We start from the raw sequence: 57671 nt of genomic DNA, 5'->3' as shown, positions 1-57671 counted from the left end.
GGCGGTTGCGGCATAGGCGACTTCGCTTGGCCCTGTCTCGCTGAGGCGAGGGGCCTTCACATTCGGATCGAGCGTGTCCGCGGCTCTTGCGAGATTGACGAGAGGGCGAATGGCCTGGTGCACGGCAAACCAGCTGCAGAGCACCAGCAAGGCGAGTTGTGTGACGAGCACATAGGGCAGCCAGTCGGCGAGAGGCATGACGCCAGCGGGATTGACGTCGATCGTCAAGGGCGTGCCATCGCTGAGGGCCAAATGCGCCTGGAGGCGAAAGTTCGGGCCGGGGATGGTTTCGACCGTGATCGGATATTTCGGCCCGATCGCCGCCCGAATTTTGGCGGCAAGTTCGGTGCTGCGCGCGTCGAACGCGGGCTGTCCCGGCAAGCCCGGCCCAAGAACAAATCTGTAGCTTCCCCGATCAAGGCGATCGAGCCAGTCCGCGCGCTCATCCGGTCGGAGGCGATCAAGGATGGCGATCGAGGTCGAGATATCGTTTTCGAGGGTGTTGAACATCACCGACTTTGCCGCCGTATAGCGCTCGAAGAACAGCACCGTGAACGACATGGCATGCGCGATCGCGAGACCCGCAAGCAGGATAAGAAATAGCCGCGCTCCGAGAGTGCGCGGCCACAGACGAAATCCATTCAGAAGGGCGTGCGTCGCCATCAGCGGGCCTCGGTGATCTCGATCGGCATGGAAAAGACATAGCCCTCGCTGCGGACCGTCTTGATGTAGGTCGGCTCTCGGGCATCGTCGCCGAGGCGCTGGCGGACACGGCTGACGAGAAGGTCGATCGAACGGTCGAAAAGCTCAGCGTCGCGGCCCTGCGTCAGGTTGAGAAGCTGGTCGCGGTTGAGCACGCGCTGGGGATGGTCGATGAAGACGCGCAGCAGGCGATATTCGGCGCCGCTGAGTGCGATCACCGTTCCATCAGAATCGACGAGATGGCGTGCCGTCGTGTCGAGCTTCCACTTGCCGAATCTCAGCAGCTGGCCGGCTTCCGACACCTGCAGATTGGGGGGCAACATCCGGGTGCGCCGAAGGACAGCCTTGATGCGGGCCAGCAATTCGCGCGCCGAAAATGGCTTGGCGAGGTAGTCGTCCGCACCCATCTCGAGACCGATGATGCGATCCATTTCGTCGGTGCGGGCCGTCAGCATGACGATGGGAATGGCCTTGTGTCGGCCGGCACGCAACTCGCGGCTCAGAACGAGGCCGTCGTCGCCGGGCATCATAACATCCAGGATGATGAGATCGACTGAATTTGCTTCGAGGAAGGAACGCATATGCCGCCCGTCGGCAACGGCGGTGACGCGCAGGCCATTCTTCTGCAGGTAGCTCGATACGAGCTCCCTTATTTCGCGATCGTCATCGACGATCAGGATGTGGTCGATGTGCTCCATCGCGCGATCTTCCTTGTTGCACTGTTAGTGACGCCCTTGATGTATCCGCCGTATGTTTGCGGCATCCGGGCTTGCATGTTGCCGTATCCTGCGGTTCGTTGGATACATTCGGATACAATGTCTGCATTTTGAAAGGCTGTCCGATCGAACCCATGGCGGGCCGGCAGCCGAAGCCGCGATCACGAGTTCGGGCGGTGATCGCCCTCTTTGATTGCGACGTCTATCAAAGCACATTCCAAATGGCGAGGTAGATCAATACAAACTTCGATGTCGATAATGACCCGAAAGCTGCCGTCGACGGCATTCTCTGCAATATCGGAGTTCCGTCGATAGTGCGCTTCGCCGCTCTATCAATGGCTCATCAGCAGGGGAACAGTGGCATGCGACAGCAGGCGATAGGTGACGCGGCCGAGAAGCAATTCGAGCAGATAGCCGTGCTTGAACGCGCCGATCAGAATGCAGGTCGCGTTCACCGATGCTCCAAAGTCGAGAATCGTGTTGCCGACCGAGCGGCCTGTTGACGAGGTCACGACGATCTCGGCATCGAGTCCCAGCTGACGGCAGATTTGCCTCGCGGTGGTCTCGTAGTGCCTGTTCGGCTTGTCGTCGACGCAGAGGACGGTGATGCGGTTGGCGGCAAGGAGCCAGCGCCTTGCTGCAACCATTGTGCGCCGCGCGTGGTCATGCGGCTTCCAGCCGATCAGGACATGGTCCAACAGACGTCCGCGGTAGCCACCGGCCGGTGGGACGAGCACAAGCTTGCCTTCATGAAAAAGGACATTGTGAAAGACATCACGCGCATCGAGATTGCCCCTGTAGGGCGCGATGACAAGCGACGCATTCTGACAGACGTCGCCCACGCAGCGGCGCAGGTCACCCTGGCAATCGCCGAGCACTAGGCTCTGCCGGTGAGGAGCGCCGAGTTTCCATTCGCCGAAGAGCCGCTTGACGTGCTCGAACCGCTCGTGCGTCGATCCTTCCTCGAGGTCCCGCAGCATCTGCAATTCGATTTCCTCAGCCGACACAAGCATCGCCAGTGGGTCGGCACCGATATGTACGGCGGCGATGCTATCTTGCACGGCATCGGCCGCGTCGTCGGCCAGATCGAGGCAGGACTGTGCCGAGGCTGGATCGGGCAGCAGCACGATAATATCGGCATCCTGGGTGAGGTCACGAACGTTACGCGGCGCTGCGCCTGGGCTAGGTGCGTTGAAGCCTTGTGACCGATTTTGGTGATCGCTGGTTGTCGTGGTCAAGCTGGCCCTCCTTCTTGGATCGGCCTCGCAAAGTTACTCGGGAATAATACGCCAATATGGTCGTTGTTGAAATCGTCTCGGCAGACGAAGGCCGACCTATTTGAGAATTCGTCGGCTGGATGAGCGTCGCATCATAGGCTGCGGGATATCGATGGTGATGTTTCTGGCGGTCTTGCGCCCTGATCGCGACCTGTTAGAATTTTGGGTTGCCAAGCTTTTGTGTTGGCTGCATTTTTGGGTTCCCTCTGGCTTGTATGCGGTGCGCGATGGAGAGGACAGTTGTCTCTAGGCTGAGTTACGGCGCGGAGCCCGGATTGCGCTTCGCCCTGCTCTTGGATGGGCAGGGCGGCTGCAGGCAGCTGGACATTGCCCAAGCACGACGATGGAAGCCGGACGATGGGATCATCTGGCTGCATTTGGAGCGAGACCATGCAGCGGCGGCCGATTGGGTCAAGGGGGAAAGTGGCCTCGATAGCTTCGTGACGGAAGCGCTTCTGGAAGAGGAGACGCGGCCGCGCGTCGAGCCAGTCGACGATGGCCTGTTGATCATCCTTCGCGGCGTATGTGCGACTGCGCCGGACGAAGAGCCGGAGAAACAGACCGACATCGATCTCGTGCCGCTTCACATGTGGGTCGACGCCAACAAAGTCATCTCGCTACGCGACAGCGGCCATTACATCACCGCACTTCGCGACATTCGCCTGGCGCTAGAAAAAGGCAAGGGCCCGCATCGCACCGGGGATCTTTTGGCGCTGATCGGCGACAAGCTCGTCCGTGACCTGGAGCCCGTACTAGACTCCATGGATGAGGAGGTGGACGAACTTGACGAAATGATCTTTCACGGTGAGGCAAGCGAGGTCCGCGAGCGCCTCAAGCTCTTGCGCCGGCGCTCCGTGCAGCTTCGCCGCTACCTTGCGCCGCAACGCGATGCTTTGAACCGCATCGAGCATGATGACGCACCATGGCTGTTTGAACGCGACAAGCTGCGGATGCGCGAGGTGATCGACAAGCTGATGCGCTTCATTGAATACCTCGACGCTATCCGCGACCGCACGGGCATCCTGCACGACGACCTCTCGACGGTGATCAGCGAGCGCATTGCGCGCAACTCCAACCGGCTGGCGGCGCTGGCGGCGCTGCTGCTGCCGCCGAGCGTGGTGGCCGGCTTGTTCGGGATGAACGTCGGAGGCATTCCGGGGGTCAACGACACCTGGGCGTTCGTCATCATCGTCGTGTTTGTGACGGTCACATCGGTAGCGACGCTCTGGCTGCTTCGGCGGATCGGCTGGCTTTAGCCAGCCATCCGCCGTCCCGTAATCCCTTGCCGTCAATTGGCTGCGAAGCAGTAGAACAGGCCGTCACCTCCGGTCCCGTTGAAGGCCTTGACCGTGCAGCCGCCGCGTGTCGCGTGCGAGGAATTCCATGATTTGGCTTCCGCGGAGTCGTTCAGGCCCGTTCGGTCGCTGTGACCTACGATCGCGGCACCCTCTTCGCCGCCCATCGTCCAGTTGCCGCATGTTTCGGGCGCGGCAGTACCGTCGGCTTTCGAGCCGGTCAGGATGTCGTGTCGGTTCGGCGTATCGCCGCGGCCACTAATGACTTCACCCTTCTCGTTCAGGGCGGTCTGCTTGGTCAGGTTGTTTTTGTCGCTGTGCAGCGAGGCCACGTCGTCGGCGACTTTTTCGCCCTTGGCGTTGTGCCACGGCCCGGAACCGATGCGATCCTTTGCGTTTTCAGCGTCGGTAGACAGATAGGCTTTCCAGGTCTTGCCGGTCACGCCGGCGGCCGTGGCAAGCGTATTGCAGTATGCGTCGGCACCGGCGAGGCCGCCAAGATCGCCGCCCTTGCCCGGATTTACACTGGTCACGAAGAAGCTCATGGAGGTGTCTTGAGCATGGACCCCAACTGCTGAAAAGGCCAAAGCGGCCGCGATATAGGCAAACCTACGTCTCATGGCGTCTCTCCCTGGTTGAAGTTCTAGCGAGGCGAAGCGTATTGCAGGTAAGTGCCGGCGTAAAATCGAAATCGCGTGATGGGTCACTGTAGCTGGATGGTCAGAAGCTGGATGGTCTGAAGCGGCTACGGCCCCATTACCCTGGGCTTCGGCTTCATTTCGCGGTGCGTCGCCGATGTGCGAGCCTTACCCCAGGCTTCAGTCACGTCGCCGTGATTTCAACCAAGCGTTCTTGACAATGAATTCGCGCGGCAAATATCTGTGATCTCTGGCTTCAGACGCAAGGCCCAGCTCAGCATGATCGACACGCGCTTTTCGACTGCTTTACAGATTGTCATCAGTGTGGCCGTCAACGACGAGGCAAATCTGCGCACCACAAGCCGATCACTTGCGCAAGGGCTCGATACAAGCGCCAGCTTCGTGCGCAAGCTGCTGTTGCCGCTCAATGAAGGCGGCATCCTCGCCACCGCCCAGGGCGGCAAGGGCGGCATTCGCTTGGCACGAGCGCGCGACCAGATATTGCTCAGCCAGATCTATGCTGCCGTGACTGGCGACAAGAAGATCTGGGAGACCCGGCACGACATTCCGCATGAGGGCCTTGTGGGCGAGAATATCGGCGATCTCTCGGAGTTTCTTTGCGATCGAGCCGAGCAGGCCGTCGTCGACATGCTTGGTTCGGTGACCATCGAAGACAGCGTGGCGGAGCTACGCCGCCTCGAGGCGCAGAAAGCTGCCGGCCATCCGCAGCCGGTGGACGCCGGCCTCGTGCGCGATCGCCACGCCGCCGAATAGCTTCATCCTCAAAATGAAAGGGGCGGCCCGGGCAGGGAACCCGAGCCACCCCTCCTAACTGATCGGAGGTCAATCTGATCAGAAACGTCAAGCGCCGCGCCGCGCTGCCTCGCCGCGCAACTATAGCCGCAGAGAGAGGCGAAAACGCGGCGCCGCTTCTGATTAGAATGCGCGCTGGAGGCGGAAGAAGCCCGACGTTACGTCGTTGCCCTGGTCCGGATCGAGGTAATTCACGGTCGCCTTGGCATAGAGGTTGTCGACGATCTGATAGTCAACCGTCAGACCAACCTTCCAGGCGTCGTTGTTGTCGTTGAAATCGCCAGCGACGATGCCGTAGTTGCCGTAGTACTGGGCGGCTGGGGTGATCTTCAGCTTGTCGGTAGCGTTGATGGCGTATTCAGCGGCGATAGCCCATTCGGCAGCCTGATAGTAGGAGTTCGGGCCGCTGGAGTAGACGCCTGCGAGGCCGAGGGTGCCTGGGCCGATAGCGACGGTACCCATGGCGCGAACGGCGCCTTCTTCGTTGTCGGTGTCGTAGCCGGCCGTGATCTGGTAGCCGAATACGCCGGCCTTGCCGCCGATGCCGATTGCTACGCCAACGTTGTTCGGCTGTTCGCCGGCGCTGTAGTAGCCGTCTTCCAGCTCGTCAACGCTGATGCCAGCGTAGAAGTTGTCGGCTTCGTACTGATAACGGATCGAGTTATGCAGCGTAACCTTGCTGCCGATGTCGTCCGTTTCGCCAGACAAGCCATCGTCCCACCAGCTGTAGAACAGACCGGCGCGGATGCCGGCGATGTCGATGTAAGCCGAGTCGAGCTTTGCGATCTGTCCGGACGCATTGTCGGCGTTTGTCTGAAGAACGATGACACCCGTCAGCGGACCGTATTCGGTGTCGCTCTTGGCAGTGAACTGGAGCTGACCGCGGGTAACGGCATCCCAGTCAGAGGTGCCGGAAGTGGAAGCGCCGCCCGTTACAGCATTAGGGGAAGCGTTGACTTGGAATCGGATGTAACCGCTGATCTTCAGGCAGGTTTCCGTGCCCGGGATGTAGAAGTAGCCGCTGCCGTAAGCGTCGCAGACGCGGACGTATTCAACCGGTTCCGGTTCAGCAGCAACGATAGCGTCAGCAGCCTGCGCGCTCGAGACAGCAGCCAAGGCTGCCGCCGAGCTCATGAGGATCATCTTAATGTTCATAATCAGTCCAATCTTCTGTCGATTGGGCACAGGTCATCATTGCCGAAGCCGGCTCTACCTACCCCAAATTGTTTCGTACAAGCCCTTGCGGGAAACGCGGTACGTCCGCGGCGCCAAATTACATTTCCGATTAAATGTATCAATAATAGATACAGTCAAAATTGAGTTTTGCTGCAAGGCGGAAATCCGGTGTTGCACAAAGGCAACTGTCGATTCTTGCGCAAGGATGCGTTTGCTACCGCAGGCTATAACTGATTGTTACTAAACACGTTTTTGTAGTTGATGTTATCCGGATAACAATGTTGCGCCGCAGCATTTCGTCATGCGGTTGCGTACATCCTTTCTTCAGTCGCGTGCCGGAATCATCGTAAAGCGCGCCTCATTGGATTCGCTTTATCTGTGAGCGCGGCCACCACGGGATCACCGGAGTCGAGCCTGAGAACGCCATGCTCGTCGATCAAGTATTCCAGCAGATTTCTCAATCCATCACTGAAGTGCCGGCTCGCCTCGGCAGCCTCGTCGCTCGCAAGTATCGTGGAGCCGATGATTCGAATGCCGAAGACGTTGATGGTTTCGTCGGTTCGCGTCAGCGCGCAATTCCCGCCATTTTCGGCAGCGAGATCGACAACGACCGTTCCCGGCCTCAGCCGCGAAAGCATGTCCTCGTCAAACAGTACGGGGGGAGTTTGACCGGGAATCACGACGTTGGTCGTGATCAATTGCATCTTGGACAGAGGAACGGAAAGCTCGTGGCGAAGCCGTGCCAACTCCGAGGACATGCCGAGGAATTTGGCACCGAGCCGTTCGATTTTCTCCTGCGAATCCTTGGCAAGGCTGAAGCCATGGGTCAAGGCGCCGAGGCGGCGCGCGGTGGCCAGTGCCTGCAGGCTTGCAGCGTCGCTGCCCAAAGCGGCCATTTTGACCGGCCGGACAAAGCTTCCGTCCACCATCAGCATCGGATGCGAAATGCCGAACTGCCTGGCCGCTTCCAGCACGGCGGCGTGGCCGGTAATTGTTGCCTGCCTCGATGAAATGTCCGCACCCTTGATGCCCTGCATCCCGGCAAGCCTGGCAACGTCGAGATGGAGCGGCCGTTGTCCAGCTGGCACACCGGCCACCGGTGCTGCGTTCGAGCCAAGGAAAATCAGAACCGCTGTCGCTGGGAAAATCCGCGTGGCTGCCGGTTGTCGCACACTGACGAATATATCCGATGAGGACACCATGTCAGCGAACTCGGCGGGCTCGGCCCCCGCGACGATATAGGCGTCGTCGGCGTGGCCAGCGCCGACGCCGCAGCCGCGCTCGAAACGAATCGACATACGCTCGGAAAGGCGCCGCACATCGTCCGGCGTCAACGCAACGCGACGCTCACCGGGATGTGTTTCCCGAAGCAGCCCGGCGCGGACGCGGATAAGGTTAGACATTCATCGCTCTGGAAGAGGGTAAATCGAACTGTGGCGCGCGAGCGATATAGGCTGGTTCTTCCATAGTTTTATGACAGTTTTGTAATTTTTATTTGGGCAGTTTCGCGGGCTTTCCCTTTTCGCAACTGTTGGTAAGCCCTTCATTTTACAGGATACTGTTTGCAGCTTGCATGAGCGATGTCGAATAAGGCTGTTCGCAGTGCGAGATCAGGTTTTGCCTGGAGGCATTTGGATGTAATGGTCAGTCATGAGGTGCTTGGCTGCTGGAGGCATTGGTGAATTTCTATTCGGTTTATGATCAAGGTTTTGTCCGCGTTGCGGCCTGTACGCCGAATTGCGAGATCGGCGATCCCGATTTCAATGCACAGGCAACATTGGAGCTGGCGCGCCAGGGACATGCCGAGGGCGTTGGCCTCATGGTGTTCCCCGAACTCGGGATCTCGAGCTACGCGATCGACGACCTTTTGGGGCAGGACGCGCTTCTCAAGGCTGTGGATGCTGCGATCGCCGAGGTTGTCCGCGCAAGTCGCGATCTCACGCCGGTACTTCTAGTCGGTGCGCCGCTGCAGACCGGCGGGCGGCTCTACAATTGCGCTGTCGCCATTCATGCGGGCCGTGTTCTCGGTGTCGTTCCGAAGATGCACCTCCCGAACTATCGCGAGTTCTACGAGAAGCGCTGGTTCGCGTCCGGACGAAGCGTCCGCGGCGAAAGTATTCGTGTCGCCGGCGAGAAGGTGCCATTCGGCACGGATCTCATCTTCGCAGCCGAGGATATGGACGATTTCGTTTTCCATATCGAGATTTGCGAAGATCTCTGGGCTCCGGCGCCACCAAGCGATTTCGGCGCGCTGGCAGGTGCGTTGATCCTCGCCAACCTTTCGGCCAGCAACATAACGGTTGGAAAGGCCGACACGCGCAAGCTTCTGTGCTCGGCGCAATCGGCGCGCAGCCTGTCGGCCTATGTCTATTCGGCCGCCGGCCCGGGCGAATCAACGACTGATCTCGCATGGGATGGTCAGGCCTGCATCTACGAACTTGGCAGCCTCCTTGCCGAAACCGATCGCTTCCCGACGACGTCGCAGATGTGCGTGGCAGATATCGATGTCGAGCGGTTGCGGCTCGAGCGGTTGCGGACCGGCACGTTCAATGATGCGGCGACGCTCAACCTTACGGCGGGGTATGAATTCCGGTGGGTAGCGTTCCAGTTCAGGAAGCCGAAAGGCGATATCGGCCTGAAGCGCGACGTTGCGCGCTTCCCCTTCGTGCCGGCTGATGAAAGCCGCCTCGATCAGGATTGCTACGAAACATTCAACATCCAGGTGCAGGGGCTGATGAAGCGGCTGCGCTCGACGGGCATCAAGCGGCTTTGCATCGGTATTTCGGGCGGTCTCGATTCCACCCATGCGCTGCTCGTTGCGGTGCGCGCCTTCGACCAGCTCGGCTGGCCGCGCTCAGACATTCTTTGTTTCACCATGCCGGGATTCGCGACGGGCGACGCAACCAAGTCGAACGCCTGGGCGCTGATGCGGAGCATGGGCGTCACCGCGGAGGAAGTCGACATAAGGCCGTTGGCGCTGCAGTTGTTGAAGGACCTGAAGCATCCATTCGCAGGTGGCAAGCCGGTCTACGATACGACCTTCGAAAATGTTCAAGCCGGCCTGCGCACGGACTTCCTGTTTCGTGCCGCAAACCAGCGCAATGCGCTGGTGCTCGGTACGGGAGACCTGTCGGAAATCGGTCTCGGATGGTCGACCTACGGCGTCGGCGACCAGATGAGCCACTACAACGTCAATGCATCGGTGCCCAAGACCTTGATCCAGCACCTGATCCGCTGGGTGATCCGTTCCGGTGATTTCGATGCGGAAGCAAATGCGACATTGGAGAGTATTCTTGGCACGCTGATTTCGCCCGAACTGGTTCCCGCCGATGAGAACGGCGTCATGCAGAGCACGGAGGACAAGATCGGGCCATATGATTTGCATGACTTCGCGCTTTACTACACGACGCGTTTCGGCCTTCGCCCATCGAAGATCGCCTTCCTCGCCTACAATGCCTGGCGGGATGCCGAGGCAGGCGTCTGGCCGCCGCATTTCCCTGCCGACAAGCGCCGCAGCTTCGATCTGCCTGTGATCAAGCACTGGATGGAGGTTTTCCTGTTCCGGTTCTTTACGATCAGCCAGTTCAAGCGGTCGGCATCGCCGAATGGCCCGAAAGTGACGTCTGGCGGTTCGCTGTCTCCACGTGGGGATTGGCGTGCACCATCAGACGGTAACGCCCGGATATGGCTGAAGGAATTGAAAGCCAATGTTCCTGACGTAAAGGGCTAGGCCAAAGAGTGCCTTGCAAAAGCGGCGCATCGCGGCAGATAAGATCCAGGAGAACACTGAGGGAGCGGTGAAAAACGTGACGGATGAACCTTGTCCATCTGAAGATCTCCCCCGCTACGAGATCCGTCAGGAATTGCGTGGAAGGTGGACGATCATCGATACCTTGACGTCGCTGCCGGCGGCAACGGACGGAAGGGATTTCGTCGGCCTCAGCAAGAGGGATGCAGAGGACATCGCTCGCGAACTGAACCTCAGCGTCGCCCAAGGCCGCGATCCTCTGATCTGATCTCCGCGCCGCCCCCGAAGCAAAACTCGAACTGAGCCAACCCTTCACGTCATCCATTTCCGGTGCTCCGCAAAGCGTTCCGCGAGCAGGTCAATGAACAGGCGAACTTTCGTCGGCAGGTGACTGCGGTTCGGATAGACGGCGTTGATGCTGAACTCGACGGCGCGATAGTCGGGCATCATCGGGATGAATCTTCCGGAGGCGATGTCGTCGAACACAACGAAACTCGGCGCCAGGAAGATGCCCTGGCCCGTCGTCGTGAGGTGCCGTAGCGTCTCGGCGCTGTTCGATACGACGTTGCCGCCGATCTTCACGCTCGCCTGGGCGCCATCGGCGCCTTCGAAGCGCCACTCGTCTCCGTAGGGGTAGTAGGTATATTGCAGGCAGTTGTGGTTGGCCAAATCCGCCGGTATCTGCGGCATCGGATGGCTCTCAAGATAGTTTGGCGAGCAGACGAGGAGGTGCCTCCACGGTGTCAGCTTCCTGACGACGAGGCTTGAATCCGGCGGCGGCACGGTGCGGATCACCAGGTCGTAACCTTCCTCGACCATATCGATCATGCGCTCCCCGACATTCAAGTCGAGGGCGATCGAGGGGTAAAGTTCGAGATACTCGCTGACAACGGGCAACAGGAAACGGACGATGGCTGCGCTGGTATAGACCTTGAGCGTACCGCGCGGTGTCGAGCTCATCGCTCCGGCGGTGTTGTCGGCTTCCTCGAGGTCGGCCAGGATCTGGGCCGAGCGTTCGTAGTAATATTTACCGGTTTCCGTGAGGCTGACCTTGCGTGTCGTGCGGTTGAGTAGCCTGACGCCCAGCCTATCCTCCAGGGACTGCACGTGGTTGCCAACCATTGTCACCGACATGTTGAGACGGCGCGCCGCCGCGGAAAAGCCGCCGCACTCCACCACGCGACCAAAGACTGTGAGGCTTGTCAGCCTGTCCATTGCGTTCCCCGATTATCCGCTCTGAGTTGATGATCCTTCCTGATTTAAGCAGATTATCAGAACGCGTGTAACAACGCATTGTCCGTCTCATCGCGTTAGGCCTCGCGACGAGGCAAACCACTGGAGAAGGACAATGGTCGAATTACCTCGCAAGGAAGCGTTCGAGGCTGCCGGCGGCCCCGAGGTAGCACGGGTCACCGAAGCCCCGGCTGCGCCGGCCGCGGATGTCGCCCCTGCCGTCGAAGCCAAAGGCCAGAACAGCCGCAAGATCGTCAAACGGACGATCGTTGCGGCTGCGCTTCTTGCCGGTGTCGCGTTTGCAGTCGACTATGGTTATCACTATTGGACGGTAGGCCGCTTCATCGAATCCACGGACGATGCCTATGTGAAGGCTGACTATACGACGGTTGCGCCGAAGGTCTCCGGTTACGTTGCCGAAGTTCTTGTCAACGACAACGATGCGGTGAAGGCTGGCCAGGTGCTCGCCAAGATCGATGATCGCGACCATCAGGCCGCATTGTCCCAGGCCAAGGCCGACGTCAAGGCTGCCACAGCAGCCTTAACGAATCTCGATGCGCAGATCGAACTGCAACAATCGATCATCGGCCAAGCCAGGGCGACGATCGATGCATCACAGGCGACGCTGGATTTTGCCCGTTCCGATGCGGCCCGCTCGCAGCGGCTGATCACCAACGGCGCCGGGACCCAATCGCGGGCCGAACAGAGCCAGTCTCTTCGCGACCAGGCGCAGGCGGCGCTTCAGCGAGACCAGGCTGCACTGGTTGCCACAGAAAAGAAGATTCCGGTGCTTCAGACTGAGCGCGATCAGGCTGTCGCCCAACGCGACCGCGCAGCCGCTGCCCAGCGTCAGGCAGAGCTCAATCTTTCCTACACACAGATCGTTGCGCCGGTTGACGGCACCATTGGCGCCCGCACCATTCGAGTCGGACAGTTTGTCACTTCGGGCACACAACTGATGGCCGTCGTGCCGCTGCACTCCGTCTATGTCGTCGCCAACTTCAAGGAAACACAGCTGACCAACGTCCGTGCCGGGCAGCCTGTCGAGGTCAAGGTCGACAGTTTCCCCGATGTGGAAATCAAGGGCCATGTCGACAGCATTTCGCCGGCGAGCGGATTGGAGTTCTCGCTGCTGCCACCTGACAATGCGACCGGTAATTTCACCAAGATCGTCCAGCGCATCCCGGTCAAGATCGTCATCGACGATGAGGCAATGAGCGGTTTGTTGCGCGCGGGAATGTCCGTCGAGCCCGAAATCGACACCAAAGCCGCCACCCGGTAGGTCGTCCTCTGCGGGAAGGATTATCCAGCCTGACTGGATGATCCTTCCCTCCTTTCCCGAATTATCAGCCGAACCTCGTCATGAGATTGTTTTCCGCAGAGCCGGAAGGAGAAACGTCATGGCTACTCTTCAGATCGTCGCCAACAATTCGAGCCGGTATCCTGCGGCCGCAGCGGCTTCGAATCCTGCTGTCGCGATGAGCGCCTTGCGCATGTGGAGCGCGGTTGTCGGTTCGACGCTCGGCGCGTTCATGGCCGTCCTCAATATCCAGATCGTCAACGCTTCGCTCGCGGATATCCAGGGGGCGATCGGCGCAGGCAAGGACGATGGCGGCTGGATTTCGACTTCCTACCTCATCGCGGAGATCGTGGTTATCCCTCTCAGCGCCTGGCTCGCTCAGGTCTTTTCTGTGCGTAAATATCTTCTGACCAACGCCGTTCTCTTCCTGATATTCTCGGTCGCCTGCGCTTTCGCAACGAACCTCCAGCAGATGATCGTGCTGCGTGCTATCCAGGGCTTTGCTGGCGGTGTCCTGATTCCGATGGCGTTTACCATCATTATCACGCTGCTGCCCAAGCCCAAACAGCCGATCGGTCTGGCGCTCTTTGCGCTCTCGGCGACCTTCGCTCCGGCCATCGGGCCTACCATCGGTGGATATTTGACTGAGAACTTTGGTTGGCAGTTCATCTTCTACGTCAACCTGGCGCCCGGCTTGCTGATGCTGGGAATGCTCTGGGCTTCGCTCGATCGCGCTCCAATGAAACTGGGCCTGCTCGCCAAGGGCGATTGGCCCGGCATCATCACCATGGCAATTGGCCTTGCCGCCATACAGACGGTGCTGGAGGAGGGCAACAAGGAGGATTGGTTCGGATCGGACTTCATCGTCCGGCTGTCGGTCATCGCTGTCGTCTCGTTGACGCTGTTTCTCATTATCGAGCTGAAGACGGCTCATCCGCTCCTAAACCTCAGGCTTCTCGTTCGTCGCAACTTCGGCTTCGGCATTGTGGCGAACGTCCTTCTCGGGGTCGCCCTTTATGGCTCTGCCTTCGTTCTTCCAATCTATCTGTCGCGCATCCAAGGGTACAACTCTGAACAGATCGGCATGGTACTCGCCTGGACGGGCATCCCGCAGCTGCTGTTGATCCCGCTGGTGCCCCCTCTGATGAAACGCTTTGACGTCCGTCTACTGATCGCGGTCGGTTTCTCGCTGTTTGCCGCGTCGAACTTCATGAACGTCCACATGACCGGAGACTATGCGAGCGATCAGCTCTTCTGGCCAAATGTCATTCGCGCCGTCGGACAGGCGCTTGTGTTCGCGCCGCTCTCGGCCATCGCCACGGCAGGCATCGAACAGGAGAACGCGGGCTCAGCTTCCGCGCTCTTCAACATGATGCGCAACCTCGGGGGCGCTGTCGGCATCGCCAGCCTGCAGACCTTCCTGACCAAGCGCGAGCAGTTTCACTCCAACATCCTGACCAACTCGGTCAGCGTTTTTGAAGAAGCAACACGGGATCGCGTCGCAAAACTGACGGCCTACTTCATGAACCACGGTGCCAGCGATCAGGCCGTTGCCACGCACAAGGCCGTCGTCGCCATCGCGCTCAAGCTCCGCAAGCAGGCCAATATCATGGCCTTCAGCGACACATTCTTTCTGCTCGGTGTCGCATTGCTCGTCGCACTGCTTGCAACGCTCCTGCTGAAGAAGCCGGGCCATCTGTCCGGGGGCGGCGCCCACTAGCGCCTCCGCCCGTTTCCGGGAGAAATGCCATGAACCGTATCGTCCAAATGGAAGAAACCGAAACTCGGGTGATGAGGGGCGACCGCGCAGCGGGTTCCACCGGCTCTCTGCTTTCGTTGATCGAGTGGCTCTCTGGCGATGAATGCCACGCCGTCGATGAGCCCGGTCTGATCTCCGCCCTTGGTCGCCGCCTGCGGGTGCTTGGTCTGCCGATCGATCGCTTGACGCTTCACCTCATGACGCTTCATCCGGAGCTTATCGGCCGAACGCTTGCCTGGGCTCCGGGCGATCCAGTCGAGATTCACGATCGCGAGCATGGTGTGCGCCAAATTTTTGCCAATAGCCCGCTGCGCAAGGTCATGGACAGCCGTGAGCCGCTTGTTGTCGGGTCTGGCGACAGCGCCCACGGACGCTGGCAGGACATCGATGTCTTTACAGGTCGTGGGCTCCAGCAATTGATGATCGCGCCGCTCTGCAATGCCGATGGGCCAGTGAGCGCGGTCGCCTTCGGTACCCGGCGGGCGGGCGGCTTCACGCCAGCTGAAATCCAAGTTCTGGAGCGGATCCTGCCGGCGTTGCGCAACACCTGCGAGCTGCGGGTGATGCGTCAGGTCGAACTCAGCCTGCTCGATACCTATGTCGGCCCCCTGACGGCCCAGCGCATCCTTGCCGGGCAGATCCGACAGGGCGAAATCGAATCCATTGAGGCAGCGCTGCTGCTTTGCGACCTGCGTGGCTTTACCGAGATATCGAACCAGCTCCCCAGCGACAGGGTGCTCGAGTTGCTGAACGCCTACTTTGACAAGGTGATTCCACCCATCACGCGCGAGGGGGGCGAAGTGTTGAAGTTCATGGGCGATGCGGTTCTTGCGTTCTTTCCAGGGTACGATGCGGGCCGCAGCAGCGCGTCGGCATTGATCGCGGCCAGGGACATCCTGCGTGAAATTGACGGGTTCGAGTTCGACGAAATTGCTCTCAATGTCGGCATCGCCCTGCACCACGGCGAAGTCAGCTACGGAAATATCGGCTCCGGCCGTCGCCTCGATTTCACGTTGATCGGCCCCGATGTGAATCTGGTCAGCCGCATCCAGACGGCGTGCGGAGATCTTCGCGTCCCGCTCCTGATGTCCGACACTTTCCGGAAAGAGGCGCGGGCCCAAGCCGTCTCGGCCGGCTGGCACACACTCAAGGGGTTCACGCAGAAGGTGGAGCTATTTTGCTTGCCGGAGCCGTGAATCTAGCCGAGGCTCCCGGCAAAACGCTCAGCCAGCCGATCCTTCTGGAAGCGGTCGGTGATGAAGTCGATGAAGGCGCGGGTCTTTGCCGGCAGCAGGGTCCGATTTGCATAGTAGAGGGAAATCGGCCCGGCATCGGCATACCAGTTCGGGATCAGACGGACGAGCTCGCCACGTTCGAGATAAGGCAGGGCATCTGCGGTCGCGATCATGGCAACGCCAAGACCGAAGAGGGCGAGATGACACATGGCCACGGGATCGTTGACAACGATCTCTTCGGACAGTGCGGCAGGCATCTCTTCGCCGGCGACGTTGCGCATTACCCATTGACGGACACGGCCAGTGCTGCTGGACCGCATGACGATTCCGTCGAGCGCAGAAAGCTTGGCCGGATCGAATGGCGGGACGCGATCCTTCATGTATACAGGGGAGGCGACGGCAATGAGATGAGCGGGCGCAAGCGTGCGCGCGATGACACCGGCCGTCAGCTCGAAACCGCCACCGATCGCGGCATCATAGCCTTCGGCAATGAGATCGACCGGGCGGTTCTCGAACATCCATTCCGGGCGAACAAGCGGATAGCGTTTCAGGAAATCCGGAAGCAACGGCAGGACATAGCCGGTGCCAAAGGCCGGGCTCATGCTGATCTTGAGAACGCCGGACGGTTCGCCTTGATCCGTTGTCACGGCAGCAATAGCACTCTGCAGGTTTTCCAGATCATCGCGGATGGCGGCGAAGAAGCGTTCACCGGCTTCGGTCAGTGTGAGCTTGCGCGTGCTGCGCTGAAACAGGCGAACACCGAGATTGGCCTCGAGCGTCGCGACATTGCGGCTGACGGCTGCAGGCGTGATGGAAAGCCGGCGCGCTGCAGCGGAAAATCCGCCGAGTTCAGCGCTGCGGACAAAGGACTCCAGATTTGCCAGCGTTTCCATCGGATTTTCAACGGTTGCTTGAAACCGAGAAAGACTATTGCGCCGTGAAATCGAGCGCAAGCGCCGACATGTCTACAGCCGAGCGGAAGGCGAATATAAACTATATAAATAATAGCTATTTGTTGTGTGTTCACGCTTTTGGCGTTATTTGCTGAATAATGGGGATGGAGTACTGGGGGCGTAAGGCAAAAGAAAATGCTGACGAAAAAGGGAAAGTATGGTTTGAAGGCGCTGGTCGACCTGGCGCGGCTCGCGCCCGGTGAAACTGCCTTCATCAACGACGTTGCTTCGCGCAACAACATTCCGAAGAAATTCCTCGACACAATTCTCTTGGAATTGCGAAATGTCGGCATTCTTCGATCGAAGAAGGGCCCGGGTGGCGGTTACTCGTTGTCGCGCCCAGCATCCGAAATTCGGATCGGTCATGTTATCCGTACACTCGATGGCCCGTTGGCACCTATTCGCTGCGCCAGCCGAACGGCCTTTGAAGCCTGCGACGACTGTTCCGATCCCGAGAACTGTCAGGTGCGGCGCTCCATGACCGAGGTCCGGGACGCGATCGCCGACATTCTCGACAACATGACGCTCGAGCAATTCGTCGCATCCGGCAACAAGCTGGGCGATGCCGACGAAGAAGCGGCTCTCTCGGTCGCCAACTAGGCGTTAGTCGCCGAAATAGTGCGCTGCCGCCGCTCGGTAGAGATCGTCAGCGGCCGCGTCGTTCGCGCGAATGCGTGCGTTTCTCCAATGTCGATCGAGATTGCGGCCGATGCTTGTCGCTGCGTTGCCCGACAGTTCGAACAGTGCGTTGGCGACATCAAGGGCCGTCCGGCTTGCGGTGATCTTGGCGGCGGACGCAGAGAAGAACGCGGTATCAACCGTGCCGGCGGACGGGCCGACCTGGGAAAAATCGAGTTTACCGCCGGCACTTTCGACAAGTGCGGCAGTCGCTTGCACGGAGAGTGCAAGCTTGCCGATGCTGACTGAGCGCGGGGACTCCCGAAGGTTGGCGAGCGCGGCTCGAGCAATACCGAGGTCCGTGCCTGCATGGAGCAGAGCAGCCAGGGCCGAAGCCGTAGTGTGACGTTGCGGTCCATCGTCCGTTGCCGCCTTCGCGTCGCCGGTGACGCCCTGGGCGACGGCCGTGCCGGCACCATTCGTCCTCTGCCCGAAACCATCCCAGTCATCGACGATTTGCAGGCCTTCGCTCTCGCGGGCAAGATAGAAGCGAACCCGCTCGCCCTCGGCATCGATTGCGTCGGCCACGATCCAATCGACGAAGAGAAGGCCAGGGGACCGCAGGCTCCGTCCCGTCAGCTCATAAGTGGCGCCAAGCGGACTGGCAGCACCCACTTGGTCAAAGGCCGTCGCCGTGAAGTGATCACCGGCCAGCGCGCGAGCGAAGAGCAAGTCTCTTCGCTCTTCGCTCGGGTCGTTCCGGAGCTGTTCGAGAACCGCGAAATGATGCTCAAGGCACTCGGCAATCGAAGAATCGCCCTCGGCGATGATGGCGACGATCTCGCCGAGAAGTGCGTTGGCGACATCCAGCCCCTCGTTCTCCGGGGGAACTGTGACGGCTGTCAGTCCCGACTGAAAAAGGGCGTCGAGTTCTGCGCGAGGAAAGACCCGATTGATATCCCGCTCGCTCGCCTGCAGCGCGAAGTCGGCAGCAAGGCGGCGTGCGGTCGCTATCGCCTCTTCCTCGCTTTCGATACGGTGCGCTGCGGGTCTTGTCCGGTCATGAAACCGCGATACGGTTCCCATCACTCCTCCCATCCGTTGTGCCTCTAGGATTGATGGATCGCAGGTGCAATGATAAGGCGCGTTTTTCTACGAATGCACGAGCGATTGAATTTTATTGTCGTTTGATTGCACCAATGCGAAGCGTGGTGATGCTTCGACGCCCGCAATGAGAGGTTCAACATGCCTTCGACCGTCCGTGAGCGGCTGAAACTGGATCCCGGCGATATTCCGATCTACGCCATCGGCGACATTCATGGCAGACTTGACCTGCTGCAGAAGGCGGAGCAGGCGATTATTGATGATGCTGCCGCGATCCCGGGGCGAAAGCTGATCATCACGCTCGGCGACTACATTGATCGCGGGCCGTCATCGGCACAGGTGATCTCGCACCTGATGGCGCTTCCGCCCGAAAATTTCGACCGCATCTGCTTGACCGGGAACCATGAGACCACGATGCTCGACTATCTTGACGGTCTGGTTTCCTTCTCGGATTGGATGCGAATGGGCTCGGATGCGTTGCTGCGCTCCTACGGGCTCGATCCGGAGCAGCTGCCTCTGGTTTTTTCGACTGCCGCCAAGCTCGATGGCTTCATCAAGAAGTCGATTCCGAAGCCGCACGTGGATTTTCTGCGTTCCCTGCCGATTTTCGTCGATACGCCGAATGTGCTCTTCGTGCATGCGGGCATCGATCCCATGCTGCCGATCGATGCGCAAAGCGACGAGGACCTTGTTTTCATCCGTCATCGCTTTTTCGAGAGTCGTCAGCCACTGCCGAAGCTAATCGTTCACGGCCATACGCCGAACGACGAGCCGGAGGTTCTGCCGACAAGACTAAACCTCGATACCGCGGCCTTCCACAGTGGCAAACTCACTGTTGCCAGGCTATGGAAAGGGCGCGTGCATCTATTCCAGACCTGATCAGGCGCCGGCTTCTGCCGGCTCCCGCTTCTTTGACGTCTCTTCGGTGTAGTAGCTCACATATTTGTGGCGGTAGCGTTCGGTGCCGCCGAAGTTGGTGAACTTGCCGAGCTCGGTCATGTCGGTCTTGTTGAGGATCACACCCAGAATCTTGGACTTGATCTGCGGCTCGGCGTTCAGAAGGTCGCGCACGACACTCGTTGGCGTCGAGCCCCATTCGGTCACGAACAGGAAGCCGTCGACCTGCGGGGCAAATGCCTTGGCGTCGATGACAGGACCGAGCGGCGCAAGGTCGACAACGATGTAGTCGAACATCTTGCGCGCATTTTCCATGAGGTTGAACATGCCCTGCGAGGCAAGCAACTCGCTGGTGTGCATGAGGTGATCGTTCGGCAGAACCGGTAGGATTGCCAGCTTCGTCGCAGGATCGACCTTGACGGCACTCGCCCACGGAACCTCACCGAGAACGGCCTCGACGAGCCCCTGCTGCGGAGGGGTTCTCAGCATGCGCGTCAGGCCGGGGTTGCGAAGGTCGGCGTCAATGAGCAGCGTGCGCTTGCCGCTGGAGGCGAGAAGCGCGGCGAAGTTGGCCGCCGTGGTCGACTTGCCTTCTCCCGGCATCGCCGAGACGACACCGATGACGCGGTCCGATTTGCCCTGGAACATGACGTCGCTCGCAAGCTTCGCGTTGCGCAGGGTTTCGGCGAAGACCGAGCGCGGCGCTTCGAGCACGACGCGCATGATGCGTTCGAAGGTCGCGCCGGAATCGGCGGCTGCTTCGGCAGGGGCCAGCGCAGGATTGGCACGGGGCCGGAAGATCTTGCCCTCGCGCGGCGGCTTGCCGATCAGCGGCAAATAGCCGAGGAATTTGAGGCCAAGGATCGTCCTGACGTCGCCTTCAACACGGAAGAAACGCTCCCGGAATTCCTGGAAGGCCGTGAGCGCACCGCCGGCCATCAGGCCAAGGACAATGGCAAGGCCGAGTGTCATGGTCTTCTTCGGGCTGGATGGCGAAACCGGGACGCCAGCCTCAGAGATCACGCGGGCCTTGGCGATCGGGAAGGACTGCTGCTGCGATGCCTCCTCGTACTTGCCGAGGTAGGATTCGTAGAGGGTCTTTAGGGCAGTTGCCCGCTGCTCGAGATCATTGAGCTGGACAATCGACTTGTCGGCTTCCGAATTCTTGCCTGTCAGGTGTTCGATGTTCTGGCGGAGCGAGGCTTCCCGCGAGCGGGCGACTTCGAACTCGTTGCGGTAGCTGGAGGTCAGTTGTTGCAGTTCCTGATAGATCTGGCGAGTCAAATCCTGCTTTTCGGCACGCAAGGCGACGGCCTGCGGGTGGTCCTCACCGAAGTTCGTCGTGACCTCCTGTTCGCGCTTGCTCACCGAGATGTAGCGGGTGCGCAGGTCCTGGATCACCGTGTTGTCCGTCTGGCCGGACGAGATTGCCGCGTTGTTGACGGCGTTGTCGGGGCCGAGGTCGACGATCGACTTGAATTGGTTGTAGCGGGCCGAAGCGCTTGCGCTGTCGGCCTGGGCGACGATCAACTGCTTGTTGAGGTCGGCAAGCTGCTGTTCCGACATCAGCTCACCATTGGCGGACGTCAGGCCATTCTCGGCCTTGAACTTCGCGACATCGAGTGCTGCCTGCTGCGACCGTTCGCGAAGATCTGCGAGGCGCTGCTGCAGCCACACCGAGGCGCTTTCCGTGGCATCGAAATTGGCGTTCAGCTGGTCATTGAGGTAGGCCGTGGCGTATGCCTTGGTGATCCGTTGCGCGAGAAGCTTGTCGGTCGAGCGGAAGGAAACGGCCAGAACGGAGCTGCGATTGACCCGCGATACCGCCACGGCCTCCTGCAGCAAGGCTGCCGCCATCTGGCGGCGACCGTTGCGAGCATCGTCTTCCGTTACCGGCGGGCCACCAGGCGCCAAAGCGGTGACAATCAGCTTCATCCCGGACTTGAACAGCGCAGCGGGCGATTTCGGAGGGTCGAGGATCGTCTCATTGTCCTGAAGCTTCTCGGCATCGACCACGCGAAGCGCAAGCTCGTTCGACTTCAGGATTTCGACGGCGCTGGCGATCTGCATGTCGACCTGCTGTGCGCTGGCCGCCGGCGTCGGATCCTGCGCGTATTTCGCAATATCGTCGTCGAGCAGGATCTGCGTCATCGACGTGTACTGCGCCGTCGCGAAGAGCAGATAGACAACGGCGAGCGTCACTGTTGCGGCAACGCAGAGCGCAATCGCGCCGGCGCGGCGGATAACAATGGCGATCAGGCGATCGATGTCGATGAAGGAATCGGAATCGTCGGCCGCTTTGGGCAGAGAACTGTGCAAGGTCAGGTTCCGTTGGTTCATGGCTCTATCCTTTGCGGGAGCGGGTCACGCCATCGATGGCTGTGAGGTCGGTCTGCGGGCTTACCAGTTGGCGAAGCGGCGCGAGTGCGCGATGGATCCGCATGGCAATCGGCATCCTGAGATGCGCCACTGCCGACGGATTGCTCCAGGCCGTCTTGATCGCTCCGGAGATCGACCGGTCTTTGATGTTCTGTACGAGGATGAGGAATGCGCGGCCTCGGCGGAGGCTTCGTTCGCGAAACTCCTGTGCGGCCGCCGCCTCCGCATCCAGCGTGTGATCTCGAAGGAAAGCCTTATCCCCCTCGATCATGGCATCGATGTGGTGAAGGGCGAGAACGCGTGAAATCGACCCCTCACGGATCTGATAGTCGTAGCCGGGGAATGGCTCGATCACGCAGCGCCCACCAAGAGCCATGGCCGAGGCGAGGAACAGATAGTCCTCGCCGACTTTCAGGGCTTCGTTGAAGCGAAGTCCATGCCGCTCGATGAAGGCGCGCTGAAAGATCGGCTTGAGATAACCAAAGTTATGCGTTGTCTGAAACAGGGCATTCGATCTTATGAATACAGGAAGCGTCAGCTCCGGCGTCTGCGCCAGCGATTGTTCGGCAAACATTGTTTCCGGCGGCGTGCCGTCGGCGCGAATGACCCGGAGATTGTCGACGGCAATCTGAGCATCAGCCTTCTCGGTGCGCTCGATCATGCGCTGCAACCGCTCCGGTTCGACGGTGTCGTCGGAATCGAGCACGGCAAGCCAGCGGCCGGTTGCGGCAGACAACGCCGCATTGCGCGCTGCGGCAGGCCCGCCGTTGCGCGCAAGCGCCAGCAGCTTCACGTTTCTGTCGGCGTAGCTTTCTGCAATGGCTCTCGTCTCGTCCGTCGAGCAGTCATCGGCAACGATCACCTCGACCGAAACGCCCCGTTGTGCAAGCGCGCTATCGATCGCATTGGCAAGCGTCTGCGCCGCGTTGTACGCGGCGACGATGAAGCTGACGTCGGGCTGGGTTTGCGTCATGCAGCCTCCGCCGTTCCGTACTGACGGATTTCGCGAACGCCCAACAGACCGCTGACGACCCCGGTATGCATGAGGCCGCGAAGGACGTAGCGATACCGTGGGATCGGGGAAAAGATGCAAGCAAGTGCCGCGCCATAGCAAAAGATTGCCTTGGCGGCGGCAAGGCCGATCTGTTTCAGTCTCTGCAAGCCGGTGTTCGTTTCCTGAAGCAGCCGCCCATGTGTCTGGCCGAAACGGAAGCGGCGCTTGGCAAGCCAGGACAGGCCGGCGCGGCTTTCGGTCACCGGTTCATAGACGTAGGCCTCGGGCGCAAAGGCGATCCCGCCGCCTTCGGCATGCATGTGGCTGAAAAATTCCGTGTCCTCGCCGCCGGTACGTCCAAGCGCGAGGTTGAAACGACGACCGGCCACATGGGGCGAATCGAGGCGAAGGAGGACGTTGCAAGTGTAACCGGTGCGGATTTCGCCGCCGACCCAGACGGGCAGGGTCGAGTGGAAGTCACCCTCGCGCATCCAATTCGGCGCCGTCGAGGAATAGACACTGCGGACAGGGCCGAGCACGGCATCCGCCTTGGTCTTGCTGGCAACAGCAAGCAATTCCACCAGCCATTCCTCACTGGCGTCCTCATCATCGTCGATGAAGGCCAGGAAGTCGCCGGTCGCGTTGTCCAGGCAGGCGTTTCGCGCAATCGAGATGTTCGACGCCGGGCAATGCACATAGGCAATTTCATGCGGAATGGTCGGGCGAAGCGCATCAACCCGTTCCTTCGCACTCGCAACCTTGTCGTTGTCAGCAACGATGATTTGCAGCGTTGCTCCATCAGGCACGGCGAGGACCGCAAGCGAAAGCAGCGCTTCGTCAAGCGAAGCGCGGCGATAGGTGCAAACGCCGATATCGATCTGCATGGATTTCACGTCGCTCATGAGGAGACCTTTCTGCCGCGGAAGCTCAGAAGCTCCATCCAGAAACCGGCTGACCAGGCAAAGTGCATCACCATTGCCGAAACGGCGGCGAGCGGGCCGTAGGGGTTCCTGTGGCCGATGGCCATCCAGAAGCCATAGCCGACGCAAGCAACGGCCCAGAGGCTGAACGGGATGACGGCTGCCCAGTTCAGGACGGCAAGAAACGCGCCGATGAAGACCGGCACGACGAGAAGCGGAAGCATCTGGCGAAGATTGGGCATGCTGCCGTGCTTGAGGATGTTCTTGGCCCGACCCCTGCCATAACCGAGGTACTGGCGAAAGAGTGTCGAGATGGTCGAGCGCGGATAGTAGGTCATCCGCGTCTTATCGGTCATCCAGATGCCGAAGCCTGCCTGCTTCAAGCGGTAGTCGAGTTCCGCATCCTCGTTATGGCTGAAGGTTTCATCGTAGCCGCCGACAGCGTCGAAGGCTGCGATGCGCATCAGTGCATGATGGCCGTGATTCGTCCAATGCCCCTTGGCGCCCTCGCGATGCTTGGAGCCACCGTTCCCGAGCTTGGAATTCTGAGCAAAGGCTGTTGCCTTCTGGAAGACGCCGAAGCCGACGGTTTCCATCGCGACCACGACGGAGTCCGCCTGGGTCAACACCGCCTCCTGCACAAGGCGACGGCAGTAGTCGGCCGGGTAGTCGCCGTGCGCGTCGATGCGGATCAGGTAGTCGTAGTCACGGCCAAACGTTTGGACGGCGAGATTAACGGCCGCACTCTGGATCCGCCGCGGATTGTGCAGCAGGACGATTCGTGGATCGGCGGCGCTGATGCGGGTGACGATTTCGCGAGTTGCGTCCGTACTGCCGCCATCGGCGACAACGATCTGGGCATTCATGTGATCGAGTTCGAGGCTTAATTTGGCGAGCAGAGCCTCGATGTGCTTCTCCTCGTTCAGGCAGGGAATGATGATGAGACTGGAGACGCTGGCACCGACGTCAGGCTTCATGGTTGTCCACCCTTCTGGAGATACGCTTGTGGGAACAATTGCGCCGGCGCCGCCCCTCTCTGCGGTTGCCGGAACAAGGCGGGAAAGGCTTGCGACGAGCGCCACGCAATCGCTGCGGTCGGCAAGCCAGGTCTTGCGATCCTTCGCGGCGACGGCCTCACTCAATGCGCGGTAACGCTCGCCGGTCATGTTTTCGAACAGGTGCTCGAGCTGTGTAACGTTCGCTTCCGAAAGCGCGAGGCCTATGTCGCGGGTATCGAGGAAGCGTGCCGTTTGCGTACCTTTGAGCGCGATCGGAACCGCTCCGTACAGGCAGCCCTCGTAGAGCCGGTTCGGCAGGAGCCAGCTCGAATTGAGGCCCTCCTCGAAGAAATCGATGGCCCAGGAGAAGTGGACGTCGTCGTAGATCGCCCGCAAATCTTCCGGGTTGCGGTAGGCGCCTTCGAAACGGAGGTAGGGCTCGCCGCGCACGAAGGCATCGAAATCCTCGAATTCGGAGTAGGCGGGACGACCGCGCAGCACGATCTCGACCTTGCCTTCCATGCGGCGCGAGAAATCGGCAAGCAGGCCGAGCGACTTGCGGCAGCGAAGCGCACCGAACCAGCCGATTTTCCACGGCTCGCCGGGTTGCTTCAGGGGCCGTGCGAATGCCGGCTCGATAGCTGCTTCGTCAAGGGAGATGACCTTGTTTTCAATCAAAAGCGTTTCGGCTTTGACCCCGGAGCGAGGACCGAAATAGTTCTCGATGAAGGCCGGAGAACTCGTCAGGATGAGTTTTGTGTTCTTGCCGAAATGCGCCTCGGCGCGGCGGATCGCCTTGCCGACGATGTCGTCGCGCAGCAGAAGGCGATGGATATCCAGGCATTCATAGGCAACGGGAACGTTGCCGCCGAAAAGCGCGTTGGCTTTATGCGCGACGGCCAGCGCTTCCAGATTGCGCCCGATGATGAGATTGGGCTTCTCCACGTTCTTCAGCAGAGCCTTGAGGCCCGCCATCGCCTTTGCGACAGCACTCATGCGTTGCGCAAACTTAGCGTCTGCGGTGCGGCCGAGTTCGATCGGAACCACCCCATGCACTTCGGCAAGCCGATTCTCTCCACGGCGGAAACCAGCCAGCACGACGTCGGCGCCTCCCTCGCGCAGCATCAGCACCCGCCGCCGTACGGCAGGGTCTGCCAGGTCGTGCACAAGGTAGAGCACTTTGAGCATCGAGGTTCCTTTTCGTGTGACGGCTTCCGCCGCGCTGAATTTCTGCGGGATGCTGGTCAGTTGAGCGTGCATGCGATCGATTCAGGGAACTGGCACTTGTCGCCGAGCGCGGTGAAAGCCACGCGCTCGACGCTCAGAACGGCCGGCTTCGTGTAGTCGAAGCGACCCATCCAGTTCGAAAGCGTGTCCGAACCCCAAAGACTGAAGAAGATCTTCTGCGGGGTGGACGGTATCTTCGATGGATCGGTAACGTCCTGAACAAGCTTGCCGTTCAGGTAGTAGCGCAAGCGATCCTTTTCCCAGATGAAGGCATAGTCATTGAAGCCCTCATCGGCTTTGCTGCCAACCGGAACGAGTTTCTCGTTACCGCCCTTGGCCTGCACGTATTGGTTCACCTGCACCTCGCCGGTGTTCTTGCCCAGCACTTCGAAGTCGATCTCATCGTGCTTTTGCTTGTCGGCAGGGCCGATGTAAGTGAAGAACGCAGAGTTCAGGCCCGAGCCGGTGCCCGCCTTGATGCGGGCTTCATAGGTGCCATAGCCGTAGCGCTTGGTCGTCTGGATCTCGCCACACGAATAGTTCCGATCCTTGGATTTTCCGTCCGCGAACGAGAGCTGCAGGGCACCGTTCTCAACCTTCACGTTGTTCTTCGACCAGGTGCAGTTCTGGTGAGCGCCGTTGTTCCAGCCGTCCGAAACGTACCAGAAGCCACGGTTGATCTTGTCGAAATCATCGACAAAGGACTTTCCGGATGCCTGTTGCGCCGAAGCCGGCAGCGCTGAAGCGCAGGCTGCCGCGATCGTGATGAGGCTGAGGCAAAGTTTTCGCGCATGGGCGATTTGTGTCGTCATGTGTCACCTTTGCTGTGTAACGAGTTTGCGAGAGACGTCCTGGGGCGAGGCCGGCGTCGGCGACCGTTTGGTTCGGCCGCCTGTCAAAATTGCGTAGAGGCGCGGGAAATTCTTCCGGCACAGCCCGTTCGACAGAGTGAGAAACGGAAACAGCAGGGCGAAAGACAGGACGAAGAAGAGCGGATAGAAGCTCAAGTCCGCCTTGCCCCAGAGGATCCAGAGAAAGACGAGCAGCGGGTAATGGGCGCAAAAGATCCAGAAGCTCAGGCTTCCCGTCTTCGAAAGCCGCTGGCCGAGTTGCGTCTTGATCAGCAGAGCCGACAGCAGCCAGAAGCCGAGCGCGCCGACGATTGCCAGGGCGTTGCGGAAGAACTGCACCCAATCCGGTAGGGAAGGGCCAGTGAAGAAGATCGCCGTTGCCAAAAGTGCCGAGGCGGCGAGCAGCAAGAAGACGCCAACCGGCGCAAAGCGGTCGAGAGCCTTCAGGTCGAACTGCTGCAGGGCAATGAAGATGCCGAGACTGTAGCTGAAGAGGATCGAGCGCTTCAAAACGATGTAGATCGACAGCTCCGGAACCAGCGCGATCACCAGCAAGGCGGTCAACGTCAAAATCGGAGCGCGACTGATCAGCCATGCCAGGATCGGCGAAAGCAGGATGCAAACGAAGAGATCACGAAGGAAATAGAGCGGCACGTTGGCCGGAAAATCTTCCACCGCCAGCACTTGCGTCATCAGATCGCGGCCGGACGCACGGAGTGGATCAGGCAAATAGCCGTCGCCGACCCCGACACTGGTGGCCAGAATGATCGCCGCGATGAACGCGCAGTTCCAAAGCAGGAACGGCAGGAAGACCGTCTGCGCCTTGGTGCGCACGGTTTTCCTGTAGCTGAAGTTTTCCTGCCCGCTGCGAAACAGCAGGTAGCCGGAGATCGCACTGAGACAGGGAACGCCTACACGAAAGAGCGCTTCCGTCAGAAAGATCCGGACCCAGTCAAATGCGCCGTAGGTCCCGTCATAGGGACTGCTGGCGGCGTCAAACGGTATATGGACGAACACAATGCCCGAAATGAGCACGATGCGCATCAGATTGATCCGCGACGATACATTCGCATCAACATTCACGTTATCAGTCACCCCTTTTGGGCCGCACCTCCCCTTGCGACCGTTTTCAATCAGAGCAGACTCGAGCCCGCACGCCGAAGTTAGGGCGAATTCGCGGAAGAAAATATGGCAGTGCAGCAAAAGTGATCGGGGATCCCACTTCGTAACAGTCGTCCTGTCCTGGCTCATTATGGGAAAAAACCTATGTATCGGTCCGCCCGAATCGTCCTGAACGTCAACGACAGCAGTGCATTTTATAACATGATGATATTCATCAATTTCTGGGTCCTTTCCCCGTCAGGCAACCTAAAAGTTTTTGTCGACTGGTGAACGATTGTTACAACGCGGAGCTGACGAACCGCTCCGATCGTGGCCGAATTGCGGCTTGAGACTGAGCTATCGTTTCGTTTCGATACGGTCTTGTGTGATCCGGTCTACCCATTCGCTTTGACAAACTTCGGCCGAAATGAACGTCATCATTTTGCAGTGCAGCAGACTTGCTGCGCTTTCAGTCACCCCTAGATGCGCTGGGGCGGAAACATCACTCGCGTATCTCAAGGAGAGAGTATGGCGACCTTCACGATCATCATCCCCTTTTACCAGCGTCAGGACGGGATTCTTGGCCGCGCTCTGGCGTCGGTCTTCTCACAAAGCTTCAAGGATGTTGATGTCATCGTCGTCGACGACCAGTCACCACGCTCCGTGGATGCGGACCTGACGCTCCTGTCGGAGGAGGACAGGGCGCGCGTCACGGTGATCGCCCAGGCGAATGCTGGACCGGGTGGGGCGAGAAATACAGGCCTCAATCACGTCCCGGCGGCGACGCGCTATGTTGCCTTTCTCGATTCCGACGATGTCTGGACACCGGATCACCTGGCAAATGCCATTCATGCGATGGAAACGTTAGGGGGGGATTGCTACTGGGCGTCCATCGAAGGGGGCGAGGAATTCGACTATCATTTCGGTATCGCCGCGCTCGAGAGAGAGGACGGCGCGCGGCGCCTGATGGACAAGCCGCTGATCCTCGAGGTACCGGATCTTGCCGGCGTCATGCTGAAGAACTGGGCCTTCCTGCACATGTCCTGCATGGTCATTGGCCGGCCGCTGTTCGAGAAGGTTCGTTTCGACGCGGCCCTGCGATTGGCGGCCGAGGACGTGCTGTTCTTCTGTGATTGCATCATGACGGCAAAACAGGTGCTGCTCTGCGGAGAGCCGGGGGCGCTGCGCGGGGAAGGCATCAACATTTTCCACGGCGTGGATAACGCCTCACCAGAGTTCCTCAAGCAGCAATTCATCACCTGGATGGCGCTTGACCAGCTCGAGAGCCGATTCTCCCGCAGGCCGCAGGAGATCGAGACGATCAAGGAACACAAGAACACCGCGCGCAAGCAGGCGATCTGGAGTCAGATCGGCCTGCTGCGCCGGCGCAAGAAGCCGGATTTCACGCTACTCGCACGCTGGGCAGCGCGCGATCCCCGTTTGCTTCAGAGCGCGCTGCAGCTGGCTGCGGCCAAGTTCGCGAGATAGTCGAACCCCGGCTACTTGGCCGGGGCGCTCAGAAGATATCTCAAGCCATTGCCTTGCGCGGTGACGGATACGCCACCGGGATTTCGCAGGCGCTCGGTCTTGTCCATCAGGATGCCCGTTGCAACGGGCGCGAAGGCTGCCGGGTGCGTTGCGATGTAGGCGATTGCTGCTAGCGGGCCTGATTGCGATTTGATGTCGAGGAACCGCCGCAGCTCATATTTGCCGCGAACATGCCGCTCATGCCGACGCACGGCTTCTGCGGCCTCTGGCAGCAGCCTTGACGATGTCAGGAGCGCGCGATCGGCCTCGTAAAGGCGGCGAAGATCTTCGGTGCGATGGCGACCGCTGAGCGAATTTCCGCGCACGACAGCCCCGTAGCCGCAGCTGTGGATCACCTTGTAGCGCGCGCCGAGCGCCAGCGCCCTGATGTAGAGGTCGTAATCCTCTCCAAGCCGCATCTCCTCGCGGTAACGCAAGCCATACTTGTCCAGGAAGGCCCGTCGCATGATCGGCTTGAGAAAGCCGATCTCACCGCGGCGGACGCCACGCTTGGATATGTTGCCATCGACAAAGGTGGGCAGGTCGAGGAAGAGCGGACTTTCGGCAAATTGCTGCAGCCGCTGGTGCGCCTGGCTTGCCGTCTCGGCGTCGACGAAGGCGATGTTATCGGCAACGAACTCCCAGTCGTCCTGCGCAAGCATCCGGCGAAAGCGTCCTTCGAAGAAGAAATCGTCAGCGTCGAGGATCGCGATCAGGGGTGCCGAAGAGATGTCGATGGCGTGGTTGCGGGCGGCGGATGGCCCTTTGTTCTGGTCGAATTTGACGACACTCAGCCTGCCGCTGGCGTCATCCGCACGTCTTGCAGCCTCCGCTGTGCCGTCATTGGAGCCGTCATCAACGACGACCACTTCGGCCACTTCTGGCTCCCGAAGCGCTGATTCAACAGCGGTTTCGATCGTGTCCGCCGCGTTCTTGGCTGCGATGATGACGCAAATGCTTGCCGTTTTTGCCACGCGTAGCCTCCGTTGTTTTCGCTCAACAACTAGGACGTCAAAATGTGGCGGACAACGGGCGGCCGTTCAAATGATGTTACGAGCGAGGTTGCCTCCATGCCGGAGACTATCGGTTCGAATCGCGATGCTTAGCGGTTGAACGGTTCAGAGCCTTTGAAGGGCGTCACGGGTAGCTTTTCCGCTTCTTCGCGCTTTATCGCGGGGCGGATCGTGCGGCTCCTGGATTCCTTCCAGACAAGGTAAAGCACGCCGCCGAAGTAACCGGCCTGAAGCAGGACGGCGCAAATCGCGGTCTTGATCGCGGTGCCGGCGAGGGAACCGCTCAGCCAATACGTTGCTACAGCAAATACGGCCAGCGCGCCGAGCATGCTGAAGATAACGCGAGGTGCATACATTTGTTGCCTCCTCCATCGGAGCTTCGTTCAACGAACAATCATTGAAGACGAAACCGCCATCAGGATCCTTCCTAGGATAATGTTTTACAGGACTTCCTGTTTCAACTGAAGCTCTGGGGACGTTTTTTTGCGTCTGCGACATGGGTAGTACCGCGACGATCTTAAAGGTTTCTTCCGGCTATTGGTAAAAATGCCACGTGTTGCCGCTGTCCGGCGGCTTTCGCCAAAGATGATTAAAAAAGATTACGCACATCGCTGGTTGCGCGCAATTTGGCAATACACGTTACCATTAGTGCCACAATGTCGGTCGCACGGGGCCGGCCGGGGCGGCTTTACGTTCAACTTTTATTACAAAGTTTTAATTTCAAACGTTTAGCTGGTGCAGTGCAAAATGCATGGTGCAATGCAATAAAAGCTCTGTCGGCAAATAGAAACTGGCGCTCTGCCAGAAGCCGCGAATGCAAACCATCAATTGCCGGCACCAGGCCTGAACGACCTACACTTCAGTATCTTTGACCCACACAGCTATGTCCGAAACTTTTATTGGTACACGCAGAGATTATTTCGATGCCGCCAAAGAATTGTATAGCCATTTCAGCGGAATCTTAAAAACAAAAAAGTTGAACGGCGGCTGCAAAAACACGTCGTAAAGCCTCGGTCTTAAAATTGTGGCTTAAAAAAACAAAATCACCTCATACACTTCGAATTCGTCAGCGCTTGCTAAGCGGCCTGAGCCTACCCGACCAAACGGCAAACATAAGTGGAGTTACCTCTATGAAGTCTGCGACGAGATCGGACAGTTCGCCATTTTATGGCGCAGTTCATCAGAGCGTGTTTCCGCCGACTGGCGGGATCGCGAAACGGGCATTCGATGTGTCCGCCGCCTGCCTCGGGCTCATTTTTCTGAGCCCGCTTTTTTTGATGGTGATGTTGCTTGTGAAGCTCTCCGACAGGGGGCCGATCTTCTATGGGCATCGCCGCATCGGCCATAATGGCCAGGAGTTCCGTTGCCTGAAGTTTCGGACAATGGTCACCAATGGTGACAAGGTTCTGCAGGATCACCTGCGCAACAATCCGAAGGCCATGGAAGAGTGGCGTGCAACGCGCAAGCTGCAGGACGACCCCCGGGTCACTGCCGTTGGTGCCGTTCTGCGCAAGTTGAGCCTTGATGAGCTGCCCCAGCTCTTCAATATCATTCGTGGCGAAATGAGCGTCGTCGGTCCGCGTCCCGTTGTTCGAGACGAACTCGAAATGTACGAGAATGCGGCCGTCTATTATCTGCAATCCCGCCCCGGCCTCACGGGCCTCTGGCAGATCAGCGGACGCAATGACGTTTCTTACGCGACCCGCGTCGCCTTCGACACGCACTATGTCGAAAACTGGTCGCTGGTTCGGGATGTCGTGATCATCGCACGCACAATCCCGGCGGTATGCGCTCAACGCGGCAGCTACTAAGCCGCATCTCAAAGCCCAAACATTACTGCGCGGCAACGCCTTGCGGCTTGTCGTGCTGAAACACGGGGAAGGTTCATGGAAAAACGCTTTCTTGACGGCAAGGCCGGACGACGTCGCACGCTAAGATCCGGTATTGTTGTCGCAGCCGGGCTTGGTGCTTTTCTGGCGTCTTCATCGCTTGCTGCTGCCGACGACTACCGTCTTGGTATCATGGACAAGCTGAAGATCCGGGTGGCCGAATGGCAGACCGCGGATGGTAGCATCCGTGACTGGTCGGTCGTCAGTGGGGACTACACGGTCGGGCCTTCAGGAAGCATTTCCCTGCCTTTCGTCGGCGATATGCCTGCCTCGGGCAAAACGACCGATGCAATCGCCCAGGAGATCGGTTCGGCACTGCAGAAGCAATTTGCTCTGAAGGACCGACCGTCTGCCTCGGTCGAGCTCTCGGAATTCCGGCCGGTCTATCTGTCCGGCGACGTCGAAAAGCCCGGCGAGTACCCGTTTGCGCCGAATCTGACGATCGTCAAGGCCGTGAGCCTTGCCGGCGGTCTGCGCCGCGCGGACGCCGGGCAGCGATTTGCCCGCGATTTCATCAACGCCAAGGGGGATGCGGTCGTCTACTTGGCCGACCGGGCACGCCTGCTGGTGAAGCAGGCGCGGCTGCGGGCCGAGATCGCGAACCAGGATACGATCGAAATGCCTAAGGAGCTTCAGGACAAGCCGGAGGCGAAGCCCCTGCTTGCCAGCGAAACGGCGCTCATGAATACACGCAAGAAGCGGCTGACGTTGCAGCTTCAGGCGCTTGCCGACCTCAAGCAACTGCTGCAAAGCGAGGTCGAGACTCTCGCCAAGAAGACTGAAACGCAGACCCGGCAGCTGCAGCTTGCAACAGAGGACCGCGACAAGGTCGAGGATCTTGCCGAAAGGGGCCTTGCGCTCAGCAACCGCAAGATGGCCGCTGAACAGCGGGCAGCGGATACCGAGGCGACCCTTCTCGATATCGATACCAACTCGCTGAAGGCTAAGCAGGACATCAGCAAGGCCAATCAGGACGAGATCACGCTTCGGAACGACTGGGATGCGCAGCTTGCCCAGGAACTGCAAAACGCCGAGGCTCAACTCGACGAACTCAATCTCAAGCTCGAAACCAGCAACTCGCTGATGGCGGAAGCATTGACGCAATCGACCGATGCCGCCCGCTTTGACACCAGCACCGGAGCTGCGAGCATCGCCTATTCGATCGTCCGCGAAGTTGACGGCAAGGCGAAGGAGATTCCGGTTCAGGAAAATACAGCACTCCAGCCCGGCGACCTTATCAAGGTCACCGCCGGATTGGCGATGAGATAACGAGGCCGCAATGCGGATCGCAAAATCTGTGCTCATTCAGCCAGGCGGGAACGCGGCTTATGCCATCCCCGCCGTGGCGCTGTCACTTTTTTGCTTCGCCTACTCGATCAAGTTCGGGCAGGTGGCGATCCTGCTTTACTATGCGCTCTGGCTGCCGCTCGTCGCCGTGGACTACAAGAAGGTGCTCGGCAGTCATGGTCGCTACCTCTGGATCTATGCGTTTGCGGCACTTGCCTTCCTGTCGGTCTTCTGGTCGGCCGTTCCCAGCATTTCGCTGCGCGCCAGCATCCAGTATCTGACGCAGGTCATCTGCGCCCTGATTGCGGTGCGCGTGCTCGATGTCAGAACGCTGACGGTGGGCATGATCGCCGGCGTCGGGATCGTTCTCGTCTACTCGCTCCTGTTCGGTTACTACGAGTACGATCCTCTGGACGGCACCTTCAGTTTCGTGGGCGCCTTCGCCTCGAAGAATCAGCTTGGCTTTTATGCGTCGCTAGGCCTGATCGTCTCTTTCGCGGCTGTCTTTATCTTCGGTGAGAGACGCCTCTGGATGGCCGCGTCAGGTGTGGTCGGGCTTCTGTCGGCATACTGCCTCATTGCCTGCCAGTCGGCGACGTCGGTACTGACGACTGCCGTGGTGATTGCCCTGATGATGGGGCTGCGCGTCGTCATCGCACTTGCCCCCGACCATCGCAAGCTGCTGGTGATCGGTGGCGGCGTCGCCGTCGTCATCCTTGCCGTTGCCGGTGTCTATCTGGGGGCGGTGGATGCTGTTCTCGGCATCTTCGGCAAGGATTCCACGCTGACCGGCCGCACCTATCTCTGGCAGCAGGGGATCGAGGCGGCCAAGCAAAACCCGGTATTGGGAATCGGCTACCAGGCCTATTGGGTCCAGGGCTTCTCCGAGCCGGAGCGGCTGTGGGAAGAGTTCTTCATCGGTTCGCGCAGCGGCTTCCACTTCCACAACACCTACATCGAAACGGCCGTCGAGCTGGGGCTCACGGGCGTCATCGTTCTTGCCGTCATGCTGTTGCGGATTCTGTGGGGGCACTTGCGCCGCGTCATCGAGGACTTCAGGAACGATGAATCCTATCTGCTGTTCTCGATCGCGATCTTGCTGACGATCCGGTCCTTCGTCGAGATCGACATTCTGACGCCATACAACGTCGGGACGTTTCTTTTCTACTTTGCCGCCGGGAAGCTGGCGATAGCGCGCCGCCAACCGGCGTTGAGCTCATGGCAACGCCAGACGTCGCCAGAGCCCGTCACTCAATAACGTCATCGCATTTCGACCGGCCTTGACCGGTCTTCCGAGGAAACCGGATGAAGACACTTTACGGCATCCAATATCTGCGCGCCTTCGCGGCACTTGCCGTCGTGGTCTTCCACGCAGCGGAAAGGACCGGTGAGCATTTCGCCATTGGTGCCGCCGGCGTCGACGTCTTCTTCGTGATCAGCGGCTTCATCATGTGGGTCATCAGCGACCGCAGACCGATGACGCCGCAGGGTTTCCTGCTCGACCGCATTCGGCGCATCGCGCCGTCCTACTGGCTGGTGACGAGCGTGATGATCGCCGGTGCCGTGGTCGGCCTGTTTCCGAACCTGAAGCTGACCGGCGCCCATATCCTTTCCTCGCTCTTCTTCATTCCCGCTCAGTCGCCGAGCACGGGTGATATCTGGCCGGTCCTCGTCCAGGGTTGGACGCTGAATTTCGAGATGTTCTTCTACGTGTTGTTTGCCGGGGCGCTTTTCCTGCCGCGTCGCTGCCGGCTGGCGTACCTGACGGTCGTCTTCGGAGGCTTTTTCCTGATCGGCCTTCTCTTCGAGCCCGCATCGCCGGTGCTCAAAACCTATACCCGGCCGATCATTCTGGAGTTCCTCGGAGGCGTTCTTCTCGCCGAATTGTGGATCAGGCGGTGGATTGCAGGCACCAGTCTGGGGCTTGCTTGTGTCGGCGCATCGCTCTCCGGCTTCGCCACCATCTTCCTGATCGGAGCCGATTTCGATGAAGCGATCTGCGGGCCCCTTGCCATGGCGCTGGTCTACGGCATGGTGTCCCTCGAGGCGGGTGGGAGCATCGGCCGCGTACCGCTTCTCACCTATCTCGGCGATGCCTCCTATTCGATATACCTCTGGCACACGCTGGCGATTTCCGTGATCGCCAAGGCTGCCGGCGTGGTCGGGCTGTCGACAACGCCGACCATCGCGATCGCCGTTGCCGGCGGTACGATCCTCGGCGCGGCTGCCTACGAGCTCGTCGAGAAGCCGCTCCGGAAGATCTGCCAGTCAGACCTGCTCAAACAGAATGCGGTCGAGCGGCGTCCTTCATGAAGAGGTTTCGGGGACAGCCTCCTCGGAGGGCGGCGCGGTCTCGGCCTGCGCGACAGGCTTTTTCCGGCGCGCGCGCAGCACGACGTAGAAGACGGGTGTCAGGAACAGGCCGAAAATCGTTACGCCAAGCATCCCTGAGAAAACGGCCGTCCCGAGCGATTGACGCATTTCGGCGCCGGGGCCGGTGGCGATCATCAGCGGCACGACACCGAAGATGAACGCAAAGGCGGTCATCAGGATCGGCCGTAGACGCAAGTGACTGGCCTCGATCGCGGCTTCGACGGCCGACTTGCCTTCATCCTGCGCCTGTCTTGCGAATTCCACGATCAGGATGGCGTTCTTGGCCGCCAGCCCGATCAGCACGATCAGCCCGATCTGGGTCAGGATGTTGTTGTCCATTCCGCGCAGATGGACGCCAAGCAAGGCAGCCAGGATTGCAAGGGGAACGATGAGGATGATGGCAAGCGGCAGGACCCAGCTCTCATACTGTGCCGACAGTGCCAGGAAAACGAAGACGACCGACAGGGCGAAGATGTAGATCGCCGTGTTGCCGGTGTTTCGTTCCTGGAAGGCGATTTCCGTCCATTCGAAGGTTGTTCCTGCTGGCAGCAACTGCTTCGCAAGCCCTTCCATCTTGTCCAACGCCGTGCCCGTCGAAACGCCAGGAGCGGCGTTACCCTGTACGGGTACTGACACGTACATATTGTAATGCTGGACGAGTGAAGGACCGCTGGTATCGCGGATATCGACCAGTGTGCCAAGTGGGACGAGTGCGCCGGTCGCGGATCTTACCTTGAGGGCGAGGATATCGTCACGCTCGACGCGATATTGCTGATCGGCCTGCGCGCGCACCTGGTAGACACGCCCGAAGGCATTGAAATCGTTGACGTAGGATGTACCGAGATTGATCGACAGCGTATCGAATATGTTGGAGATCGGTACGTTCAGCATACGCGCCTTGTCGCGGTCGATTTCAAGGAAGTACTGCGGGCTATTGGCGGAGAACGTCGTAAAGACGCCGGTCAGACCCTCCGTCTGGTTGGCCATGCCCATTAGCTGGTAGGCGACGCCGAGGATGCGGCGCATGTCCGAACTTTCGCGATCCATGAGCTGCATCTTGAAGCCGCCGGCATTGCCGATACCGGAGATTGGCGGTGGCGGGATGGCGATGATGAAGGCCTCCTGGATCGCCTGCAGGCTCCCGTATAGCTGTCCGATGATCTTGGTTGCCGTCTGGCCGTGCTCCAGGCGGTTTTCGAAAGTATCGAAGGCGGCGAAGACCACGCCGGAGTTGGAGGCGTTGGTAAAGGTCGCACCGCTGAACCCGGAGAAGGCCACGGCATTCTTCACGCCTGGCGTGTTGCGGATGATTTCCGAAGCACGCTCGATAACCGCGTCGGTGCGGGAAAGCGCTGCACCGTCAGGCAATTGCACGACGACGATGGCGTAGCCCTGGTCCATGACCGGGACGAAGCCACTCGGAACGATCCTGCTCATATAGTATGTCGCCCCCAGCAGGCCGACGAAAACCAGCAAGGCGACGCAGAGTGCGGCGACCGTCTGCACAGTGTGCCGCACGATCCAGGAATAGCCTGCACTGAGCTTGTCGAAGCCGTTGTTGAACCCATTGGCAAGCGCGCTCCCGAAACGCGCGATCGGGTTGCGAGGTTTCTCGTGCTCCTCGTGTGGCTTCAATACCAATGCGGCGAGGGCTGGCGAGAGGGTCAGTGAGTTCAGCGCCGAGATGGCGGTGGCGACCGAGATCGTCACGGCGAACTGCCGATAGAACTGACCCGAAATGCCGGGGATGAAGGCAGTCGGAACAAAGACGGCGATCAGCACGAGCGAGATTGCGACGACGGCCGTGCCGACTTCGTTCATCGTCACATGTGCGGCCTCCCTCGGCGTCATCCCCTTTGCCAGGTTGCGCTCGACGTTTTCGACGACGACGATCGCGTCGTCGACAACGATGCCGATTGCCAGCACGAGACCGAACAGCGTCAGCATGTTGAGCGAGAAGCCGAAGGCAAGCAGAAAGGCGAAGGTGCCGATCAGCGAGACCGGGATGGCAACGATGGGGATGATCGCCGTGCGCCAGGATTGCAGGAATATGAGAACCACGATGGCGACGAGGATCGCGGCTTCAGCGATCGTCTTGTAGACCTCGTTGATGGATTCCGCGATAAATTCGGTCGGGTTGTAGACGATGTCGTAGCTGAGACCTTGGGGAAAATCCTGAGCGACGGTGTCCATCGTCTTCTTGATTTCAGCCGCAGCCGCGAGCGCGTTGGTTCCGGGGCGCGCGAAAATGCCGAGCGCGACGGCGGGCTTGCCATTCAGATAGCTGTTTGTGACGTAGTCCTTGGCGCCGAGTTCGATGCGGGCGATATCCTGCAGCTGGACGAGACGCCCTTCCGCGGTCGCCTTGACGATGACATAGCGGAATTGCCGGGCATCCGAGAAACGCCCCTGCGTCGTCACCGTATATTGGAAGGCATTGGTGCCGGCGGCCGGCGGCCCACCGATCGAGCCGCCGGAAACCTGCACGTTCTGTTCGCGCAGAGCGTCGACGACGTCGCTGGAGGTCATGCCGTAGGCCGACAGTTTCTGCGGATCGAGCCATATGCGCAGCGAATATTCACGCTCGCCGAAGAGGATGACGTCGCCAACGCCATCGAGGCGAACAAGCGTGTCGCGGATGCGAGTGCGCGCGTAGTTGGAGACATAGAGCTGATCGTAGCGAGAGTTGGGTGACAGCAGATGCACGACCATCATCAGGTCGGGCGAACTCTTTGCTGTCGTGATGCCGATGCGCCGAACCTCTTCAGGAAGGCGAGGTTCGGCAATGGCAACGCGGTTCTGGACAAGGACTTGCGCCTTGTCGAGGTCTGTGCCGAGTTTGAAGGTCACTGTGAGTGCCATCGAACCATCGGCCGTCGAATAGGAAGACATATAAAGCATGTCTTCGACGCCGTTGACCTCCTGCTCGATCGGTGTCGCCACGGTGTTGGCAATAGTCTCGGCGTCAGCGCCGGGATAGGAGGTGCGGATCACAATGGTCGGCGGCGCAATCTCGGGGTATTGCGCCACGGGCAACTGAAAATAGGCGATGGCGCCGACAATAAGCAGCACAATAGAAAGCACCGACGCAAAGATCGGTCGGTCGACGAAGAAGTGCGCAAATCTCATCGGCTGAGCTCCAGGCCGGCGGCTTCCGGCGCGATCTCTTCGCGGCTTTGCGCCAGCTCGACCATCTGCGGCGTGACCTTGCTACCCGGGCGGGCGCGCAGAAGGCCATTGATGACGATCGTCTCGTTGCCGTCCATGCCTTCGCGGATGACGCGATAGCCGTAAAGGCGTGGTCCAGGCCGGACCGGCTTTGCGGTGACCGTTCCGTCGTCTCCAACGACGTAGACGACGCGTTGGTTCTGGTCCGAGCCGATCGCTTCGTCCGGCACGAGGATCGCCTTGTAGACATTCGAGGCCTCAACGGAGACGCGACCGAACAGACCTGGTTGGAGCACGTAGTTCGGATTGTCGAATCGCGCGCGTATGCGCTTCGTACCGGTCTCGCTGTCTATGCGGTTTTCAGCGAAGTCGAGCTTGCCTTTGAATGGCTTTTCGTTGGAATCCGTGATCCTTACCTCAACTTCGACGCCCCCACCGCCCTCCTGCAGATCGACCCCGCGCTCGCGGGCGGTCTGCGCGAAATTGAGAAGGCGGCGCTCGTCGACGTCGAAGTAGAAGTCGATCGGATCCACCGTAACGATGGTCGTCAACACTGATTGATCGGCCTGGACAAGGTTGCCGACGGAGATCAGCCGGCGGTCGATGCGCCCGCCGATCGGGGCCGTGATCTTTGTATACTCGAGGTCGAGCGCTGCGCGATCAGCCGTCGCTTGCGCGCCGCGGACGTTTGCCTGCGCCGAAACCCATTCGCGCCGGCGGTCGTCAAGGATCGATATCGACTGGCTGCCGCTTGTTGCCAGGCTCTCGGCCCGCTTGAACTGTGCCTCGGCGTAGACGAGCGTTGACTTGGCTACTTCCAGTGCTGCGTTCGCTTCGTTCAGGGCGGTGATGAACGGCCTTTGGTCTATGACGAAGAGCAGGTCGCCCTGCTTGACGAGTGCGCCGTCGGTGAAGTGCACCTCCTGCAGGTAGCCCCCGATGCGTGAGCGCACTGATACCTGATCGACTGGTTCGAAGCGGCCAATGAATTCGTCATTGTCGACGACATCGCGCACGACAGGCTTTGCGACTGAGACGGGAGGAGGGGCGGCGGCTGGCTGCTGTGCCATCGCCGCGGTGAACGGCATGAGAGCAAAGGAGCCGATGGTCAGCAGGTGTCGAAGCAAGGAAGGCATGGCGGTTTCCTTATCCGGACGGCCGCAAGTGCTGCCGTCGCTTATGCTGATGTGCTGCGATTCATGTCTGGATGTCTCTGAACAAGGGCGCTCCCTCATTCACCTATGCCATTGCGAATTTACAATCGCGGCTGCAGGCCGCGCACGCGTGCTTGTCATCGCGAAAAAGTGATCGAACGAAGATCACTGCATTTCCGATAACCCTCTGGATTTTTACTTTAAACGGCTGCCGATCGAAATTGCAAATGCCAACCGGTTGCATTTTCGAAAGACCTTCGAAATTTCTGCGCGTATTCCAGTGCGGCATTTTGGCCGCAGCTGCGGAATCTGGGAGGGACCCTATTGTGTCCTGCCCACGCTTAATATATCTGGGCATATTATAAGTGTGCTTATCAATTATCGGCACTGTCTCCTATGAATGGCAATCCCACTCTCGGCTTCCTGTTGCACGACGTCGCACGGCTGCTTCGCAAGCGGTTCGAGCAGCGCGCGCGTTGCCTTGGGCTCACGCGGTCGCAATGGCAGACGCTTGCCTACCTGCGCAGCAACGAGGGAATCCACCAGGGCGGGCTTGCCGAGATCCTGGAAATCGAGCCGATCACACTTGTCCGCATTCTTGACAAACTCGCCGACCGCGGTCTCATCGAGCGTCGTCAGCATCCGACCGATCGCCGCATCTGGCTTCTCTATGTGCGTGAAGAGGCACACCCGCTGCTTGCCGAGATGCGCGACCTCGGTGAGCTGACGCGCGGCGAAGCATTCGAGAGTATCTCTCCCGAGCAGCGGGACCAGCTGTTCGACATCCTATCCGCAATGAAGACGAACCTAGTGCAGGCCTGCCGAACCCCGGTAGCCGCAAATGAGACCAGACATGGCTGAGAAGTCCTCCCTGCGCGTCGTTGCCGACGCAAATGCCAAAAACCCAGTTGAAGAAAATGACGCTTCCCCTCGCGAGGAAACAGTAGCCGAGGCGCCTTCATCCAATTCAGCGCCCGCTACTGCTGTGGCTGCGCCCGGCGGTGCGAAGGTCCGCCGCCGGCGCAGCCTCACGCGGCCCGTTCTGTTCGCGTTGCTGCCCGTCGCGCTCGTCATCGGTGGCTATTACTACGTCAACGGCGGCCAAGTCATGTCGACGGACAATGCCTATATCCAGGCTGACATGGTCGGTCTGACGACCGACGTTTCGGGTATCGTCGACCAGATCAGCGTGCACGAGAACGAGGCTGTCGAGAAGGGCCAGGTGCTCTTCAGCTTGCGCCAGGATTCCTTCAGGATCGCACTCGACGGTGCGCAGGCGCAGCTTGGCGCCGTGCGCAACCAGATTCTCAATCTGAAGGCCAGCTATCAGCAGTCGCTTGCTGAGATCACACAGGCCGAAGCCGATATTCCCTACTATCAGACCGAGTTCGACCGCCAGCAGAACCTCCTGAACAGCTCGGCTGCGACACGTGTCGCCTATGACCAGGCCAAGCACAATCTCGACGCCGGTCATCAGAAGGTTGCCGTTGCCAAGGCCGAAGCGGCAGCGACGCTGGCGCAGCTCGGCGGCAATGCCGACCAGCCGGTAGAACAGAATCCGCTCTATCTCGAAGCCAAGGCGAAGGTGGACGATGCGCAGCGCGAACTTGACCACAGCGTCGTCAAGGCGCCGTTCGACGGCATCGTGACAAACGTCAACTCGCTGCAGCCGGGCTCCTACCTGCAAGCGTCCACGCAAGCCTTCTCGCTGGTTTCGGCAAGAAACCTCTGGATCGCCGCGAGCCCGAAGGAAACGGAACTGACCTATGTCAAGCCGGGTCAGCCGGTGACGATCTATGTCGACACCTACCCTGGCGTGGAGTGGAAGGGCAAGGTCGAGAGCATCAGCCCGGCCTCTGGTTCCAGCTTCTCGCTGCTGCCGGCGCAGAACACGACCGGCAACTGGGTCAAGGTCGTGCAGCGCATTCCGATGCGGGTCAGCATCGATGACGCCGCCGGCAAGCCGCCGCTTCGCGTCGGCATGAGCACGGTCGTCGACGTCGATACGGGTCGTTACCGCGGTCTTCCGGATTTCGTTTCCAAGCTTTTGGGCCGCTCTGGCGGCAAGGACCATGAGTAACGCTGCATCGCCGGCCACCCCGGTCGCCAATCGCGGCGCGATCACGGCTTGCGTCATCCTGGCCGTGATCATGCAGGCGCTGGACACGACGATCGCCAACGTCGCGCTGCCCTATATTCAGGGCAGTGTCTCGGCGAGCGCTGACCAGATCAACTGGGTTCTGACCTCCTATATCGTGGCGGCTGCGATCATGACGCCGCCGTCCGGCTTTCTGGCCGCCAAGTTCGGGCGCAAGCAAGTACTGCTGGCGGCAATCGCGGGATTTGTCGTTGCCTCGGTCTTGTGTGGCTTGGCTCAAAGCCTTCCTCAGATTGTTGCCTTCCGACTTCTCCAGGGCCTTTTCGGCGCGTCTTTGGTTCCACTCTCTCAGGGCATCCTCCTCGACATCTACAGTGTCGAGGAGCGCGGCTCGGCCATGGCCTTATTTGGCGTCTCGGTCATGGTCGGGCCGGTCCTGGGACCTGTCATCGGCGGCTGGCTGACCGATAACATCAGCTGGCGCTGGGTGTTCTACATTAACGTGCCGATCGGCGCGCTGGCGTTTGCCGGCATCGTGATCTACGTCACCGAGACGAAACTGGATGCGTTGGCGAAGCTCGACTGGTTCGGGTTCGGAATGATGAGTCTCGGCATCGCAGCGCTGCAGCTGTTCCTCGACCGCGGCGAACAGCTCAACTGGTTCGCGTCCGGTGAGATCATGATCGAGGCGATCGTCTGTGCCGGCGCCTTCTATCTGCTGATCGTGCATACGCTGACGGCGGAAAAGTCCTTCGTGAATCCGAAGCTGTTCCTCGATCGCAATTTCTCGGTGAGCATGCTCTTCATCTTCGTGATCGGCATCACATACCTTGCCTCGCTTGCGCTGATGACGCCCTATCTGCAGACGTTGATGGGCTACCCCGTCATGACCGCCGGCATCGTCATGGGGCCACGCGGCCTCGGCACGATGCTCTGCATGTTCATCGTCGGCAGGCTGATCGGCAAGGTCGACACGCGCCTGCTCTTGGTGTTCGGTCTCGGCCTGACGGCCTGGGCGATGTACGACATGACCGGCTGGACGCCTGATGTTTCGCAGTGGACGATCGTTTCCGTCGGTTTCGTCCAGGGCGCCGGGCTCGGCTTTCTGTTCGTGCCACTGACGACGATCGCCTTCTCGACGCTGCCGGCGCACATGCGCGGCGACGGAACCGGCCTCTACAACCTGTCGCGCAATATCGGCTCGAGCGTCGGCATCTCGATTGTTTCGGCGCTGCTCGTGGAGAACGCGCAGGTGAACCACGAGAACATCGCGGCCTATGTGACGCCGTTCAACCGCGCCTTCGAGGCGACGGCGGCGCAGGGGATGAGTCCGTTGACTGCTGCAGGTCGCGCCTCGCTCAACGAGGTCATCACCCTGCAATCGACGATCATAGCCTATATGGACGATTTCAAGCTGCTGATGCTTATGTCGCTCGCGGTCATTCCGCTGGCGCTGCTGCTGCGCAAGCCGAAAGTCGCCCCAGCGATGGATCACAGCGCCGTTATGGAGTGATACTCAGCGAAACGGTTTGCTGAGATAGCGAGATCCGGAGATGCCGAAGCGCCATGGTGCTTCGGCATTTTTCGTTATGCCGATCCGTTTGCCGGCGACAATTTCGACGGGAGCCGACGGGGCAATCGAGAAGGGCGGCCGGTCGAGCAGCCTGTCATTCAGCGTGAGGTTGATACCGAGCGCCTGACAGAGCTTGCCGGGACCGCTGCAGAGCTGTGTCAGCGCATCGTTGCTGCGGCGCTCCATCATGGTGGCGATGCCGGCTTCCGGCTCGATTGCGCGGATCAGCACTGCCGAGCCGGGCGTGCAGACAAAATTCAAGCACCAGTGCATGCCGTAGATACGGTAGATGTAGACATTGCCTGGTCGGCCGAACATCGCACCATTTCGTGGCGTTGGGCCGCGGAAGCTGTGCGAGGCCCCGTCATCGGGATAGTAAGCTTCGGTCTCGATTATGCGGCCGCCGACATGGCCAACGCGCAGATGGCAACCGAGCAAATCTCGGGCGACAGCGATAGCATCACGCTCGAAATAGCGCGTAAGTTCCGGGCCGGCGAGGGGAACGGCGCCGATCGCGCCAACGGCATGTGTCATCTGTTTCGGGCTTCCGGTATCTCAGACCCTAATGACCGACCTTCGGGTCGTGCGCCGAGATGGAGGAACCCGTTACCGATACGGGGTCGCTTGCCGGGAAGGTATCCTCGAGACCTTCTTCCAGTTCTTCTTCGAGAAGCGCAGCATCCTTGCCGCGTGCGCCATCGGCCTGTGAACTCTGGAGTGTTGTCGCGAGCAACGCCCTTGCACGGGTGATCGCATTGTCGCTCGTCAGGCCGGGAGAGGCAGCGGCATAGAGCGTGACCGATATGTTATTGCCCGACTGCTCCGTGAAGATGACAACGAAACTGCCTTCCTTCGGATGCACGGTGACGTCTGTGATGGCCATGGAAGATCTCCCGGTTCTGACAGCTGACCCCAAGTGAAACGCTTTTCGCTAGGATTGTCGAGCAAAGACCTTCACCAGCCAATCGATGAAAACGCGAACACGGGGTGAGAGCTGCCGGTTCCGCGGGTAGAGCAGGGAGACCGGGGTTTCCGTCAGCGGGAAATCCGGCAGGACGTGAACGAGTGTGCCCGCCGCGAGATCCCTTTCGGCGTGATATCGCGGCACCTGTATCAGGCCGAGGCCGAGCCTCGCCACCGACATGAAGCTTTCGGCGGCGTTGACGGTCACCGTCGCGGGCAGGGTGACATTGCGGATGCTGCCGCCGACCATGAATTCCAGTGGTAGAACGCCGCCCGTCGCAGTCGAGCGGAAACCGACCATGCGGTGGCCATCGAGCCTGTCCGGATGCTCGGGCAGGCCATGCTTTTCGATATAGGCGGGAGCGGCAAGGGTAACTTCCTCCAGCATGGCGACGCGTCGCGCCACCATGTCGCTGTCATCAGGCGTGCCGACGCGCAAAACGCAATCGATGCCCTCGCGGACGAGATCAACCAGCCGATCGCCCTCGCTCATGTAGAACTCGATATCCGGATACATCTCCAGAAAAGACGGCAGGCTCGGCAGCACATAGTGCCGGGCGAGCGTGCCATGCACGTCCACGCGCAACATGCCCTTCGGCTTGGCCCCTGCAAAGGCGCCCTCCGCGTCCTCGATATCCGCGAGGATGGAGATACAGCGCTGATAGTAGGCTTCGCCGTCGAGCGTCGGGCTGACATGGCGCGTCGTCCTGTGCAGCAGGCGCACGCCAAGGCGTGCCTCCAACTGCTTGACGGCATCGGTCACCGTGGAGCGTGGCAGGCCGGTGTCTTCGGCTGCGAGCGTGAAGCTGCGGCGCTCCACGACGCGGGAGAACGCCCGCATGGCATCGAATCTGTCCATCTTATTTGTTCGTCATATTCGGATAGTGATGCCGAATAATGGCTGATTATCCGCAATTAGAAAAGCGGCATCTTCTGCTCATCGAAAACGCGCCGAGGCGCAACGAAGAAGGAGAAAGGCAATGAGCAACAACGAGAGCAAAGTCGCACTGGTTACAGGTGCTTCGAGGGGCATCGGCGCCGCAATCGCCGAACGTCTGGCCAAGGACGGTTTCACCGTCGTCATCAACTACTCCGGAAACGTCGCGCTCGCCGAGGAGCTGGTGCAGAAGATCGAGCAGTGTGGTGGCAAGGCGCTGACCGCGCAGGCGGACGTCAGTAATCCCGAAGCCGTCCGCCGGATGTTCGATGCGGCGGAAGCAGCCTTCGGCGGCATCGATGTGCTCGTCAACAATGCCGGTATCATGCAGCTTTCGTCGATTGGCGATGCTGACGATGCCAATTTCGATCGCCAGGTCAGCGTGAATTTGAAGGGTACTTTCAACACCCTGCGCGAAGCCGCAAAGCGGCTGCGAAACGGCGGTCGCATCATCAACTTCTCGACGAGCGTCGTCGGCCTGAAGCTAGAAAATTACGGTGTCTATGCGGCAACGAAGGCAGCCGTCGAAACACTGACGGCGATCATGTCGAAGGAAATGCGCGGTCGCGACATCACCGTCAACGCCGTGGCTCCGGGGCCGACAGCAACCGACCTCTTCCTCGATGGGAAGTCGGATGAGCTGATCGCTCGCATGGCCAAAATGAACCCGCTGGAGCGCCTGGGAACACCGGACGATATCGCTGCCTCGGTCTCGTTCCTCGCCGGCCCGGACGGCTCCTGGATCAACGGCCAGGTGCTGCGCGCCAACGGCGGCATGGTCTGATCTTTGGCGCCCGTGCGGCGGGTTGGTCCCGCCGCCGATCTCACAACAACAGCAATCAACCGTCACCCCTTGAATATCGACTAAGGAACAGGACAATGGATAAACAGGTCATCGTCATTACCGGAGCATCCAGTGGCTTCGGCGCTCTCACCGCCCGTACTCTCGCCAGGGAAGGGCATATCGTCTACGCCGGTATTCGCGATACAGTCGGCCGCAACGCGAAAGCCGTTGCCGATATCGCGGCCTTCTCGCGGGATAACAATGTCGATCTGCGTTCGGTCGAACTTGATGTGGTCTCCAACGCGTCTGTCGAAGCCGGGATCGCCAAGGTCATCGCAGAGGTGGGCCAGCTCGACGTCGTCGTCCATAATGCCGGCCATATGTCGTTTGGCCCGGCTGAGGCATTCACGCCTGAGCAATATGCGGAGTTGTTCGACATTAACGTGCTGTCGACACAACGGGTGAACCGTGCAGCGCTTCCTCATATGCGCAAAGAGGGCAGAGGGCTGGTTGTCTGGGTGTCGTCGTCCAGCACACGCGGCGGCACGCCTCCCTATCTGGCGCCCTACTTCGCTGCCAAAGCCGCGATGGATTCGGTTGCCGTCTCCTATGCGTCGGAGCTTGCCCGGTGGGGCATCGAAACCGCGATCATCGTGCCGGGCGCCTTCACCAAGGGAACCAATCACTTCGCACACTCCGGTTCGCCGGCAGATGCCGCGCGTGCCGCCGAGTACAATGATGGCCCCTATAAGGGCGTGCCGGAACAGGCGCTGCAGGGGCTGGCGGCTCTTGAACCTGCTGACGCCGACGCAGGCTCGGTCGCGAGGGCGATCACTGAGGTCATTGCCATGCCGTTCGGCACACGTCCGTTCCGTACCCATGTTGACCCGTCCAAGGACGGTGCCGAGGTCGTCAATGGTGTCGCCGACCGGGTTCGCGCCGAAATGTTCCGGCGCATCGGCCTGGAGGATCTCCTCAAGCCGGCCATTCACTAAACCATGGTACTCGCCATTGTTCCGTTTTCGCGAACTTGCTGTGCACGAATCAGCACTTAACAAATGGCAGGAAGCAGGCCTATATTATTGGTGCAAAGGCGACTGGAAGACCTCCAACTCCGGGCGCCTACCTCAGATACCGGCCGAGCCATTTCCCTGGTGACGCGGCAGGGTCTGAAAGGAATTTGATGACAGACATTGCGGCCCGTCGAAGGAACACCTTCCGGGCCGCAACTGTATCACGGATCGTTCAGTTTCGCGTCCGAAAGCAATTTCACCAGCCAATCAACGAAGACCCGGACCTTGTTGCTGAGGTGCCGGTTCGGCGGATAGACGATGTAGAGCGGGAATGGTTCACGGCTCCATTCCGGCAGGATTTCCACGAGGTCGCCTTTGGCCAAAGCGTCACGGATCATGAAGCGCGGCAGCTGTGCGATGCCAAGCCCGTTCAATGCTGCATTGACGAAAGTCCGGCTGTCATTGACCGACAGCAGGTAACGCGGATTGATCTCCAGATCCTCATTGTCCTTGCGAAATTCGAAAGGAAGCGTCCGGTTGGTCTGCGCGCGGAAGTAACTCACTGAATAATGGTCGTTTTCGAGCTCTTCGGGGCGGGTCGGAATGCCGAATTTTTCGATATAAAGTGGTGCCGCGCAGGTGAGCATTTCGACTTCGGAAACACGCCTTGCGATCAACGATTGGTCGGCCGGCGTGCCGCCGCGAAGCGCGCAATCGACGTTTTCTGCGAGGTAGTCGACGGTGCGGTCGCCCACGCCGAGGTCGACGCGGATATCCGGATATTTCTGGTAGAAGTCGCAGAGCGCGGGTACGACGATCCAGTCGGCGAATGCGCCGGCCATCTCGACTCGCAAGCGACCGGTCGGTAGCCCTTGTGAGTTCGACAGACTGCCGTCCAGCTCCTCTAGCTCGGAGACGATCTGGGCCGCGCGTTCATAGTAGAGAGCGCCGTCGGTCGTCACCATGACCCGGCGTGTGGTGCGGTTGAGAAGCTTGGTGTGCAGATGCGCTTCAAGCCCCTGGATGAGATTGGTCACCGTCGCCTTGGGCATGGCGAGCGTGTCGGCGGCCCGTGTGAAATTGCCCGTCTCTACGACGCGGATGAAGGCGCGCATTGCCGAGAGCTGGTCCATCGGAAATCACCTAAGCAGGTTGCACTGCGGTATTGTTCGAAATTCGGAACAGTGTAATCGCGCTATCGCTTCTTATTCCGACAATGGAATAACAATATCTTTTCTGCAGAAATTGCAAGCCATCTCGGCTCGCAATACGCTATGCGGGTCAAACGCGAGCCGAAACGATGACGGTGCAGGTGAAAGACATGGTGATGGAGAAGGTGGCCACCGGCCCCGTTTCCGCACGCGTCTATCAGGGCGCCGAGTTTGGCAAGGGCTCGCCGATCGTTCTGTTTTTTCATGGCGGCGCTTTTCTGCAGTCGGGCGTCAAGGATAGCGTGGTTGCAGAGAGCTTGGCGAAGGCCGGCGCGATCGTTGCCGTCCCGGATTACAATGCGCCGCTCGGCAATGTCTTTCCGAAGCCGCTCGAAGTCGGCTATTCGATCTTCTCTTATCTTGCCAACAAGCGCGCGTCGGGTATTGGCGATCGGAACTCGTTGTTGATCGTGGCAGGCGAAGAGGCGGGCGGCAATATTGCTGCCGGCGTCGCTTTCAAGGCACGTGACCATTATGCGGATGCGCTCGATGGCCAGGTTCTGATTTCGCCGCTGCTTGATCCATTCATGGGCACGTCCTCGATCCGCAAGGCGGATGGCATCGGCATGCGGCAGCGTTGGGCCGAGGGCTGGAGCCACTATCTCAGTGGCGGCGGCTGCCACCCCTACGCGGCACCGTGTTTGTGTTCGCGTATTGCAGGGGTCGCGCCGGCACTCGTTCTGACGGCAGAGGATGATCCTCTTCGTGACGAGACGCTGGGTTACGCCGACCGCCTGAAGCAGGCAGGCGTTGCAGTTCGCCGGAATGTCCTCCCCGCCGGGGCAGGCTGGCCATCGCTTTACGGCGGGAAATCCGAACAGGCACCGAATTGGGAACAGACGATCACCGACCAATTCGAAAGCTTCGTTCGGGATATTAGCAGCCAACCTATTGCATTGAAGACGAACTGATTGAATCCGGCCACTGAGAGAGGGCCGTAAGGAGAGTAACAATGACGTCCAGTAAGAAGCGCTGGGCCCTCGTGGGCGCCGGCCTAGGACTTGCCGCGTCCGTTTCGGCCGCAGCCATCTTTTTCGAACTGCCGATGAGCACCACTGCCACGGCTGCTTCCGCACCTGCGCAGGCTCCCGCTGTGCCGGTGACGGTTGCCATCGTGGCCAGCCGTGACGTAACGACATGGCAGGAGTTTTCCGGCCGGCTTGAGGCTGTCGACCGCGTGCAGATTCGTTCACGCGTGGCCGGAGCCATTCAATCCGTGCACTTCCGTGAAGGCGCGTTGGTGAAGGCGGGCGATCTGCTTTTCACCATCGATCCCGAGCCCTATCAGGCGGCTGTTTCCCAGGCAGAGGGCCAGGTGGCCTCTGCCGAGGCGAAGGTCAACCTCGCGCAGATCGAGCTGGAGCGCGGCCGCAGGCTTTCGGATAACAAGACGATTTCGCAGAGCGATCTCGACCAGCGCCAGAATGCCTTCACCGAAGCGCAGGCCGGTCTCCGCACCTCCCAGGCGGCCCTCCGTTCGGCACAGCTCGAGCTTGGCTACACCGAGGTCAAAGCGCCGGTTGCTGGCCGTGTGGGCAAGATCGAGATTACCGTCGGCAATCTTGTTGCTGCAGGCTCCACGTCTCCCGCTTTGACGACACTCGTGTCGGTCGATCCCATCTACGCAAGCTTCAATGCCAGCGAGGAAATGGTCACAAAGGCACTCGCCGAGCTTCCGGCTGCTGATGGCGCCGTCCCTGCCGTCGAGCAGATCCCGGTCGAAGTCGGGACGCTGGCCGATCAGGGCACTCCGATCAAGGGCAAGCTGCAGCTGATCGATAATCAGGTTGACGCGGCAAGCGGCACGATCGGCGTTCGCGCCGTCTTCGACAATCCTGGCGGCAAGCTGATCCCCGGCCAGTTCGTTCGGGTCCGCATGGGCGAGCCGAAGGCCGAAAACAAGATCCTGATCAGCGACCGCGCAATCGGCACCGACCAGGACAAGAAGTTCGTGTTCGTCGTCGATGCCGAAAACAAGGTCAGCTATCGACCCGTCCAGCTTGGTACTGCAGCGGAAGGCCAGCGGATCGTTGAAAGCGGCCTGACTGTCGGCGACAAGATCGTCGTCAATGGCCTGCAGCGTATCCGTCCGGGCGCAGTGGTTGCGCCGCAGGCGGAAGAGAAAGTCGCCACGGCTCAATAAGCCGAAGCATCCGGAGCGTCTCGGCGCTCCGTGAGAATTCCGAAATGACGTGATCCACCGGCGGCCTCCCAACCGCCGGAGAGGGTCGTTGCATCCCAGTTTCATCCCGGAGAGGGCTTTGAAATGAATTTCTCTAGATTCTTTGTCGACCGTCCGGTGTTCGCCGGAGTCCTATCGGTCCTCATCGTGGTCGCCGGTCTGCTTGGCCTGCGCGCATTGCCGATCTCCGAATATCCGGAAGTCGTTCCGCCATCGATCGTCGTGCGCGCCACCTATCCCGGCGCAAACCCGGAGGTCATCGCGCAGACGGTCGCGACGCCGCTCGAAGAACAGATCAACGGCGTCGAGGGCATGCTCTATATGTCCAGCCAGGCGACTTCCGACGGCGTCATGACGCTGACGGTCACCTTCAAACTCGGCACGGACCCTGATAAGGCACAGCAGCTCGTGCAGAACCGCGTTTCGCAGGCCGAACCGCGTCTGCCGGAAGAGGTGAAAACCATCGGCATCACGACGGTCAAGAGCTCTCCCGACCTGATGATGGTCGTGAACCTGATCTCGCCTGACAACCGCTACGACATCACCTATCTGCGCAACTACGGCGTCCTCAACATCAAGGACCGGCTGGCGCGCATCGATGGCGTGGGTCAGGTGCAGGTCTTCGGTTCGGGCGACTATTCCATGCGTGTCTGGATCGATCCGCAGAAGGCTGCCGAGCATGGCCTTGCCGCCAGCGACGTCACCAATGCGATCCGCGGCCAGAATGTGCAGGCGGCGGCCGGTACCATCGGCGCTTCGCCGAGCCTGTCGGGCGTGGACCTGCAGCTCAACGTCAATGCGCAAGGTCGTCTGCAGACGCCCGAGCAGTTCGGCAACATCATCGTCAAGACCGGATCCAATGGCGAAATTACCCGTCTTCGTGACGTCGCCCGGATCGAACTCGGCGCCGCCGACTATTCGCTGCGCTCCATCCTCGATGGCAAGCCGGCCGTCGCCATCCCGGTCTTCCAGTCCCCCGGCTCCAACGCCATCACCATCTCGGACGAAGTCCAGAAGACGATGGAAGAGCTGAAGACGGCCATGCCCGATGGCGTCAGCTACGAGATCGTCTATGACACGACGAAGTTCGTCCGTTCGTCGATCGAGAAGGTTGTCGACACGCTGCTCGAAGCTATTGCGCTCGTCGTCATCGTCGTCATTTTATTCCTGCAGACATGGCGTGCCTCGATCATCCCGCTGATTGCCGTTCCGGTCTCGATCATCGGCACGTTTGCGGTGATGTATGTCTTCGGCTTTTCCATCAACGCACTCAGCCTCTTCGGCCTCGTCTTGGCGATCGGCATCGTGGTGGACGATGCGATCGTCGTGGTTGAAAACGTCGAACGAAACATCGAGAACGGGCTCAGTCCGCGGGCCGCGACCTACAAGGCAATGAAGGAAGTCTCGGGCCCGATCATCGCGATCGCACTCGTGCTCGTCGCTGTCTTCGTGCCGCTCGCCTTCATCAGCGGCCTGTCGGGACAGTTCTATCGCCAGTTCGCGCTGACGATCGCGATTTCGACCGTCATCTCGGCCTTCAACTCGCTGACATTGTCGCCGGCACTCGCGTCGCTCTTGCTGCAGGACCATCACGCCAAGCGTGATTGGCTGACACGCGGCATGGATGCCGTCTTCGGCTGGTTCTTCCGTGGCTTCAACAAGGCCTTCGGTGCCGGTTCCCGGGGCTATGGAAAGGGCGTCGCCGGCCTCGTGTCGCGCAAGAGCATCGTCATGCTGGTGTATCTCGCGCTAGCCGGCGCGACCTACGGCCTGTTCAACGCCGTGCCTGGTGGTTTCGTGCCGGCCCAGGATAAGCAGTATCTGATCGGCTTTGCCCAGCTGCCGGATGCTGCGAGCCTGGACCGCACCGAGGACGTCATCAAGCGGATGAGCGACATCGCGATGGCTGAGCCCGGTGTCGCACATGCCATCGCCTTCCCGGGCCTGTCGATCAACGGCTTCACCAACTCCTCTAATGCCGGCATCGTCTTCGTGACGCTGAAGGATTTCGAGGAGCGCAAGTCGCCGGCGCTTTCGGGCGGTGCGATCGCCATGTCCCTGAACCAGAAGTTCGGGGCGATTCAGGATGCCTTCATCGCGATGTTCCCGCCACCGCCGGTCAATGGTCTCGGCACGACGGGCGGCTTCAAGATGCAGCTCGAAGACCGCGCCGGTCTCGGCTATCAGGTGCTCGACGAGGCCAATAAGGCGATGATCGCCAAGGCTTACCAGACGCCTGAGCTGACGGGCATCTTCTCTGCCTATCAGATCAATGTTCCGCAGCTCTATGCCGATCTCGACCGTGAGAAAGCGGAACAGCTAGGTGTCTCGGTGACTGACGTTTTCGAGACATTGCAGATTTATCTCGGTTCGCTCTATGTCAACGACTTCAACGCCTTCGGCCGTACCTACAGCGTGCGCGTCCAGGCCGACGCCAAGTTCCGCGCACAGCCCGAGGACATTGGCAAGTTGAAGGTTCGTTCGGCATCGGGCCAAATGATCCCGCTGTCCGCGCTCCTGAAGGTGAACGCGACAACCGGGCCGGAGCGGACCAACCGTTATAACGGTTTCCTCTCCGCCGATATCAACGGCGGTCCAGCTCCGGGCTTCTCGTCAGGTCAGGCTCAGGCGGCGATCGAGAAGATTGCCGATGAGACCCTGCCGAAGGGCATCAGCTTCGAATGGACGGATCTGACCTATCAGCAGATCCTGGCGGGCAATTCCGGCGTGATCGTCTTCCCGCTGGCACTGCTGCTCGTCTTCCTCGTGCTCGCGGCACAGTATGAGAGCCTCGCCTTGCCGATCGCGATCATCATGATCGTGCCGATGGGCGTGCTGGCGGCTTTGACAGGCGTCTTTATGACCGGTGGAGATAACAACATCTTCACGCAGATCGGCCTGGTGGTGCTTGTCGGCCTCTCGGCGAAGAACGCGATCCTGATCGTGGAATTCGCCCGCGAGCTGGAATTTGAAGGAAGAACTCCGGTCCAGGCTGCAATCGAGGCAAGTCGCCTGCGTCTACGCCCGATCCTGATGACCTCAATGGCGTTCATCATGGGCGTCGTGCCGCTGGTGGTCTCGACCGGTGCGGGTGCCGAGATGCGTGCCGCCATGGGCGTGGCCGTGTTCTCCGGCATGATCGGTGTCACCTTCTTCGGCATCTTCATGACGCCGGTCTTCTACGTGCTGGTCCGCAGGCTGTCGGGCAACCGTCCGCTGATCCAGCACAAGGAGCACGAGCACGAGCAGGAAGAGAACGAAGCGAAAGTCATACGGCTCGCTGCCGAATAGCCCCCACTCCGCAGCGAGACGTGGAAAGGCGGAGCATTGCTCCGCCTTTCCTGTTTTCATAGGCTGACCATGCGGCCATGTCTCGAAGGATAAAACCGGGCGAGGGGATGCGTCGAAGCTCACCGAGCGTGGCATCAGCCATCTCGATGTGCCGGTTTCGGGCGGTGTCGTCGGGCGACTGCCGGTACGCTTGCGATCATGGCGGGCGGCTTCGCCGAAAGCCGCATTCTGGACTTCTACGGCCAACGAATGGTCGATCGCGACTTGGTACTGCCGGTCCTTCGAAATTGCAGCTCAAGGAGCTGAACAACATTGTTGCAACGGCAGGAAGTCTCGCTTTGACCCTGTCGCTGACGGAGGCGGTCCGTGCTGAGTTTGCCGAATTTGTCGAACATGGTGGCGGTAAGACCGATCACAGTGGTCTGCTGTTGCAGCTCGAAGAAAAGAACGGTCGTTGCTCGAAAGGCTGAATTGCCCAGACACTCCGATCTCTGCCAAGATCGGTGATGCGCTCGGCCTACAATTGTTGATGGATTTTTAGTGTGTTCTAATTAATCTCTCGCCAAAAGGTTGGTTCTGCATACATAATGCTTCTCCATTGGAGCCCACCGATATTGTTACTTAAAGCTGCATGAGGCTTGGACGGCGTTGGCATCGAGCAGTCCCACACGGTCCGAACGAGAGTTTCAGGATATCCTGCGGCGCCTTGAGCTTGCACTCGACGCGTCACAGATCGGCGTGTGGGAGCACAACCTCGATCAGAATGAGATTTCCTGGGATGTCCAGATGCATCGGCTTTACCAGACCGGGATGCGGAGCGGTCCGGTCCCGACCGCCATCTGGTCAAACGCGATTCACCCCGACGATCGCGAACGCGCCGAGAAGGAGTTCGACGACGCCGCTGCCAAGCAGGGGCAATATAACTCGGAATTCCGGATCGTTTGGCCAAACGGCGAGATAAGACATATCCGATCGCGCGCTCATTTCTATGTGAACGAGGAAGGGTCGCCTTCCTTCATCGGCGCCGAGTGGGACGTTACATCAGACGTGCTTCTTGCGAACGAGGCAGCGCGCCAGCGCGCGGTCGCCGAGGCGCGGACCCTGGCTTTGGAAGAGAGCAGCGCACGCATCGAATATGCGGCGGAACATGATTATCTGACAGGCCTTCCCAACCGCCGCCTTTTCGACAAGCGCCTGGCGGAACTGGCCGAGGATGCCTCAGTCTCCACGCTTGCGGTTCTGCATCTCGACCTCGACGAGTTCAAGCAGATCAACGACAGTCATGGCCACGCGGCGGGCGACACCGTATTGCGTGCCGCGGCCTTGCGGATCGAGGCCGCCATTCCGAAAGCCGCGATGGCGGCGCGTATCGGCGGGGACGAATTCGTCATCCTACTCGTCAATTTCGGAGGGTTGACGGAACTGAACCGTATGGCGTGTGACGTGCAGCGGCGCTTGAAGAAGAAGATCCGCTTCGGCCACGAGATGCTGCAATCAGGAGCGTCGATCGGCATTTCCTGGTCTGCAGATCGTTTGGGATCCAACCTGCTCGCCGAGTCCGATATCGCGCTCTATGAGGCAAAGACATCTGGGCGCGACCGCATCGAATTCTTCTCACAGCAGCTCAAAGACGATCTGATGGGCAAGCGGCGCCTTGCCGAAGAGCTGAAGCTTGCGCTGGAGCAAGGCGATATCATTCCATTCTACCAATTGCAGCTCGATGCCCACACCCGCGATATCGTAGGTATCGAGGCTTTGGCGCGTTGGCATCATAGCGAGCGCGGCACCCTCTCGCCCGGTATCTTCCTGAAGATCGCGGACGAGTTCGGTCTGTCCTCTGAGATCGATGCTTCGATCCTCCGACGCGTGCTCGCGGACCGGCTGAACTGGGGGCAGCATGGAACGACCTTACCGCGGATTTCGGTTAACATTTCGGGACAGCGTCTCTACGATCCGCAATTGATTGACGATCTCGAAACGCTCGATATACCGGACGGCGCCCTGGTGTTCGAACTGGTCGAGACGATCTTCCTGGATGATTGCGACGATGAGCTTCTGCAGACTGTCGATCGCATCAAGCAGATGGGCATAGAAATCGAGATCGATGATTTCGGTTCCGGCCACGCATCGCTCATCGGTCTTGTCCGACTCCGCCCGGCGAGGCTAAAGATCGACCGGCAACTGGTGAGCGAGGTGGACACCTCCTCCGAGCAACGCCGCGTCGTCAAGTCGATCGTCGAGATCGGCAAGGCTCTCGGTGTCGACGTGATCGCGGAGGGCGTGGAGACCGAAAACCATGCCGTGACGCTGGCCAAGCTCGGCTGTCACACATTGCAGGGCTTCGCGCTGGGCCATCCGCTGCCGGCATCCGAGATCGATAGCATCTTTGCTTCGAAAAAGGAGGCGCTAGCGGCCAACCTTCGCCGCTAGCCCCGCAGTAGAGCATTTACGGCTCGAGTTCGCCGCGTGCTTCCAGATACCAGTCGACAAAAGCCTTCACGCCGACATCCAGTGTCGTCTCCGGCTTGTAGCCGGTCAAAGCCAGCAGCAAATCGGGGCTGGCGAAGGTGCGCGGCACGTCACCCTTTTGCATTGGCAGCATCTTGCGTTTCGCCGATTGGCCAAGTGCCTTTTCGACGGTTTCGACGAAGGTCATCAGGTTTTCGGGCTGACCGCCCCCGATGTTGACGATGCGGAACGGAGCCTGACGCGAAAGCGTCTCGACACGTTCGTCGGCCACGCGGTTGGCTTCCGACGGAGCCACCGACGATAGCCGGACGACCGCCTCCACGAGGTCATCGATATAGGTGAAGTCGCGGCTCATCCGGCCTTCGCCGTAGATCTCGATCGGCTGGTCCTCCAGCATGGTCTTGACGAACTTGAAGAGCGCCATGTCGGGACGTCCCCAGGGGCCGTAGACGGTGAAGAACCGGAAGGCGGTCGTCGGGACCTTGTGGAGATGGGCATAGCTGTGCGCCATCAGTTCCATCGATTTCTTCGTTGCCGCGTAAAAGGTCAGCGGCTCGTCCGCCCGGTCTGTCTCGCGGAACGGAATGGACGGGTTGGCACCATAGATCGATGAGGTTGAAGCCAGCATGAGATGGTTGACCCCGACATCCTTGGCGATCTCGAGGATGTTCCAAGAGCCTTCCAGGTTCGATGTCAGATAGGCCCTCGGATTTTCGAGGCTGTAGCGTACGCCGGCCTGCGCTGCCAGATGCACCATCACATCGGGCGTTGCGCTCGCCACGGCCTCTTCCAGGGCCTTGCGATC

47 protein-coding genes and 1 pseudogene (1 of these 48 running past the window's edge) are annotated in these 57671 nt (G+C 59.9%); 24 read left to right on the top strand and 24 right to left on the bottom strand.

What is annotated here, in order from left to right; genetic code table 11:
- From FHX09_RS23675 to FHX09_RS23665, 3 genes are all read right to left on the bottom strand, one after another.
- Positions 1–663, bottom strand: partial view of a HAMP domain-containing sensor histidine kinase gene (locus tag FHX09_RS23675; protein WP_132592981.1) — the 5' portion only. It extends 672 nt beyond the left edge of the window; 663 of the gene's 1335 nt are visible here — the first part of the coding sequence; the start codon lies at positions 661–663; its stop codon lies beyond the left edge, outside the window.
- On the bottom strand, positions 663–1400 hold the full coding sequence (locus tag FHX09_RS23670) for a response regulator (protein WP_184450742.1): 738 nt from the start codon (positions 1398–1400) through the stop codon (positions 663–665). The genes FHX09_RS23675 and FHX09_RS23670 overlap by 1 nt, the downstream gene beginning before the upstream one ends.
- 350 nt (positions 1401–1750) lie before the next feature.
- Positions 1751–2656, bottom strand: a complete 906-nt coding sequence (locus FHX09_RS23665) for a universal stress protein (protein ID WP_183722150.1) — start codon at positions 2654–2656, stop codon at positions 1751–1753.
- Positions 2657–2922: 266 nt separating this feature from the next.
- Between FHX09_RS23665 and FHX09_RS23660 the strand changes: the two genes are divergently transcribed.
- Positions 2923–3951 (top strand): CorA family divalent cation transporter, encoded by a 1029-nt coding sequence (locus tag FHX09_RS23660; RefSeq protein ID WP_132592977.1) that lies wholly within the window; start codon positions 2923–2925, stop codon positions 3949–3951.
- Positions 3952–3983: 32 nt separating this feature from the next.
- Here the strand turns inward: FHX09_RS23660 and FHX09_RS23655 are convergent, their stop codons facing one another.
- Positions 3984–4610, bottom strand: a complete 627-nt coding sequence (locus FHX09_RS23655) for a hypothetical protein (RefSeq protein ID WP_132592975.1) — start codon at positions 4608–4610, stop codon at positions 3984–3986.
- A 297-nt stretch (positions 4611–4907) separates the two neighbouring features.
- On the opposite strand from FHX09_RS23655, the gene FHX09_RS23650 reads away from it, so the two are divergent.
- Entirely contained in the window at positions 4908–5402 is a 495-nt protein-coding gene (locus FHX09_RS23650; protein ID WP_132592973.1) for an Rrf2 family transcriptional regulator, read from the top strand.
- A gap of 162 nt (positions 5403–5564) precedes the next feature.
- Here the strand turns inward: FHX09_RS23650 and FHX09_RS23645 are convergent, their stop codons facing one another.
- Positions 5565–6596, bottom strand: a complete 1032-nt coding sequence (locus FHX09_RS23645) for a porin (RefSeq protein WP_132592971.1) — start codon at positions 6594–6596, stop codon at positions 5565–5567.
- Positions 6597–6958: 362 nt separating this feature from the next.
- Positions 6959–8020 carry an NAD/NADP transhydrogenase subunit alpha gene (locus FHX09_RS23640; protein WP_132592969.1) on the bottom strand — a complete coding sequence of 354 codons (1062 nt, stop codon included), beginning with the start codon at positions 8018–8020 and terminating at the stop codon, positions 6959–6961.
- 275 nt (positions 8021–8295) lie between these two features.
- Here FHX09_RS23640 and FHX09_RS23635 point away from each other — a divergent pair, with 275 nt between their 5' ends.
- A complete protein-coding gene (locus FHX09_RS23635; protein WP_184450741.1) occupies positions 8296–10347 on the top strand; it encodes an NAD(+) synthase in 2052 nt (683 codons plus the stop codon).
- 13 nt (positions 10348–10360) lie between these two features.
- Positions 10361–10633 (top strand): hypothetical protein, encoded by a 273-nt coding sequence (locus tag FHX09_RS23630; RefSeq protein ID WP_210294262.1) that lies wholly within the window; start codon positions 10361–10363, stop codon positions 10631–10633.
- Positions 10634–10677: 44 nt separating this feature from the next.
- Here FHX09_RS23630 and FHX09_RS23625 read toward each other — a convergent pair whose 3' ends face one another.
- Positions 10678–11580 (bottom strand): LysR family transcriptional regulator, encoded by a 903-nt coding sequence (locus FHX09_RS23625; protein WP_132592965.1) that lies wholly within the window; start codon positions 11578–11580, stop codon positions 10678–10680.
- A gap of 133 nt (positions 11581–11713) precedes the next feature.
- Here FHX09_RS23625 and FHX09_RS23620 point away from each other — a divergent pair, with 133 nt between their 5' ends.
- From FHX09_RS23620 to FHX09_RS23610, 3 genes are all read left to right on the top strand, one after another.
- Entirely contained in the window at positions 11714–12880 is a 1167-nt protein-coding gene (locus tag FHX09_RS23620; RefSeq protein ID WP_184450740.1) for an HlyD family secretion protein, read from the top strand.
- A gap of 118 nt (positions 12881–12998) precedes the next feature.
- On the top strand, positions 12999–14618 hold the full coding sequence (locus FHX09_RS23615; protein WP_184450739.1) for an MDR family MFS transporter: 1620 nt from the start codon (positions 12999–13001) through the stop codon (positions 14616–14618).
- Between the two features lie 47 nt (positions 14619–14665).
- A complete protein-coding gene (locus tag FHX09_RS23610) occupies positions 14666–15853 on the top strand; it encodes an adenylate/guanylate cyclase domain-containing protein (RefSeq protein WP_245505526.1) in 1188 nt (395 codons plus the stop codon).
- Positions 15854–15855: 2 nt separating this feature from the next.
- Here FHX09_RS23610 and FHX09_RS23605 read toward each other — a convergent pair whose 3' ends face one another.
- The gene (locus FHX09_RS23605) at positions 15856–16785 is read right to left on the bottom strand and encodes a LysR family transcriptional regulator (protein ID WP_132592957.1); all 930 of its coding nucleotides are present in this window, start codon (positions 16783–16785) and stop codon (positions 15856–15858) included.
- A gap of 195 nt (positions 16786–16980) precedes the next feature.
- Here FHX09_RS23605 and FHX09_RS23600 point away from each other — a divergent pair, with 195 nt between their 5' ends.
- Entirely contained in the window at positions 16981–17445 is a 465-nt protein-coding gene (locus FHX09_RS23600) for an Rrf2 family transcriptional regulator (protein WP_132592955.1), read from the top strand.
- A 3-nt stretch (positions 17446–17448) separates the two neighbouring features.
- Here the strand turns inward: FHX09_RS23600 and FHX09_RS23595 are convergent, their stop codons facing one another.
- Positions 17449–18549 carry an acyl-CoA dehydrogenase family protein gene (locus FHX09_RS23595; RefSeq protein WP_184450738.1) on the bottom strand — a complete coding sequence of 367 codons (1101 nt, stop codon included), beginning with the start codon at positions 18547–18549 and terminating at the stop codon, positions 17449–17451.
- Positions 18550–18708: 159 nt separating this feature from the next.
- On the opposite strand from FHX09_RS23595, the gene FHX09_RS23590 reads away from it, so the two are divergent.
- A complete protein-coding gene (locus tag FHX09_RS23590; RefSeq protein WP_007791443.1) occupies positions 18709–19446 on the top strand; it encodes a metallophosphoesterase family protein in 738 nt (245 codons plus the stop codon).
- Here the strand turns inward: FHX09_RS23590 and FHX09_RS23585 are convergent, their stop codons facing one another.
- The 6 genes from FHX09_RS23585 to FHX09_RS23555 all read right to left on the bottom strand — a co-directional run bounded on the left by FHX09_RS23585 (position 19447) and on the right by FHX09_RS23555 (position 27916).
- Positions 19447–21804, bottom strand: coding sequence for a polysaccharide biosynthesis tyrosine autokinase (locus tag FHX09_RS23585; RefSeq protein ID WP_132592951.1), 2358 nt, complete (start codon positions 21802–21804; stop codon positions 19447–19449). It abuts the gene before it with no gap.
- Positions 21805–21808: 4 nt separating this feature from the next.
- Positions 21809–22816 (bottom strand): glycosyltransferase family 2 protein, encoded by a 1008-nt coding sequence (locus FHX09_RS23580; RefSeq protein WP_132592949.1) that lies wholly within the window; start codon positions 22814–22816, stop codon positions 21809–21811.
- The gene (locus tag FHX09_RS23575) at positions 22813–23739 is read right to left on the bottom strand and encodes a glycosyltransferase family 2 protein (protein ID WP_132592947.1); all 927 of its coding nucleotides are present in this window, start codon (positions 23737–23739) and stop codon (positions 22813–22815) included. The genes FHX09_RS23580 and FHX09_RS23575 overlap by 4 nt, the downstream gene beginning before the upstream one ends.
- Positions 23736–24734 (bottom strand): glycosyltransferase family 2 protein, encoded by a 999-nt coding sequence (locus tag FHX09_RS23570; RefSeq protein ID WP_184450752.1) that lies wholly within the window; start codon positions 24732–24734, stop codon positions 23736–23738. The genes FHX09_RS23575 and FHX09_RS23570 overlap by 4 nt, the downstream gene beginning before the upstream one ends.
- Positions 24735–25999: 1265 nt before the next feature.
- Positions 26000–26794, bottom strand: a complete 795-nt coding sequence (locus tag FHX09_RS23560) for a glycoside hydrolase family 16 protein (protein ID WP_132592944.1) — start codon at positions 26792–26794, stop codon at positions 26000–26002.
- Between the two features lie 3 nt (positions 26795–26797).
- Positions 26798–27916 carry an acyltransferase gene (locus FHX09_RS23555; protein WP_184450737.1) on the bottom strand — a complete coding sequence of 373 codons (1119 nt, stop codon included), beginning with the start codon at positions 27914–27916 and terminating at the stop codon, positions 26798–26800.
- Positions 27917–28462: 546 nt separating this feature from the next.
- On the opposite strand from FHX09_RS23555, the gene FHX09_RS23550 reads away from it, so the two are divergent.
- On the top strand, positions 28463–29422 hold the full coding sequence (locus tag FHX09_RS23550; protein WP_184450736.1) for a glycosyltransferase family 2 protein: 960 nt from the start codon (positions 28463–28465) through the stop codon (positions 29420–29422).
- 11 nt (positions 29423–29433) lie between these two features.
- On the opposite strand, the gene FHX09_RS23545 is transcribed toward FHX09_RS23550, so the two are convergent.
- Both FHX09_RS23545 and FHX09_RS23540 read right to left on the bottom strand, forming a co-directional pair.
- Positions 29434–30435, bottom strand: coding sequence for a glycosyltransferase family 2 protein (locus tag FHX09_RS23545; protein WP_184450735.1), 1002 nt, complete (start codon positions 30433–30435; stop codon positions 29434–29436).
- 128 nt (positions 30436–30563) lie between these two features.
- On the bottom strand, positions 30564–30830 hold the full coding sequence (locus FHX09_RS23540) for an exopolysaccharide production repressor protein (RefSeq protein WP_132592936.1): 267 nt from the start codon (positions 30828–30830) through the stop codon (positions 30564–30566).
- A 774-nt stretch (positions 30831–31604) separates the two neighbouring features.
- Here FHX09_RS23540 and FHX09_RS23535 point away from each other — a divergent pair.
- The 4 genes from FHX09_RS23535 (at position 31605) to FHX09_RS23520 (ending at position 35963) form a co-directional block, all read left to right on the top strand.
- On the top strand, positions 31605–32285 hold the full coding sequence (locus FHX09_RS23535) for a sugar transferase (RefSeq protein ID WP_007791466.1): 681 nt from the start codon (positions 31605–31607) through the stop codon (positions 32283–32285).
- Positions 32286–32360: 75 nt separating this feature from the next.
- Positions 32361–33632 carry a polysaccharide biosynthesis/export family protein gene (locus FHX09_RS23530; protein ID WP_184450734.1) on the top strand — a complete coding sequence of 424 codons (1272 nt, stop codon included), beginning with the start codon at positions 32361–32363 and terminating at the stop codon, positions 33630–33632.
- Between the two features lie 10 nt (positions 33633–33642).
- On the top strand, positions 33643–34908 hold the full coding sequence (locus FHX09_RS23525) for an O-antigen ligase (protein WP_132592932.1): 1266 nt from the start codon (positions 33643–33645) through the stop codon (positions 34906–34908).
- A 47-nt stretch (positions 34909–34955) separates the two neighbouring features.
- Positions 34956–35963 (top strand): acyltransferase, encoded by a 1008-nt coding sequence (locus tag FHX09_RS23520; protein WP_132592930.1) that lies wholly within the window; start codon positions 34956–34958, stop codon positions 35961–35963.
- On the opposite strand, the gene FHX09_RS23515 is transcribed toward FHX09_RS23520, so the two are convergent.
- Complete coding sequence (locus FHX09_RS23515; protein ID WP_132592928.1) at positions 35958–39152, bottom strand: multidrug efflux RND transporter permease subunit; 3195 nt, start codon at positions 39150–39152, stop codon at positions 35958–35960. The two genes, FHX09_RS23520 and FHX09_RS23515, sit on opposite strands and share 6 nt — an antisense overlap.
- Positions 39149–40327: an efflux RND transporter periplasmic adaptor subunit gene (locus FHX09_RS23510; protein ID WP_132592926.1), complete on the bottom strand. Its 1179-nt coding sequence runs from the start codon at positions 40325–40327 to the stop codon at positions 39149–39151. Before FHX09_RS23510 ends, FHX09_RS23515 begins: the two co-directional genes overlap by 4 nt.
- Positions 40328–40741: 414 nt before the next feature.
- Between FHX09_RS23510 and FHX09_RS23505 the strand changes: the two genes are divergently transcribed.
- The 3 genes from FHX09_RS23505 to FHX09_RS23495 are packed head-to-tail and all read left to right on the top strand — an operon-like array spanning position 40742 to position 43956.
- Positions 40742–41206: a MarR family transcriptional regulator gene (locus tag FHX09_RS23505; RefSeq protein WP_183722138.1), complete on the top strand. Its 465-nt coding sequence runs from the start codon at positions 40742–40744 to the stop codon at positions 41204–41206.
- Positions 41199–42425, top strand: coding sequence for an HlyD family secretion protein (locus FHX09_RS23500; RefSeq protein WP_184450733.1), 1227 nt, complete (start codon positions 41199–41201; stop codon positions 42423–42425). The genes FHX09_RS23505 and FHX09_RS23500 overlap by 8 nt, the downstream gene beginning before the upstream one ends.
- On the top strand, positions 42418–43956 hold the full coding sequence (locus tag FHX09_RS23495; RefSeq protein ID WP_132592920.1) for a DHA2 family efflux MFS transporter permease subunit: 1539 nt from the start codon (positions 42418–42420) through the stop codon (positions 43954–43956). The genes FHX09_RS23500 and FHX09_RS23495 overlap by 8 nt, the downstream gene beginning before the upstream one ends.
- A 3-nt stretch (positions 43957–43959) precedes the next feature.
- On the opposite strand, the gene FHX09_RS23490 is transcribed toward FHX09_RS23495, so the two are convergent.
- Genes FHX09_RS23490 through FHX09_RS23480 form a run of 3 tightly spaced genes read right to left on the bottom strand, consistent with a single transcriptional unit; the run spans position 43960 to position 45838 of the window.
- Positions 43960–44550, bottom strand: a complete 591-nt coding sequence (locus tag FHX09_RS23490) for a DNA-3-methyladenine glycosylase (protein ID WP_132592918.1) — start codon at positions 44548–44550, stop codon at positions 43960–43962.
- A gap of 28 nt (positions 44551–44578) precedes the next feature.
- A complete protein-coding gene (locus FHX09_RS23485; RefSeq protein WP_007790580.1) occupies positions 44579–44899 on the bottom strand; it encodes a hypothetical protein in 321 nt (106 codons plus the stop codon).
- A gap of 48 nt (positions 44900–44947) precedes the next feature.
- Entirely contained in the window at positions 44948–45838 is an 891-nt protein-coding gene (locus tag FHX09_RS23480; RefSeq protein WP_132592916.1) for a LysR family transcriptional regulator, read from the bottom strand.
- Between the two features lie 121 nt (positions 45839–45959).
- On the opposite strand from FHX09_RS23480, the gene FHX09_RS23475 reads away from it, so the two are divergent.
- Together FHX09_RS23475 and FHX09_RS23470 are read left to right on the top strand one after the other, a co-directional pair.
- Positions 45960–46700, top strand: a complete 741-nt coding sequence (locus FHX09_RS23475) for an SDR family oxidoreductase (protein WP_132592914.1) — start codon at positions 45960–45962, stop codon at positions 46698–46700.
- A 95-nt stretch (positions 46701–46795) separates the two neighbouring features.
- Positions 46796–47695, top strand: coding sequence for an SDR family oxidoreductase (locus FHX09_RS23470; protein ID WP_183722126.1), 900 nt, complete (start codon positions 46796–46798; stop codon positions 47693–47695).
- Positions 47696–47934: 239 nt separating this feature from the next.
- Here the strand turns inward: FHX09_RS23470 and FHX09_RS23465 are convergent, their stop codons facing one another.
- Positions 47935–48846 (bottom strand): LysR family transcriptional regulator, encoded by a 912-nt coding sequence (locus tag FHX09_RS23465; protein WP_007790571.1) that lies wholly within the window; start codon positions 48844–48846, stop codon positions 47935–47937.
- Positions 48847–49013: 167 nt separating this feature from the next.
- Here FHX09_RS23465 and FHX09_RS23460 point away from each other — a divergent pair, with 167 nt between their 5' ends.
- The 5 genes and pseudogenes from FHX09_RS23460 (at position 49014) to FHX09_RS23440 (ending at position 56827) form a co-directional block, all read left to right on the top strand.
- Positions 49014–49835: an alpha/beta hydrolase gene (locus FHX09_RS23460; protein WP_007790569.1), complete on the top strand. Its 822-nt coding sequence runs from the start codon at positions 49014–49016 to the stop codon at positions 49833–49835.
- 41 nt (positions 49836–49876) lie between these two features.
- Positions 49877–51067 carry an efflux RND transporter periplasmic adaptor subunit gene (locus FHX09_RS23455; protein ID WP_007790566.1) on the top strand — a complete coding sequence of 397 codons (1191 nt, stop codon included), beginning with the start codon at positions 49877–49879 and terminating at the stop codon, positions 51065–51067.
- Between the two features lie 123 nt (positions 51068–51190).
- Complete coding sequence (locus FHX09_RS23450) at positions 51191–54397, top strand: efflux RND transporter permease subunit (protein WP_132592910.1); 3207 nt, start codon at positions 51191–51193, stop codon at positions 54395–54397.
- A gap of 109 nt (positions 54398–54506) precedes the next feature.
- Positions 54507–54867: pseudogene (locus FHX09_RS23445) on the top strand (NAD(P)-binding domain-containing protein); the annotation flags it as partial.
- A gap of 178 nt (positions 54868–55045) precedes the next feature.
- Entirely contained in the window at positions 55046–56827 is a 1782-nt protein-coding gene (locus tag FHX09_RS23440; RefSeq protein ID WP_007790560.1) for a GGDEF domain-containing phosphodiesterase, read from the top strand.
- Between the two features lie 16 nt (positions 56828–56843).
- Here the strand turns inward: FHX09_RS23440 and FHX09_RS23435 are convergent.
- Positions 56844–57671: NAD-dependent epimerase/dehydratase family protein (locus FHX09_RS23435; protein ID WP_184450732.1), on the bottom strand; the 828-nt coding region annotated here is incomplete at its 5' end.

The organism is Rhizobium sp. BK538 (assembly GCF_014197575.1).
Classification (GTDB): Bacteria; Pseudomonadota; Alphaproteobacteria; order Rhizobiales; family Rhizobiaceae; genus Rhizobium.
Note: the sequence above shows the minus strand (reverse complement) of the source record. Positions and strands in the feature narration are given on the sequence as shown.

Coding starts and splice junctions, on each gene's coding strand:
- FHX09_RS23670 (WP_184450742.1), bottom strand. CDS start 1,400: ATGGAGCACATCGACCACATCCTGATCGTCGATGACGATCGCGAAATA.
- FHX09_RS23660 (WP_132592977.1), top strand. CDS start 2,923: ATGGAGAGGACAGTTGTCTCTAGGCTGAGTTACGGCGCGGAGCCCGGA.
- FHX09_RS23655 (WP_132592975.1), bottom strand. CDS start 4,610: ATGAGACGTAGGTTTGCCTATATCGCGGCCGCTTTGGCCTTTTCAGCA.
- FHX09_RS23650 (WP_132592973.1), top strand. CDS start 4,908: ATGATCGACACGCGCTTTTCGACTGCTTTACAGATTGTCATCAGTGTG.
- FHX09_RS23645 (WP_132592971.1), bottom strand. CDS start 6,596: ATGAACATTAAGATGATCCTCATGAGCTCGGCGGCAGCCTTGGCTGCT.
- FHX09_RS23640 (WP_132592969.1), bottom strand. CDS start 8,020: ATGTCTAACCTTATCCGCGTCCGCGCCGGGCTGCTTCGGGAAACACAT.
- FHX09_RS23625 (WP_132592965.1), bottom strand. CDS start 11,580: ATGGACAGGCTGACAAGCCTCACAGTCTTTGGTCGCGTGGTGGAGTGC.
- FHX09_RS23620 (WP_184450740.1), top strand. CDS start 11,714: ATGGTCGAATTACCTCGCAAGGAAGCGTTCGAGGCTGCCGGCGGCCCC.
- FHX09_RS23615 (WP_184450739.1), top strand. CDS start 12,999: ATGGCTACTCTTCAGATCGTCGCCAACAATTCGAGCCGGTATCCTGCG.
- FHX09_RS23610 (WP_245505526.1), top strand. CDS start 14,666: ATGGAAGAAACCGAAACTCGGGTGATGAGGGGCGACCGCGCAGCGGGT.
- FHX09_RS23605 (WP_132592957.1), bottom strand. CDS start 16,785: ATGGAAACGCTGGCAAATCTGGAGTCCTTTGTCCGCAGCGCTGAACTC.
- FHX09_RS23600 (WP_132592955.1), top strand. CDS start 16,981: ATGCTGACGAAAAAGGGAAAGTATGGTTTGAAGGCGCTGGTCGACCTG.
- FHX09_RS23595 (WP_184450738.1), bottom strand. CDS start 18,549: ATGGGAACCGTATCGCGGTTTCATGACCGGACAAGACCCGCAGCGCAC.
- FHX09_RS23590 (WP_007791443.1), top strand. CDS start 18,709: ATGCCTTCGACCGTCCGTGAGCGGCTGAAACTGGATCCCGGCGATATT.
- FHX09_RS23585 (WP_132592951.1), bottom strand. CDS start 21,804: ATGAACCAACGGAACCTGACCTTGCACAGTTCTCTGCCCAAAGCGGCC.
- FHX09_RS23580 (WP_132592949.1), bottom strand. CDS start 22,816: ATGACGCAAACCCAGCCCGACGTCAGCTTCATCGTCGCCGCGTACAAC.
- FHX09_RS23575 (WP_132592947.1), bottom strand. CDS start 23,739: ATGAGCGACGTGAAATCCATGCAGATCGATATCGGCGTTTGCACCTAT.
- FHX09_RS23570 (WP_184450752.1), bottom strand. CDS start 24,734: ATGAAGCCTGACGTCGGTGCCAGCGTCTCCAGTCTCATCATCATTCCC.
- FHX09_RS23560 (WP_132592944.1), bottom strand. CDS start 26,794: ATGACGACACAAATCGCCCATGCGCGAAAACTTTGCCTCAGCCTCATC.
- FHX09_RS23550 (WP_184450736.1), top strand. CDS start 28,463: ATGGCGACCTTCACGATCATCATCCCCTTTTACCAGCGTCAGGACGGG.
- FHX09_RS23540 (WP_132592936.1), bottom strand. CDS start 30,830: ATGTATGCACCTCGCGTTATCTTCAGCATGCTCGGCGCGCTGGCCGTA.
- FHX09_RS23535 (WP_007791466.1), top strand. CDS start 31,605: ATGAAGTCTGCGACGAGATCGGACAGTTCGCCATTTTATGGCGCAGTT.
- FHX09_RS23530 (WP_184450734.1), top strand. CDS start 32,361: ATGGAAAAACGCTTTCTTGACGGCAAGGCCGGACGACGTCGCACGCTA.
- FHX09_RS23525 (WP_132592932.1), top strand. CDS start 33,643: ATGCGGATCGCAAAATCTGTGCTCATTCAGCCAGGCGGGAACGCGGCT.
- FHX09_RS23520 (WP_132592930.1), top strand. CDS start 34,956: ATGAAGACACTTTACGGCATCCAATATCTGCGCGCCTTCGCGGCACTT.
- FHX09_RS23515 (WP_132592928.1), bottom strand. CDS start 39,152: ATGAGATTTGCGCACTTCTTCGTCGACCGACCGATCTTTGCGTCGGTG.
- FHX09_RS23510 (WP_132592926.1), bottom strand. CDS start 40,327: ATGCCTTCCTTGCTTCGACACCTGCTGACCATCGGCTCCTTTGCTCTC.
- FHX09_RS23505 (WP_183722138.1), top strand. CDS start 40,742: ATGAATGGCAATCCCACTCTCGGCTTCCTGTTGCACGACGTCGCACGG.
- FHX09_RS23500 (WP_184450733.1), top strand. CDS start 41,199: ATGGCTGAGAAGTCCTCCCTGCGCGTCGTTGCCGACGCAAATGCCAAA.
- FHX09_RS23495 (WP_132592920.1), top strand. CDS start 42,418: ATGAGTAACGCTGCATCGCCGGCCACCCCGGTCGCCAATCGCGGCGCG.
- FHX09_RS23490 (WP_132592918.1), bottom strand. CDS start 44,550: ATGACACATGCCGTTGGCGCGATCGGCGCCGTTCCCCTCGCCGGCCCG.
- FHX09_RS23485 (WP_007790580.1), bottom strand. CDS start 44,899: ATGGCCATCACAGACGTCACCGTGCATCCGAAGGAAGGCAGTTTCGTT.
- FHX09_RS23480 (WP_132592916.1), bottom strand. CDS start 45,838: ATGGACAGATTCGATGCCATGCGGGCGTTCTCCCGCGTCGTGGAGCGC.
- FHX09_RS23475 (WP_132592914.1), top strand. CDS start 45,960: ATGAGCAACAACGAGAGCAAAGTCGCACTGGTTACAGGTGCTTCGAGG.
- FHX09_RS23470 (WP_183722126.1), top strand. CDS start 46,796: ATGGATAAACAGGTCATCGTCATTACCGGAGCATCCAGTGGCTTCGGC.
- FHX09_RS23465 (WP_007790571.1), bottom strand. CDS start 48,846: ATGGACCAGCTCTCGGCAATGCGCGCCTTCATCCGCGTCGTAGAGACG.
- FHX09_RS23460 (WP_007790569.1), top strand. CDS start 49,014: ATGACGGTGCAGGTGAAAGACATGGTGATGGAGAAGGTGGCCACCGGC.
- FHX09_RS23455 (WP_007790566.1), top strand. CDS start 49,877: ATGACGTCCAGTAAGAAGCGCTGGGCCCTCGTGGGCGCCGGCCTAGGA.
- FHX09_RS23450 (WP_132592910.1), top strand. CDS start 51,191: ATGAATTTCTCTAGATTCTTTGTCGACCGTCCGGTGTTCGCCGGAGTC.